Below are 55,274 nucleotides of genomic sequence, written 5' to 3'. Positions count from 1 at the left end.
CAGCGGCGCTCGGCGATGATCGCGACCGGCCCGCCGCCGTCGGGGCCCTGATGCTCGGCGCCGCCCGAGACGAACAGGTCGGTGAAGCCGAACAGCCCGGCCAGCGCGCCGCCGACGAAGGCGCGGGCGTGGCGGGTCGAAGAGACGTCGCTGTCGTCGAGCATGGTATGCCGCTGGCCGCGCAGCCGGCCGCTCTGCGCCGCCTCCGCCTTGGCGAGCACCGCGGCGATGCGGCTGCGATCGGCGGCCGGCACCTGGCCCGGCACGTTCAGGCCGAGTCGGGCGAGCGCCTGCCGCGCCGGCTCGATGTCGATGGCATCGCCCATGACCGCATGATCGATCGCCAGCGGCCCGCTCCACTTGGCCGACATGCCGGCGACCATGATCTCGTGGTCGAGCAGCTCGACGCCGCCCGATGTCGCCGCGCGCTCGCTGTAGCGCGAGACATCCGTGCAGATCGTCGCATCGGACAGATCGGCAGCGGCGAGCTCGCCGAGTGCGACCGCGACACCGAGCGCCGAGGCGCCGCGCGAAAAGCCCATCGACTTCAGCGTATCGCGCACGGCGGTGCGCTTCCCCAGCGCCTCGACCGCCTCGATCCGCTCCATCGTCAGCAGCGGGCATTTCACCTGCACGTAATGGACGTCGGCGGGATCGCTGATGCCGGCGTCAGCCATCGCCGCGCGCACGCCGGCCGCCACGAGCTCGACCTGCGGCATGCGGCCGAGATGCTCGCCCGCCAGCGCCGCCGTGCGCGCGCGCCCGAGCGCCAGCGATGCCGGGAAAGCGCGCGGCGCCACGGCGTCGCCGCCGTCGCGTGCCTCGAACACGATCATGTGCGGCGACAGCGCGCCCTCGGTGCCGCCGGACATCACCATCGCGATCTGCCGCACGGCGTCGGCCGCGAGATATCGGCCGAGCAGCGCCTCCAGCGAGCGCACGGCAAAGGCGCGGGTGAAATCGTTGACGCAGCCATTGCCCTCGGTCTTGCCGAGAATGGCGACGATGCCGGCGGGATCGATGGCGCCTTGCGCGATCCTGGCCTCGAGCGCGCCGACATCGTCGGGGCTGCGCATCGGCAGGCGGTGAACGTGAGCGCGGCGCAGCGTGGTCGGCATGTCGAGAACTCCTGTCGGCGTCCGGCGACACTAGGCAATCACGAAGCCGCGCGCGACGGTGTTCCGGGATGGTCCGCGTGCTATCCTCCGCAATCCCATCTCGACGACCGGTGATCCATGCCTCTCTGGACCTGCTTTCAATGCGGCGCGCAGTTTCCCGATACGGCAGCGCCGCCCGGCCATTGCGTCGTCTGCGAGGACGAGCGGCAATACGTGAACTGGAAGGGACAGAGCTTCCTCAGCCGCGACGACCTTGCTGGCCGGCATCAGGTCATCTGGCGCGAGGATGACGGCCTGACCGGCCTCGCTTTGGATCCCAGCTTTGCGATCGGCCAGCGCGCGCTGCTCGTTCCCGAGCCGGACGGCTGCGTGATGTGGGACTGCATTCCCTTGGCGACGGAGGCAGCCATTGCCCGCGTCCGCTCATTGGGCGGCCTGAAGGCCATCGCGGTGTCGCATCCGCACTACTATGGCGCGGTCGCCGATTGGAGCGAGGCATTCGGCAACGCGCCGGTCTATCTCCATGGCGACGACCGCGCCTTCGTCACCCGGCCGCATCCGGCCATCGTGCTATGGACGGGCGATCGCCTCGCCATCTCGGATGACGTCGTGCTGCTGCGGACCGGCGGGCATTTCGCCGGCGCCACCATCCTGCATTGGCGCAAAGGTGCCGGTGGCAAGGGCGCGCTGTTGACCGGTGACATCGCGATGGTGGCGATGGATCGCCGCCACGTCAGCTTCATGTACTCCTATCCGAACTACATCCCGCTCGGCGCCGCCGCCGTGCGCCGCATCGCCGATGCGGTCGCGCCGCTCGCCTTCGACCGCATCTACGGCGCGTGGTGGCAGAAGAACATCGGCGACGATGCAAAGGCGGCGTTCGATCGCTCGGTGCGGCGTTATCTCCAGGCGATCGCCTGAGCCGCTGGTTCCACGAACCCCCGTAAAGTAACGGGGCATTAGGCACAACCATAAGGTTGTATTTGAGCGTCTTGCAGTCTTTGGTCGGATGGTATCGAAGTATCCCGGGCGGAGTGGGGTACCTCAATGCGTTCGCAATCGTGCTCGTCGGTGACCGGCGCCATCGCGCCGGCCGGCCTCATCCTGCATTCAGATACTCTCCCGGGCCTGCACGATCCGGCGTTCGCGTCCACCGCCAGCCACATGCAGCGGCTCTGGGCCGTGCTGGCGCTCGTGCTCGCCATCGTGCTCGCGCTGCCGTTCCTGCTGGTCGATGTGCCGCCGGTGCTCGACTATCCGAACCACCTCGCGCGCCTGTTCGTGCTGGCGCATCCCGACGATCCCGTGCTGTCGCAGATGTACGCGCCGAACTGGCGCGTCCTGCCCAATCTCGGCATGGATGTGATCGGCGTGGCGCTGCTGCGCTTCACCGACGTTCATGTCGGCGGCCGCATCCTGCTCGCGCTCAGCCTGTTCGCGCCGCTCTTTGGCGTGATCGCCTATCACCGCGCGGTGTTCGGCCGCTTGTCGTTGTGGCCGCTGGCGGCCGGCATCATCGCCTATGACGGCGTCTTCCTGCTCGGCTTCATGAATTTCCAGCTCTCGCTTGGTCTCGCGCTCGGCGGCGCCGCCGGCTGGGTGGCGCTGCGCCGTCGCGGCTGGCTGCCCGCGATCGCGTGGGGAGCCATCGCCGCGGCGGCCGCCTTCCTCTGCCACATCTTCGGCCTGCTGTTCTTCGCGGTCCTGATCGGCGCTGGAGAGGCCGATCGGCTGTGGCGGCTGCGCCGGTCGCCCGGCCTTGCACGGGAGCTGGTGGTCGTCGCCTGCGCGCTCGGCATCACGCTCAGCCCGGCCGTGCTGCTCTACGGGCTCTGTCCGCTGGGTGAGGGCGGGCTGCAACTCGGCGCCTGGATCGGACCGCCGAAGCTGTGGCGCATCATGACGCCGTTCCTGACCACCAGCGCCGAGCTGACGGTCATCACGACCGTCGCGGTGCTGTCGGTGTTGATCCTCGTCCGGCGCCAGATCGTCGTCGCGCCGGGCATTCCGCTGGCGCTGGCGGCGCTGTTCGTCGCCTTCGTCGCGGCGCCATGGAGCGCGCTGGGCGGAACGTTCATCGATATGCGCTTTGCCGCGATGTGCGGCCTGCTGCTGTTCGCCGGCCTGCAGCCGGTCGTGTCCGGCAGGAAGGCGGCGCTCGTCGGCATCGTCCTCGCGGGCCTGACGCTGATTCGGACCGCGGACATCGCATCGGCATGGATCGATCACAGGGTCGACCTCGCCGAACTGCGCGCGGCGATCGCGCATGTGCAGCCCGGCGCGCGCGTCATCGCCGCGCATGGCCATGAGCAGCCCGTCTCCAGCCGGCGCGAGCGGATCCTGCCCGGATTCCGCTATGTCGATTCCCATATGGCGGCGCTGCTCGTGATCGAGCGACGGGCGTTCTGGCCGCTGATGTTCGCCCATCCGAGCCAGCAGCCCGTGGCAGTCCGTCCCTCCTTCGCTCGCCTTGCGCAGCCGCTGGCCGAGCCCGCCGCGTGGCGCTGGCTGCAGCCGGACACGCCGTCCGCCGATGTGCTGCCGCTCGCGCGCTATCTGGCCGGCTGGCGGTCGCACTTCGATGCCGTTCTGCTGCTCGACCCGCCGCTCCCTGAGCAGCCGGTCGCCGGCCTCACGCCGCTCTATCTCGGCAGCTACATCCAACTGTTCCGCGTCGGACAGGGCGGCACCGGCACCACGGCGGTGCAGAAGCCTGAGCCTGCTCCGCGGACGGCCTCACCGTCCTGAGGCCGGAGAGCGCCGGCTGGGCGCTGACCAAGCTGGCCTCCGGCATCCTCGTCTTCAAATGGGGCTTTGCCGCCGTGCAGGGGCCGATGCAGGAAGCGGCCGGCGAGGCCGCGCGCGCCGTCGCCGGCCAGCTCGATCCGGCGAGGCTGCAGCCCAACTTCGGCACCGGGTAGGGCGCGATCCGGGTCATGCTGGGAGTTGCCACCGTAACGTCATCCTCGGCGTCTGGCGGCCGCGGTTCACGAACCTGCCGGATTGAACCAGGCATTCGTCGGACTGCGCTTCCCGAGCCTCCGCCTACTGCGCCGGCCCCGCCGTGCGCTCCTCTCCCCTCTCCGCAAGGGGGAGGGGAGCGCACCCACCCCTGCTCGAGGGGGCGCTTGCGGATTTCACGAAATTTCTCTTGCTATTTTTCCGAAACAATGCTTATCTCCTCCCATCCCACCTTGTGCAGAGGGACGTACGCGTCGTCACGAACGTGGAGGTGGGGTGCGATGGACGTGACGGCTGTGCCAGACGAGCGCAGTCCGGCGCGGACGGCGAAGTCGTGTGGTCCTGGCCTCTCGACGCTGAGGTCAAGTCCGCAAGCGTTGCTTGACGGCACGCGCGGGCGATGGGGGCAAGAAAGCCGATCCCCAGGGAGAGCACGAAGGACACCGTTAAAACCGATCGCGCGGGGGAGGCCGGTTGTCAGGCCCGACCTGTGGTAACTGCCGCCTGCTTTTCTTGTTGCAGGCGGGCCATGGGCCGCGGTCAGCACCCGGCCTTCCCCGCGCCCTCTCATTTTCAGAGGGACGACTGCCGTATCACTCGGGTCCGACGGGCCGCGGGAACGCGACGACGCATGTCGATGATATCCGCAGCAAGACCTCACTCCCGCAACGCATCGCGTTCGATGAGCCGAGCATTTCGATTGGCCATGGGCGACGCCAGCGCCGCGGCGCCGACATCGTCCATGTCGAAGTCAATGTCGAAGCCTTCAGAGCTGCGTCGCCCGCAGCTCGATCGTGAGCGGCACGGTCGTGCGCCTGGCAGCCGGATCGGCCGGCATCTGCAGCACGCGGGCGCGCTGGCCGGCGGCGAGGTCGGTGACCTTGACGATTCGGCCATTGGAGAATTCGAGCGCATCGTGATGTTCGGTCGGCTTGTTGGTGTCGACCTGGCGGAAGCGGGCGAGATGGGCGCCGACCTTGCGGCGGAAGAAGAAGCCCTTGATGCGGACATCGTCTTCGAAGGCGAGCTCCGTGCCCGGCCGCAGGCAGACGGCGGTCAACGGGTCGTCCTTGGTGCAGAAGCCGCGGGTCTCCGTGCCGGGAAATCGACAGGAGACCAGCACGTCGGCAGTTTTGGCATCGCGGGAAGCAACAGTATGGAGGCTGTAGTCACACATGGGGAGCTCCTGAAGGCCGCCAGCACTGAGGCCGCAACGGCGTAGCAGGAGAGTTGTTCCATGTTGTTGCAGCCCCTCTGTTCGAGAACTCCCGCCGCAGGACCGGCCGGCGGCGGGAACTCGCGATCAGGTGAGATGCGCAGCTTCTTCGGCCTCGTCCTCGGCGGCGCCCCAATGCGAGGCGTCCTTGATGGTCGGATCGATGAGCTCGCCGCGCAGCAGCGCCAGCGGCGACTTCCAATACAGCGCGATGTTGTGGAACGGGTCGGTCAACACCTTGAAGGCCCAGATCAGGCCCGTCGAGACATCCTGCATTGCAAACAGCTGGATGACGCGAAACAGACCGCCGCCGATGCCGACCGCGAGCCAGAGCAGGCCGACGTGGCGGACGAAGTCCATCCGGCTGGCCGGCTCGGCGAACAGGCCGAACAGCGTCGGAAACGCGAACAGCGCCACCGGCACCAGACCCCACACCGTCAGCAGCACGATCTTGCGGGTCTGATTGTAGCCGACCTTGACCGCCTCCTTGTAGTCGTTGCTGACGCCGTTGACGTGGTCATAGCCGTTCGGTTCGAAGAAGAAGTGCCCGGTCTGCCGCGTCAGCATCGCGAGCCAGCCGACCAGGCCGGCCATCGCCGGATCCTTGAACAGCAGCGCATAGCACACGAGGAAGATCACGGCGCTGATCAGGTGCAGCGTCTGATTGATCCGGCTCTGATGATAGTAGCGATAGTCGTCGAAGCGCTGCGTCTGCAGCGTCTTGTAGTAGCGCGACATGCGAATCCCCGTGCCGTTGTGGAACGAGGCGAAGACGTAGAGGCCTTCAGTGAAGGTGGCGTGACATTATGATGTTGTCACAATGAAACCGACCGGGAGCGGATCGGGAGCCGCAATGTGCGCAAGCGAGCGGACTCTGCGCCGGCGCACGACTCGCCGGCTGCTCTCTCTGTCTGCCGCAGAATGCGGAGAAACGGCTTTGATCCGGATCAAAGCCGGCTGCCGATGTGACGTGTTGCGGCCTGCATCAGCCGGCGGGCGACCTTGCCAGCCGGATCGCCTCGCTCAGGATCGCGCGGTCACCGATATGGTTGGCGAGCAGCAGCACCAGCCTAGCGTTCATGCGCAGCGCCTCGTCCTCGCTGAGGTCGCGCTGGCCGCCGATCAGCTCGGCATAGAAGTCGTCGGGATCGCTGATGTTCGGGGTGAGGGTCAGGCTCATGCCGCAAGCTCCTGCTGGACCGCGCCGCGCCTGCCGCAGGCGCGCCGGACCGCGTCCGTGATCGCGTTCTCGTCAAACTGCGGCCAGCGGGCGGTGACATATTGATCGGGACGGAACAGATAGGTCGTGCCGGGCGAGGCACCGTATCGTGCCGCGAGCAGGCCCTTGGCATCAGCGATGTCGCGGCCGACGACGATCACCCGCGCCGTGATGCCGTCGATGCTGAGCTGCTCGGCCGTGACGGCGTTGTCGAAGGTGACCACCGTGAAGCCGGAGCCGAGGCAGTTCAGCAACCAGCCGGGCTGTCCCGCGATCGTCACCGGCGCATCGGCGGCATTGGTGCCAGGCGTCATCGTCCCGGGGACGCTCCCGCCGTCAGGCGTGTTCAGCAACGACGCGACATAGGGCGTCGGCGTCGACAGCCGGCCGCTGTTGACCAGCGGCCGCGCAAAGCTGTGATTCTGTGCGAGGTCGAGCACGGCGTCGCGATAAAGGCGGCTGGCTTGCGTCTTCGGCGTGATGAAGTCGGTCGCCCGTGTCGAGTTCAGGATATTGTCGTCGGCGGCAAAGGCGCGCTCCTCGTGATAGCTGTCGATCAGGCTCTCCGGCGCCTCGCCGCGCAGCACCAGCGCCAGCTTCCAGGCGAGGTTGTCGATGTCCTGCACGCCGGTGTTGGCGCCGCGGGCGCCGAACGGCGACACCTGGTGCGCCGCATCGCCCGCGAAGAGGACGCGGCCGTGACGGAAATTGTCGATCCGGCGGCAGGCGAACTGATAGATCGACACCCATTCCAGCTCGAATTCGGTGGTCTCGCCGAGCATCGCCCGGATGCGTGGGATCACGCGCTCGGGCTTTTTCTCTTCGTCCGGATTGGCGTCCCAGCCGAGCTGGAAGTCGATGCGCCAGATGTTGTCGGACTGGCGATGCAGCAGCACCGACTGCCCCGGATGGAACGGCGGATCGAACCAGAACCAGCGCTCGGTCGGATACTCCGCCTTCATCCTGACATCGGCGATCAAAAAGCGGTCCTGGAAGAACTGGCCCTTGAACTCAGCGCCGACCATGCGCCGCGTATCGGAATTGGCGCCGTCGCAGGCGATCACCCATTGCGCCTCCATGGTGAAGATGCCGTCCGGCGTCTCCACCGCGAGATCAGCGCAGTCGTCGGTCTGCTTCAGGCTGACCAGCCGATGCTTCCAGCGCAGGTCGATCAGCGGCGTCCTGTTGCAGGCATCGACCAGAATCTCCTCGAGATAGTATTGTTGCAGGTTGATCATTGCCGGCCAGCGATGGTCGGGCTCGGGCAGCAAATCGAATTGATAAGAGAGCTGGTCGCGGAAGAAAACCTTGCCGATGTTCCAACTGACGCCCTTCTCGACCATCGGCGCGGCGCAACCGAGCCGATCCCAGATCTCGAGCGGGCGTTTAGCGTAGCACACGGCGCGGGAGCCGATGCTGACGGTATCGTTGTCATCGAGCACGACGACGGGCTGGCCGCGGGCGGCGAGATCGAGCGCCGCCGTCAGGCCGATCGGCCCGGCGCCGATCACGACGATCGGATGGCGGCGGGTCTCGCCGCTGCGCTGCTCCGCCGAGCAGACATAGGGAAATCGCGGATAGACATAGTTGCTCATGGCTGCCTCGCCTGGCGCGTTGCGGTCGGGACTGTCGGGACGAGCAATCGCTCAGTCGCTGCCTGCGAATTCCTTCTCGTGCATCCAGGCGGTGTGCCGCGGCGGCTTCTTGGTGGTCGCCCATTCGTCCACCATGGCGTGGGCGACCGACTTCATCCGCGCGATCTGGTCGGGCGTCGCGGTCCAGGCCGCGATCTCCAGCCGGTGGCCGCTCGGATCATGGAAATAGATCGACTTGAAGATGGTGTGGTCAGTGATCCCGACGACGTCGAGGCCGGCGGTCTCCGCGCGCGCCTTCGCTTCCTCGAGCTCCGCCATGTCCTTGACCTGGAAGGCGATGTGCTGGGTCCATTCCGGGGTGTTGGGATCGCGCCCCATCGGCGGCGAGTTCGGCAGCTCGAAGAAGGCGAGGATGTTGCCGTTCCCGGCATCGAGGAAGATGTGCATGTACGGATCTGGCGCCTTGGTCGAGGGCACCTTGTCCTCGGCGATGGCGCCGAGCAGGTCCATGTTGAGGACCTTCTTGTAGAACTCGACCGTGGCCTTGGCGTCGACGCAGCGATAGGCGACGTGATGGATCTTCTCGATCTGCATGATTGTCCTCCCATGATCGTTGTTGGCAAGATGGTAACGGATGATACGATCTGGTCGCTTTGATCCAGATCAACCCGATTGGGATCGGATTGAGGTCGCCAGGGGCGAGCGCCTGGAACGGATGAGGGCAGAGGACGCGATGACGAAGCTGGCCAGCGAGATGCGGGACCGGAGGGACGGCGAGGGGACCACCGAGCGCGAGCTCAGACTGCAGCGCTATTTTCCCTATCGGCTGGCCCGCCTCGCCGAGCAGGTGTCGCTGGCGGTGGCGGAGGTCTATGCCGACCGGTTCGCGCTGTCGCGCCAGGAATGGCGGATCCTGGCGGCGCTCGGCGAGCAGCCGCGGTTGCCGACCAAGGAGATCGGCCGGCTGACGACGCTCGACAAGATGAACGTCAGCCGCGCCATGCAGAGCCTGGAGGCACGCGGCATCGTCAGCCGCAGCCGCGATCCCGCGGATGGACGGGAGCGGATCGTAGCGCTGACGGCCGCCGGCAGGGCGCTGTACCGCAGAATCGTGCCCCATGCGCTGGCGCGCGAGGCCGATCTGCTGAGCGTGCTTTCGGCCGCCGAGATCGCGACCCTCGACACGGTCATCGACAAGCTGCTCGCGGCCGCCGAACGATCGCTCGATGATCCCCCCGGCCGAAAGGCTTGATCGGTGCCGCCGCCGCGCTATATCGACGGTCTCTCTCCACCCTTGATAGCATGGGCCAACGCACGACGATGACCGACACCGCGACCGTTAGCCATTCCTTCCAGGCCGAAGTCTCCGAGCTGCTCCATCTGATGGTGCATTCGGTCTATTCCGAGACCGACATTTTCCTGCGCGAGCTGATTTCGAACGCCTCCGACGCCTGTGACAAGCTGCGTTACGAGGCGATCGCCAGGCCCGACCTGATCGGCGAGGGCGAGCCGCCGCAGATCCGCATCATTCCGAACAAGGCGGCGGATACGCTGACCATCGCCGACAGCGGCATCGGCATGGAGCGCCAGGAACTGATCGACCATCTCGGCACCATCGCCCGCTCCGGCACCAAGGCGTTCGTGCAGAAGCTGGCCGAGGCCAAGGACGGCACCGGCCTGATCGGCCAGTTCGGCGTCGGCTTCTACTCGGCCTTCATGGTCGCCGACCGCATCGTCGTCATCAGCCGGCGCGCCGGCGAGAATGACGTCTGGACCTGGACCTCCTCCGGCGGCGCCGGCTTCGAGGTCGCACCCGCGTCCGAGGAGGATGCCAAGCGGGTGGCGCGCGGCACGGAGATCGTGCTGCATCTGAAGGACGACGCCAAGAAATATCTCGAAGCTTTCGAGATCGAGCGCATCGTCACCGCCTATTCCGACAACATCCAGTTCCCGATCATGCTGGTGGCGGAGGAGGGCGAGCCGCGCCAGATCAACTCCGCCAGCGCCCTATGGCAGCGCTCGAAGTCCGAGCTGACGTCCGAGGATTACAGCAAGGCCTACAAGTCGATTGCGCACGCGTTCGACGAGCCGGCAATGACGCTGCACTACCGCGCCGAGGGCCGCTATTCCTATGCGGTGCTGCTGTTCGCGCCGTCGACCAAGCCGTTCGACCTGTTCGAGCCGGCGCGCAAGGGCAAGGTCAAGCTCTATGTCCGCCGCGTCTTCATCACCGATGACGCCGACCTGATGCCGGCCTATCTGCGCTTCATCCGCGGCGTGATCGACAGCGAGGACCTGCCGCTCAATTTGTCGCGCGAGATGCTGCAGAACAATCCGCAACTGGCGCAGATCCGAAAAGCCGTGACGACGCGGGTGATCAGCGAATTGGAGCAGCTCGCCGACAAGGACGCCGAGAACTTCGACAAGGTCTGGGATTCGTTCGGCGCCGTCATCAAGGAAGGCCTGTACGAGGATTTCGAGCGCCGCGACAAGCTGCTGGCCCTGGCGCGCTTCACCACGACATCAGGCGAGAAGCGCTCGCTGAAGCAGTATGTCGAGGGGCTCAAGGAGAATCAGACCGAGATCTATTTCCTGGTCGGTGACAGCATCGAGCGGCTGAAGTCCAATCCGCGGCTCGAGGCCGCCAAGGCGCGCGGCGTCGAGGTGCTGCTGCTCACCGATCCGGTCGATGCGTTCTGGACCTCGGCACGGCTGGAGTTCGACGGCAAGCCGCTGAAGTCGCTGAGCCAGGGCGACATCAACTTCGATCCGATCCCGGTGACCGAGCCGAAGCCCGAGGACGAGGCACAGCCGGCCGCCGACGAGGCCAACACGATCGCGCTGATCAAGGCAAGCCTCGGCGACCACGTCACCGACGTGAAGGTCTCGACCCGGCTCACCACCAGCGCCTCGTGTCTGGTCGCGGGCAGCCATGGTCCCGATCGCGAGCTGGAGCGCATCCTGTCGCAGCAGGCGCGCGGCGCGCGCACCAAGCCGATCCTCGAGATCAATCTGCGCCATCCGCTGGTCGTGGCGGTCGCGAAGGCCGCCGCCGACAAGGCCAAGGTCGACGACCTGTCGTTCCTCCTGCTCGAGCAGGCGCAGATTCTCGACGGCGAACTGCCGGAGGATCCGGCCGCGTTCGCGGCCCGTCTCAACCGGCTGGTGCTGCAGGGCGTGGCCGGGGCTTGAGGCAGGCGGGTTGCGGGCGCGGAGGTCAGTTCTTCGCGCTCACCTGCGGGACCAGCTTGCGCCAGTGCATGATCTCGGCGCGGTAGGTCGCGGCATAGACGCCGACGTCGCCGGTGAGCGGCGTGGCGCCGACCTCCGCGAACTGCCTGCTGATGTCGGGATCGGCCAGCGCGGCGTTGATCTCGCGGTTGAGCAGCTCAACGATGGCTTCCGGCGTGCCGTGCGGCACTGCGACGCCATAGAAGCCGGAGGTTTCGAACGCCGGCAGCACGTCGGCGACCGGCGGCAGATCGGGGAAGGCGGCGGCGCGCTCGCGGGTCGAGACGGCCAGCGCCCGGACCTTGCCGCTGCGCAACAGGTCGACGGCAGAAGCGGCGTTGTCGAACATCGCGTGGATGTGGCCGGAGGCGAGGTCGGTCAGGGCCGGCCCCGAGCCACGATAGTGCACGGTGGACCAGGTGATGCCGCCGAGGGTCCGGAACAGCTCGGCCGACAGCAGTTGCACGGTGCCGGGGCCGGCGGAGCCGACGCTGAGCGTGCCCGGGTTGGCCTTGGCATAGGCCAGGAATTCGGGCAGCGTCTTGACCGGCAGCTGCTGGCTGACCAACAGCAGCAGCGGCATGCGCGCCATGCCGGCGACCGGCGTGAGACCTCCGTCGGCGCTCGGCGAGCCGTCGATCGAGGCCGTGATGACGTTGGCGGTCGAGGTCGCAAGGATCGTGTAACCGTCCGGCGGGGCGCTCGCGACGTTCTTGGTGGCGGTCGCGCCGCCCGCACCCGGCCGGTGATCGAGCACGAAGGGCTGGCCCAGTCGGCGGGTCAGCCGGTCGCAGATCAAGAGCGACAGCCGGCCGGTGGCCCCACCCGGAGCAAACGGAATGACCCAGGTGACAGGCTGAGCCGGATAGGGCGCATCAACTCCGGCGAACGCCGTGGTCGAAGTCATGGCCGCAACGCTGCTCCAGCCGGCGCAGCGCAGCAATGCGCGTCGTGTCATCGTGTCCTTGGGCATGCCTGCCTTCGCGTTGGCATGTTCTGGGAGCGGTACGCTAACCGGCATTTCCGAGAACTTCGTAAAGGATCGCATTCGCATCAACAGCGACGCACTCTCGGCCGGTTAACCCTCCCGGTTAACGGCTGGTCAGGCCACCCGGCCTATAAGCACGCCGAATTGGGGTGAGGGCGTTCATGAACTCCGGGCAGTCGGATCGATCTGTGGAACTCAGCACGTCCCCTCGAAGGCCGTCGGCGGCAAAGATCTGGCTGAAGGCGATCGAGCTGACCTCGCGCATCGAGGCAGAGCCGGCGCGGCTGTTCGCCGACGTGGTGGACGACTGGGCTGCGAAGCAGCCCGAACGGCCGGCGCTGGTCTCCGATCGCGAGACGCTGAGCTATTCCGCCCTGTCTGCGCGCATCAACCGATACGCCCGCTGGGCGCTGGCCAACGGCATCGGGCCTGGCCACACGGTCGCTTTGATGATGCCGAGCCGACCCGACTACCTGGCCGCCTGGTTTGGGATCAGCCGCGTCGGCGGCGTGGTTGCGCTCATCAACACCAATCTGATCGGACCGTCGCTCGCGCATTGCATCAATGTGGCTCGGCCAGTCCATGTGATCGTCTCCAAGGACTTCCACGAAGCCTATACGGAGGTTGCGCCGGTGATCGCGGGCGGGCCGCGTGTCTGGGTTGCCGATGGCGGCGATCTCGACGTCGCGGTCGCCGCGATGGATACGCACGCGCTCGACGCAACTGAGCGCCGCGCCGTGACGATCAACGACCGCGCGCTGCTGATCTACACCTCCGGCACGACGGGCCTGCCCAAGGCCGCCAGCATCAGCCATCGCCGCATCATGAACTGGGGCGGCTGGTTTGCCGGCCTCACCGGTGCAGGTCCCGACGATCGCCTCTATGACTGTCTGCCTGTCTATCATTCCGTCGGCGGCATCGTCGCGCCCTGCAGCATGCTGCGCGCCGGCGGTGCGGCGGTGCTCGCCGAGAAATTCTCGGCGAGCAATTTTTGGCGCGACATCGTTCGTCACGATTGCACGCTGGTGCAATATATCGGCGAGCTCTGCCGCTACCTGCTGGCCGCCGCGCCATCCGATTTCGACAGCGCCCATCGGCTGCGGCTCGCCTGCGGCAACGGAATGCGCGGTGACGTCTGGGAGGCGTTCCAGGCGCGCTTCGTCATTCCCCAGGTGCTGGAATTCTATGCCGCGACCGAAGGCAACTTCTCACTCTACAATGTCGAGGGCAGGGTGGGATCGATCGGGCGCGTGCCGTCGCTGCTCGCGCATCGCTTTCCCGCCGAAATCATCAAGCTGGACGCTGACCAGCGCGCACCCTTGCGCGGACCCGACGGGCGGTGCCTGGTCTGCACGCGCGGCGAGATCGGCGAGGCCATTGGCCGCATCGGTACGGCGGACCAGGGAGGCGGCCGCTTCGAGGGCTATACCGACACGGGCGAGACGGAGAAGAAGATCCTGCGCGACGTCTTCGCCAAGGGCGATGCCTGGTTCCGCACCGGCGACCTGATGCGCCAGGATGACCAAGGCTTCTTCTATTTCGTCGATCGCGTCGGCGACACCTTCCGCTGGAAGGGCGAGAACGTTGCGACCAGCGAGGTGAACGAGGCGATCCTGCAATGTCCCGGCGTGTTGGAAGCATCGACCTATGGGGTCGTCGTGCCGGGCAGCGATGGACGCGCCGGCATGGCGGCGCTCGTCGTCGGCGAGAGCTTCGATCTCGATCGCCTCTCCGTAGAACTTGCCTGCCGGTTGCCGCCCTATGCGCGGCCAGTGGCGCTCCGCATCACGTCGTCGCTGCAGTCGACCGAAACATTCAAGCAGAAGAAGCAGGAGCTGATGCGCGACGGCTTCGATCCGTCGATCGTGCACGAGCCGCTCTACGTGCGGGACGCCGGGACGGGTGCCTATTGCCCGCTCGATCGGGCTCTCCATGCGCGGATCCTCGCCGGCGAGGTTCGTTTGTAGATGATTTTAATCATAGGCCATGATGGGTATTTACCAACGGTCCCGAAAGATGGCTGGGAAGTCCGGCTTCCTTCACCTTCTCGTCCTATGGTCGGTTTCATCGTTTGAACAGTGAGCGGATTGGCCCATGTCGGTACGGTTAAGAATCATTGCAGCGATCAAGCAGATTGCGGACGAGCAGAAGGTCAAGCTGCCGCCGCTGACCGACGAGCTGACGTTGCACGAGACCGGCTTCGACTCGCTCGCTTTTGCCATCCTGGTCGCCCGTCTCGAGGACGATCTCGGCGTCGATCCATTCACACTGTCCGAGGACGTGACGTTCCCCAACACGATAGGCGACTTCATCGGGGCCTATGAGAATGTCCCCGCGTGAGATCTTCGCTCTTCGCGACCATCTCGGGACCGCGCTGACCGAGCGGACGATCTCCGATCCGCGTCACGTCCTATCGCTCGCCGAGCTCTCGCGTGGAAGCTGCCTCGGCGGCCGCACCAAAGAGCTCAACGGACGTTCGGTGCTGCTGGCGACCTCCGGCCAGTTGCTCGCCGGCCTCGCGCTGATCGAGATCGACGGCGTCGCGCTGCGCCTGCTGTTGTGTCCGCCGGATCTCAAGGGCGAGCATCTCGCCAGCATCGTCGCCGATGCGGACATCGACGTCATCGTGACCGATGAGGTCCAGCGTTTCGACGCCTGCGGCGTGGATCTCGTGATCGAGGTTGCCCTGCCGCAACCTTCTGTCGAGGTGGTGCAGACGGTGCGCGCCACCGAATGGCTGATGCTGACATCAGGCACATCGGGCGTGCCGAAGATTGTCGGGCATACGCTCGAGGGCCTGTGCGGCGCGATCATCGGCGACCGTCCGGGTCCTGGCGAAGCGATGCCGGTGTGGGCGACCTTCTACGACATTCGCCGCTATGGCGGCCTGCAGATCTTCCTGCGTGCCATCGTCGGCGGCGGCTCGATGGTGCTGTCGGATCCGGGCGAGGGGCTCACGGACCACATCGCGCGTCTCAACGCGCGCGGCGTCACTCACATGTCCGGAACGCCGTCGCATTGGCGCAAGCTGCTGATGAGTGGGTCAGTGGAAGGCTTTGCGCCGCGCTATGTGCGTCTCTCCGGCGAGATCGCCGACCAGGCCGTGCTCGACGGATTGAAGCAGGCATTTCCCGACGCTTCGATCGGTCATGCCTACGCCTCGACGGAGGCCGGCGTCGGCTTCGCGGTCAATGATGGGCTGGAGGGTTTTCCTGCGACGCTGCTCGGCGAGGGCCGCGGTGCCGTCGACATGAAGGTCGTCGACGGCTCGCTGCGCATCCGCTCCAGGCGCGCGGCGCACGCCTATGTCGGACGCGCTGCGGCTGCCCTGACCGATACGGACGGCTATGTCGACACCGGCGACATGGTCGAGCTGCGCGGCGATCGCTACTACTTCGTCGGGCGCCGCAACGGCATCATCAATGTCGGCGGGCTCAAGGTCCATCCCGAAGAGATCGAAGCCGTGATCAATGGCCATCCCGAGGTGCGGATGTCGCGCGTCAAGTCGCGACGCAGCCCGATCACCGGCGGCATCGTCGTGGCCGAGGTCGTGCTGACGGCGGATGCCGATCCGGCGCGGAGTGAGACGGTTCGCAACGAGATCCTCGCCGCGTGTCGCGCGCGTCTCGCGGCTCACAAGGTGCCGGCGATGATCCGCGTCGTGCCAGCGCTCGACGTCACACCGGCCGGCAAGCTGGCGCGCGCCGATGCATAATGTTCTCGTCACCGGCGGCAGCCGTGGCATCGGGCTCGCCATCGCGCGCAGGCTCGCGGGAGCGGGCTATGACGTCATCGCGGTGGCCCGCCGGGAGAGCGACGAACTGCGCGCCGCGATGGCCGAGTTCAGCGCCAGCAGCGCTGGCATTCATTTCCGCGCCTGCGACCTCAGCGTCGTTGACGAGCTTCCGGCCTTCGTGAAGTCGGTGCGCGACGAGTTCGGTCCGCTCTATGGTCTCGTCAACAATGCCGGTCTCGGTACCGAAGGCCTGCTTGCGACCATGCACAATTCGGAGATCGAGGCGCTGGTGCGGCTCAACGTGCTGGCGCCGATGATCCTGACGAAATACGTCGTTCGCCACATGATGGCCGCGGGCGAGGGGCGGGTGATCAACATCTCCTCGATCATCGCCTCTACCGGCTACAATGGCCTGTCCGTCTACGGCGCGACCAAGGCGGCCGCCAACGGCTTCACGCGCTCGCTGGCGCGCGAGGTCGGCAAGGTCGGCATCACCGTGAACGCGATCGCGCCGGGCTTCATCGCCACCGAGCTGACGCAGAGCATGGACGAGGAGCAACAGCGGCGCATCGCCGGCCGGAGCGCGTTGCGGCGGCTGCCGGAAACCGATGACGTGGCCGCGATGGTTGAATTCCTGCTCGGCGACGGCGGGCGCAATGTCACCGGCACCGTGCTGACGGTCGACGCAGGCAATACCGCCTGAGGCCATTTGCGGCGATCGGTCGCTCTTGCCGTTGATTTCGCTCAAGCGTCCGACGGGCGGCAGCAGCGATAGTGCCGGCGCAATCCGGAACCGGTATCCATGTTCGAGCGCATTCTGCGGTGGAGCCTCGTCGCAATCGCAATCGCGGGCCTCGCCGCGGGCGGGCTCGCGCATGTGGTCGGTCGCCCCGATCTTGCCGGGATCGCGTTCACGGCCTCGACCGTTCCTGTTATCCTCGGGCTGATCGTCTCGATCGTCCGCGATTTCCTGGCCGGCCGCATCGGCGTCGACGCGATTGCGCTGGTGTCGATGAGCGCGGCGATCATCCTCGGCGAGCCGCTGGCCGGCGCTGTCGTGGCGCTGATGTATGCTGGCGGCAACGTGCTGGAAGACATTGCCGTCGCCCGCGCTGAGCACGATCTGCGCGCGCTGGTCGATCGCGCGCCGCGCGAGGCGCATCGCCGCCGTGGCGACGACATCGACAACGTTCCGATCGCCAGCGTCGCGGTCGGTGATCGCCTGATGGTCCGCGCCGGCGAAATCATCCCGGTCGATGGCATGGTCGAAGCGACGATCGCCGTCGTCGACGAGTCGGCGCTCACGGGTGAGCCGATCCCGGTGACGAAGACGCGCGGGATGGCGATCCTTTCGGGATCGGTGAACGCCGGCGACACGTTCGAAATGGTGGTCACGGCCACCGCGGGCGAAAGCACCTATGCCGGCATCGTCAAGCTGGTGACGACGGCCCAGACCGCGAAGGCGCCGTTCGTGCGGCTTGCCGACCGCTATGCCCTGATCTTTCTGCCCGTCAGCCTCGCCATTGCGGCGGCCGCCTGGTTCGCCTCGGGCGATCTCATCCGGAGCCTCGCGGTGCTGGTCGCCGCGACGCCCTGCCCGTTGATCCTCGCCGCACCCGTGGCCTTCATCGCGGGGGTCGCGCAGGCCGCGCGCAGCGGCATCCTGGTCAAGGGCGGCGGCAAGCTGGAGGCGCTCGCGCGTGCCCATACCGTGCTGTTCGACAAGACGGGCACGCTGACCGTCGGCGGCGCGCGGCTGCTCTCGGTCGACGCGGCACCGGGCGAGGACGCCGATGCGGTGCTGCTGCTCTGCGCATCGCTCGAGCAGGCCTCGCACCACGTGGTGGCGCACGCGATCGTTCAGGCCGGCCAGGCCCGCGGGCTGAAGCTGAAGGTGCCCGAACAGGTCAGGGAGACCATGGGCTCAGGCCTCGAAGGGCTGATCGATGGCCGCCCTGTGATGGCCGGCTCGCGCGACCTCGTGCTCGGCAGCCGCACGCCGCCGGCTTGGGCGGCGCGCGCGATCCGCCGGGCGTCGTGGCGTTCGGCCCTGATCGTCTTCGTCGCCGTCGAGGGGCGCCCGATCGGGGCGCTGCTGCTGGCCGACGAGCTGCGTGCGGATACGCCGCGGGCGATCCGCTGGCTGCGCGAGGCCGGCATCGTGCGCATGGTCATGGTGACCGGGGACCGCGCCGCGGCCGCGCAGGCGATCGGCGCGGCGCTCGACCTCGACGCCGTGCTGGCGGACCGTGTCCCCTCCGACAAGGTGGAGGCGGTCAAGACCGAGCAACGGCTGCATCCCACGATCATGGTCGGCGACGGCATCAACGATGCCCCTGCGCTGGCCTCCGCCGATGTCGGCATCGCGCTCGGCGCCCGCGGCGCCAGCGCCTCGTCGGAAGCCGCCGACGTGGTCATTCTCGCCGATCGGCTCGATCGGGTGGGCGAGGCGATCGTGATCGCGCAGCGCGCCCGGCGCATCGCCCTGGAGAGCATCTTCGTCGGCATGGGCCTGTCGTTTGTCGCGATGGGGGCCGCCGCCTTCGGCCTGCTGCAGCCGGTGCCTGCCGCCCTGGCCCAGGAGGCCATCGACGTCGCCGTCATCCTGAACGCGCTCCGCGCTTTGTTCCCGGCTGGCCGGAGCAAGGCCGGCCGGATCACGGCCGAAGACGGCCGCGGGCTCAGGCATGATCACCAGGCGCTGCTGCGCGGCCTCGACCGCCTGCGCTCGATCGTCGATGCGCTCGACGAGGCTTCGCCCGACGGCGCCGTCGCGCTGATCATGGAGGCGAACGGCCTGGTGCAGGACAAGGTCGTGGCGCATGAGCGCGACGACGAAGGCTCGGTCTATCCGAAGCTCGCGCGGCTCCTGCAGGAGAGCCATGGCCTGTCGGCGATGAGCCGGGCGCATCGCGAGATCCTGCATCTGGCGCGGCTGCTCGGCCGGCTGGTCGAGGATCTGCCGTCCGAGCATGTGGACCGCTATCTGATCCGCGATGCGCAACGGGTGATCGAGGCGATCGAGACGCTGGTGCGCATGCACACGGCGCAGGAGGACGACATCTACGAGGCCGTGGTGGCGCGCTCGGCCGCCTGAGCCGTTCGCGTCAGCCCGGATGCCGCGGCAGGTCGATCCGCTCGTTGGCAAATTCCGCAGGACCTTCGATCAGGCGGCGAATCCGCCGCTGGCGCTCGTCGGCCGCCAGGTTCGGGTCGAGCATCCGATCGATCAGCCGGATCGCATTCTGCTCGATGGCGAGGGGATCCCGCGACGTGAGCTGCCCTGTTGCTGCCGGCCGCGATGCATGCAGGCCGATCGTGAGCAATTGGCCGATGGCGTCGGAGCGTGTCATCTGGTGGGCCTCCGCCCAGGCGTCGATCTCGGCGGTGAGCTCCTGGGACAGCTTCACCGCACTCACCGCATCATGCCCCAGCCGGACGGCCGGGCTGTGATCCCTGCGGACGTCGGAGAATGGCGTCATGTGTTTGCCGGACGTCATCTGCCTGTTGATCATATTAGCCTAAAATATGCGGGAGGGACTGGGATTTGATTTCGATCAAGGACGTCCTAAGAAAGCGGCTTCTCGCGGCGGTTCCGCCGCCGGATGCCACGCGTGTCGCTGCCGCCAGGCGGGCCACGGAGCACAATACCGCAGACAGTCGGCAAGCCCATGCGATTCCTCCACACCTTCCAGGTCTATGATTTCCTCGACACGCTCGTCAGCCTGTTCACGGCTTTCGTGCTGGGGACGCTGATCGGCGCCGAGCGGCAATACCGGCAGCGCAGCGCCGGCCTGCGCACCAACGTGCTGGTGGCCGTCGGCGCGGCCGCCTTCGTCGACCTCGGCAACCGCCTCACCGGCGCCGACGGCGCGGTGCGGATCATCGCCTATGTGGTGTCGGGGATCGGCTTCCTCGGCGCCGGCACGATCATGAAGGAGGGCATGAACGTCCGCGGGCTCAACACCGCCGCGACGCTGTGGGCGTCCGCCGCGGTCGGCGCCTGCGCAGGCGCCGACCTGATCGCGCAATCGGTGGCGCTGACCGTGTTCGTGCTGGCCGGCAACACGCTGCTGCGGCCGCTGGTCAACGCGATCGATCGCATCCCGCTCAATGCGCAGACGTCGGAGGCGCACTACGAGATCGTCCTGACCACCGACGGGCTGCGCGCCGCCGAGCTGCGCGAGGCGCTCGACGAGCGGCTGGAGGCGGCCAAATACCCGGTGCGGGAGACCGAGGTCGTCTATCGGTCGGAGGACATCGTCGAGATCGTCGCGACGCTGGTGCCGCTCGCGGTCGATACGGTCGATCTCGACCGCGTCGTGTCCGAGCTGGCGAAGCTCGCCGGGGTCCGTCATGCGACCTGGAACGTCAGAGCGCTGGTGTGACGGCATTGGCCGACTAGCATCGCCGCACCGGCGGCGGGGCGCTCGCCACACCTCGTGGCTGCCGGCCGCCGGCGGTCGTCGCAAGCTCCCCACCCACGTCATGGTTCGACATCCCCCGCATCGCTCATCGCGCCCATGCGAAAGTTCCATGCCGCGCCTGAACCATCGCTGAATGCAGCGCCGTCAGTCGTCGGGCGTGCGGCAGCTCCATCGTCAGTGCCCGCCGCGGGCGAAGATCTCGTAGAAGCCGAGCACGATCTCGCAGGCGATCAGGATGACGACGATGACCTCGAGCCGCAGCGAGCGCTTGGTGTCGATGATGTCGGCGAGCGTGGTCGCCGTCTCGGCGATCACCGCGAGCTTGCGGTTGAGGGTTTCCTCCCGCTCCTTCAGCTCATACTCGTCCTCGAGCCGCGCATAGAGCCGCTCCAGATCGGGCCGGTCCCACAATACGTCCGGCTTCTCACCGACCGCCACGCGGCCGGAGACCCGGTGCTGCACCAGCAGCGCCTCGCCGAGCAGCTTGAGCATCGCCACCCGGCTCTTCGAGGTTCGCCCCAGCATCGCCAGCTCGCGCGCGAACGGCTCGATGGTGTCGAACACGTTGGCGATCTCGCGCTCGCTGCGGCCGAGCACGACGCTTTTCGCCAGCGCATCGGCGACGATGAGCAGTCGCTCCAGCGACAATTCCTTGACCAGGACCGGGCCGCCGACCGGGATCGGCTCGTCGGATTCGCGCGCGACCTGGACCTTCGCCGTCTCTTCCTCGTGCGGCGCGATCGGGCCGAACAGCCGCGCGCTCAGCCGGTCGAGGAAGTTGATCTCCTCGGCCACCGACAGGCCGATGAAGACGACGACGCCGTAGCGGAAGACCACGGCGACTCCCGTCTCGCCGATGCGGACCGCCAGCGGCGTCGCCGACAGCACCTGGCCTTCGAAGCCGGCGGTATTGATGCGGTCCGCGATCTGGAGCGCGCGGGCGGCGAGTTGTGGAACGGGTGAGGTGTCGGCCATGATGGCGAAAGGCTAGCACGTCATTGCCGATGGAACGATAACGCGGCGCAATCCGTCTGGCGACACGTCCGCTGCCGAATATCGTTGCGTGAACCCGCTTGACAGGAATGAACGTAGCTCCTCATTGGACGCGCACCCCGGACGGATGCCTCTCGATGTCGAAGACCAGCACTGCGGACTACTATGCCTCGATTCCGGTGTTTCGCGGCTTTGCGCGCCTGATGGAGCCGCAGCTCTACCAGCCGGTGCCGGATGATTGGCTGATCGGCACGGCCGACATCGTCGAGTCGACCAAGGCGATCGCCGACAAGCGCTACAAGGCGGTCAACATGGCCGGGGCGGCGGTCATCGCCGCAGTCACCAATGCCTTGGAGGGGCGCGAATTCCCGTTCGTGTTCGGCGGTGACGGCGCCAGCTTCGCCGTCAGCCCGGATGACGAAGCGGCCGCGCGCGAGGCCCTTGCCGCCACCGCGACCTGGGTCAGGGAGGATCTCGCTCTCGCGATGCGCGTCGCGCTGGTGCCGGTGAGCGCCATCCGCGCGCAGGGGCTCGACGTCCGCGTGGCGCGCTACGGTCCATCGGCCAATCTGTCCTACGCGATGTTCGCAGGCGGCGGATTGGGCTGGGCCGAAGCTGCGATGAAGCGGGGCGAGTTCGCGATTCCCCCGGCGCCGTCCGGTGCGCAGCCCGATCTGTCCGGACTCTCGTGCCGCTTCGAGGAGATTCCGGCGGCGCGTGGGGTCATTCTGTCGGTGCTGGTGCTGCCGGCCCCGGGCGCGGATGCGCAGGCCTATCGCAAGGTGATCGAGGAGATCATCACGCTCACCGAGCGCAGCCCCGATGCCGGGCGGCCGGTGCCAGCCGGCGCGCCGGCGTTGCGATGGCCGCCGCAGGGATTTGGCTACGAGGTCCGCGCCGCGCGCGGACCGCTGTTTTCGCGCTGGGCCCGCGTGCTCGGACGTACGTTGTTCGTCTATGCCGTGATGCGGTTCAACATCAGCATTGGCGGCTTCGTGCCGGATCTCTACAAGCAGCAGGTGGTCGAGAATTCCGACTTCCGCAAATATGACGATGCGCTGCGCATGATCCTCGACTGCACCGACGAGCTCGCGCAGGAGCTGGAGCGCCGGCTCGGCGCGGCGGCCTCGCGCGGCATCGTCCGCTACGGGCTGCATCGGCAGGATGCCGCGATGATGACCTGCTTCACGCCGTCCGCGATCCGGCCCGATCACGTCCACTTCATCGACGGCGCACGAGGCGGCTACGCGTCGGCTGCGACCGCGTTGAAGGCCGCGGTCGCCTGAGCGCGGATCAGCGTGAGCGGGTCCAAGTCTCGCCGCCGCACAGCGATCCGACGCAGCCTTCCACCTTCAGCGTATCCGGGCCGGAAACGGAGATGTGGCTGGTGTAGCTCTGGCCGTCATCGGCGTTGTAGATCTTGCCGGACCATTTGTTCGGCCCCTCCGGGTGAACGCCTTCGAACAGTTGCAGCCCGATGATCGGGCGGTTGGCCAGCGAGCGATTCGGATTCTTGTTGTCGACGGCCGGCTTGCCGGTGTCGGTGTCCATCGGCTCCTTCAGCCACACGACGGTGCCGCAGAGATTGGCGCCGCATTTGGCGACCTTGATCCTGGCGTCGCCCGCCTGGGTCAGCCAGGTGCCGGTCGGATCATCGGCGGCCAAAGCGGGCTGCGCCATCACGACGGTCGCCAGCGCAAGACCAGCCAAACGCAATTTCCAAATCATCTTACCCCCCGTTGAAGCCGCGTTTCCATAACAGCAAACGGCGCAGTTGCAATCGTCGAGGTGCGGTTGTCCAAGGCATGATCATCACGATCAGGTGCATTGCCGACGGGCCGTCTCAATCCGTTGTTCGATTGTCTCATGGCATGTGCCGGGAAATGGTTTTGACTGCCGCAACAAACTCCGCTGTCGTCCCGGCCCTTGAGCCGGGACCCATACCCCCAGGGAGCGGTTTGAGGCACGCCGGCCATTGGCTTTTCGCATCTCACGTCCGCCGCGGCGTATGGGTCCCGGATCGGCGCCATGCTGCGCTGGCGCGCGTCACGGCTTGTCCGGGACGACGACGGCGGGTGAGGCGGTTTCACGGTTCAAACAGCGATGGACATAGCTTTGCAGTCTCGCGGCCCTTCACGCCCGAGGTCTGCGATCATCGTGGCCCTTGCAAAAATGCAGAGGGCGCAGGGAATGCCGGGTGAAGGCCTCACCCATGGCCCGCCTGCGAAAAAAATGCAGGCGGCAGGTACCACAGGCAAAGCCGATTCAACCGGCATTCCCTGCGCGACGGTCTTCACGCTTATACGCAGTCTCCCTGGTGCGCCGGGCTTGTTGGCCACCATCCCTAGCGCCATGCGCTCGCATTGCGCCAGGTTGATACCAGCATCGGGGTATCAGGACGCTGCGACTTCACGTCCGCAAGCTGCCGTTCGTCCGCACGCCGATAAGCATGCTGCGGCAGCAACGCGGCCATCGCATCCCCACCTCGCGTGTCGTGACGATCGCGCGCAACGCCCCTCTGCGGTGAGGCGGGATGCCGGGATACAATCATGATTTCTTAAAAAACGCAAGATGATTATTTTTTTCGGAAGACTGCCATGTGCTCCCGCTGTCGTCCCGGCCTTGAGCCGGGACCCATACTCCGCAGCGGACATCATGGGCAAAGCGCCAATGACCAGCGTGCCTCAAATATCTCCCTGCGGGTATGGTCCCGGATCTGCGCGCGCGTGCCGCGCGCTTGTCCGGGACGACAGGGGAGAGCGGCCTCACCACGGCAGACCGCAGAGGTCGATGGTGCCGCGCGTCGGCGCGGTGCGCTTGACGTCGTGGACGAGCGCAGACAGCGTGTCGAAGCGGATGCGGCCCTGCTCGGGCTGCTCGGCGTAGACGTCGCCGTCGAACGGAATGAAGCCGCGTGCCGTATAGAAGGGGATGCGATCCGCCGCGCAGAACAGGACGGCGTAGTTGATCGAGTCCTCGTGCCGCAGGGTCTGGATCGCCGCGTTCAGTCCCACCGTGGCGAGACCGCGGTTGCGCATGTCGGCGCGCGTCAAAACGCCGCCGATGCCGCCGACATTGACGTTCTGACCGTTCCATTTCACGAGTCGGCGATAGATGCCGACATGGCTGAGCACCTCGCCGCTCTCGTCCTGCACCAGCACCCGCAGGTCGGCATGCGCAAATGTGATACCTGCCCACGGTAATCCGGCGACCACCTCCGGCGGCCAAACCGCGTCGTAAAGCGGCTTGACCTGCGGCCAGGCGGCGTCACCATTCAATACGTCGATCTCGATGCTCATCAAAGCGGCTCGCTTTTTCCAAATTCACGGTGTTTTACGGTGTCGGAACCTTCTATAAGAAGGTCCCGTTAAATCCCGTCTTCCACAAGTTGCGGAACCGCCCCCATGACCTTTACGCTTCCCCCCCTGCCTTACGCCTATGAAGCCCTCGGACCCTACATGTCCAAGGAGACGCTCGAGTACCATCACGACAAGCATCATCAGGCCTATGTGACCAACGGCAACAATGCGATCAAGGGGACCGAATTCGAAGGCAAGTCCCTCGAGGAGATCGTCAAGGGCTCGTTCGGCAAGAACCCCGCGGTGTTCAACAATGCCGGCCAGCACTTCAACCACATCCATTTCTGGTCGTGGATGAAGCCGAACGGCGGCGGCTCCAAGCTGCCTGGCCGGCTCGAGAAGAAGATCGACGAGGATCTCGGCGGCTTCGAGAAATTCAAGGCCGACTTCGCGGCCGCCGGCGTCGGCCAGTTCGGCTCGGGCTGGTGCTGGCTCTCGGTCAAGAACGGCAAGCTCGAAATCTCCAAGACGCCGAACGGCGAGAACCCGCTGGTGCACGGCGCGACCCCGATCCTCGGCTGCGACGTCTGGGAACACTCCTACTACATCGACTATCGCAACCGTCGTCCCGACTATCTGAAGGCGTTCGTCGACAGCCTGATCAACTGGGATTACGTCGACGAACTCTACGGCAAGGCGATCTGATTCCTGGCATGCGAGGTGCGGGCGGCGGCTTCGGCTCGCCGCCCTTTTTCATGGCAAGGGCTTTTGACGAGGGCTCTCCTTGCAAGAGTGGCGCCCTTGCGGCAAAAGTTTTGCTCCATTCGCGACGAGGGCAGGGCATCCCTTCTCTCGATGCGGTCTGCAGGTAAGGTCCCGTGAATCAGCTGGTCGGATTTTTTCTCGTCTTCTTCGGCGGCGGCTGCGGCGCCTCGCTACGGCACGCGATCAACATGGCCAGCGCCAGGGCATTCGGGACGGACTTCCCGTACGGCACCTTCATCATCAATATTACTGGCTCCACCGTGATGGGCCTGATCGCCGGCTACCTCGCCTTCAAGGGCGAAGCGACCCAGCATTGGCGGCTGTTCCTGATGACCGGCATCCTCGGCGGCTACACCACGTTCTCGGCGTTCTCGCTCGACACCGCGCTGCTCTATGAGCGCGGCGCGCTTGGGCTGGCCGCACTGTATGTGCTCGGCTCGGTCGGCATCTCCATCGCCGGCCTGTTCGGCGGCCTCGCTCTGATGCGGTATCTGAGCTGACGGATCGGCGGACAGGGCGAGGCACGATCTCTCATCCGTCATTGCGAGCGCAGCGCGCTGCGCTCGCAATGACGGATGAGGCGATGACCTTCGGCCTCAGAAACACCGCCCAGCCGGCCGGTGGACAGGGGTGATGTTATAATGTAACATCATGACGAAATGACGCAGCCTGCCCTCCATAGCCACGGCCATTCCCATGCCCACGGGCATGGCCACAGCCATGCCCACAGCCACGGTCCCGCGGCGCCGCATCCGGCGCAGCCGGCGCCGTGGTCGATCCTGCGCATGCCGGTGACCACCCGGCTCGGCGCGGCGCTGGCGGCGAGCGCGGTGCTCTGGCTGATCGTCTGGCTGGCGATGCGGTGATGACGGCCATGGTCCAGCTGCAATTCCGCGACGTGACTCTGGGCTACGACCGCCACCCCGCCGTGCATCACCTCACCGGTGAGGTCGCGACGGGCGCGCTGCTCGCCGTGGTCGGCCCCAACGGCGCCGGCAAGTCGACCCTGTTCCGCGGCATCGTCGGCCTGTTGAAGCCGCTCGCCGGCACCATCGCCGCGGCCGGCCTGAAGCCGCGCGAAATCGCTTATCTGCCGCAGATCGCCGATATCGACCGCTCCTTCCCGATCTCGGTGTTCGATTTCGTCAGCACCGGACTGTGGCGCAGCACCGGCATGTTCGGCGGCATCGGCGCGGCCGCGCGCGAGAAGATCGCGCAGGCGATCGCGGCCGTCGGCCTCACCGGATTCGAGGGCCGCGGAATCGGCACGTTGTCGGGCGGCCAGATGCAGCGCATGCTGTTCGCGCGCGTGCTGCTGCAGGATGCCCGCGTGATCGTGCTCGACGAGCCGTTCAATGCGATGGACACGAAGACCTCGGCCGACCTGTTGCAACTGATCGAGCACTGGCATGGCGAGCGGCGCACCGTGCTGGCGGCGCTGCACGACATGGAGATGGTGCGCGCGCATTTCCCGCAGACCCTGCTGCTGGCGCGCGAGGCCGTGGCCTGGGGACCGACGGCGGAGGTGCTGACCGCCGATAACCTGTCACAGGCGCGTCGGATGTGCGAGGCGTTCGACGATGCCGCCGCGCCCTGCGTGCCCGCGCAAGCCTCCAAGGCGGCATGATGCTGCGCGAGGTGCTGTTCGCTCCGTTCTCGGATTTCGAGTTCATGCGCCGCGCGCTCGCCGCGGTCATCGCGCTGTCGCTCGGCTCCGGGCCGATCGGCGTCTTCCTGATGCTCAGGCGCATGAGCCTGGTCGGCGACGCCATGGCACATGCGATTCTTCCCGGCGCGGCGATCGGTTTCCTGCTATCGGGGCTCAATTTGTTCGCGATGACGACCGGCGGCCTGATCGCCGGCTTCGCCGTGGCGCTGCTATCGGGCCTCGTGTCGCGCTCGACCGGGCTGAAGGAGGACGCGTCGCTCGCGACCTTCTATCTGGCGTCACTCGCGATCGGCGTCACCATCGTCTCGGTCAAGGGCACCAACGTCGATCTCTTGCACGTGCTGTTCGGCAACATCCTAGCGATGGACGACCCGACTTTGCTGATGGTCGCGACCAACGCCACCATCACGCTCGTCGTGCTCGCCGTGATCTACCGCCCGCTGGTGGTGGAGAGCGTCGATCCCTTGTTCCTGCGCACCGTGAGCCGCGCCGGTGCGCCGGCGCATCTGATCTTCCTCGGCCTGATCGTGGTCAATCTGGTCAATGGATTCCAGGCGCTGGGCACCTTGCTCGCGGTCGGCCTGATGATCCTGCCGGCGGGGATCGCCCGGTTCTGGTCGCGCGACGTCACGCCGATGATCTGCATCGCGGTCGCCTCTGCGATCGTCTCCGGCTATGTCGGTCTGGTGCTGTCGTTCCAGACCCGCATTCCCTCAGGGCCTGCGATCATCCTGGTCGCGTCCTTGCTCTATCTCGGCTCGGTACTGTTCGGACGCGTCGGCGGCGTGCTTCCGCAACTGTTTCCGGGGCGCCATCTCGAAGCTTGAAGTCGATGCCCATGAAACGCCTGCTGTCCGCGCTGAGCCTGCTCTTCGGCCTTGTTCTGATCGTCCCCGCATCGGCCGAGACCCGGCTGAACGTCGTCACCAGCTTCTCGATCCTCGCCGATTTCGTCCGCCAGGTCGGCGGTGACAAGGTCAATGTCGCCTCGCTGGTCGGGCCGGACAGCGACGTGCACGTCTACACGCCGACGCCGCATGATGCGAAGGATGTCGGCGCCGCGCAGCTCCTGATCGTCAACGGCCTCGGGCTGGAGGGCTGGCTGCCGCGGCTGCAGCAGGCCTCCGGCAGCAAGGCGCCGATCGTCGTCGCCACCCGGGGCATCACCCCGCGCAAGCGCGGCTCGGATGCTGATCCGCACGCCTGGCAGTCGGTCGGCAACGCCAAGGCCTATGTGAAGAACATCCGCGATGCGCTGGTCGCGGCCGACCCCGCAGACGCGGAAGTCTTCAAGGCCAATGCGGAGCGCTATCTCGGCGAGCTCGATGCACTCGACCGCGAGGTCCGCGCCGAGATCGACAAGATCCCGGCCGAGCGGCGCAAGGTGATCTCGACCCATGACGCCTTCGGTTATTTCGCCGATGCCTATGGCGTCGCCTTCATCGCCCCGCTCGGCGTCTCCACCGAGACCGAGCCGTCGGCCCGCGACGTCGCCGAGATCATCCGCCAAGTGAAAAAAGCGGGGATTCCGGCCGTCTTCCTGGAGAATTTCAACGACGACCGGCTGGTCGGCCGGATCGCCGCCGAGACCGGCGCGAAGATTGGCGGGACGCTGTATTCCGACGCCCTGAGCGATGAAAAGGGCCCCGTTCCCACTTACATTGCCATGGTCAGGCACAATATAAGGGCCCTGACGAGCGCGCTGGTCCGTTAGGGTTTTCGAGCCCTCGCGGCGGTGCGCTTTTGAGCCATTTTCGACGCGATCTGAGGTTTTCGGAGTGAGCATGTCCGACGCGAGCAAGACACCAGTGACGGTCCTGACCGGCTATCTCGGGGCCGGCAAGACCACGCTTCTGAACCGCATCCTCTCGGAAGACCACGGCAAGAAATACGCCGTCATCGTCAACGAATTCGGCGAGATCGGCATCGACAACGACCTCATCGTCGGCGCCGATGAGGAAGTGTTCGAGATGAACAACGGCTGCATCTGCTGCACCGTGCGCGGCGATCTCGTGCGCATCATCTCCGGCCTGATGCGGCGCAAGGGCAAGTTCGACGCCATCATCGTCGAGACCACCGGGCTGGCCGATCCGGCGCCGGTGGCGCAGACCTTCTTCGTCGACGAGGACGTGCAGAAGAACGCGCGGCTCGACGCGGTCGTGACGGTGGCCGACGCGAAGTGGCTGTCGGACCGGCTCAAGGATGCGCCGGAGGCGAAGAACCAGATCGCGTTTGCCGACGTGATCGTGCTCAACAAGACCGATCTCGTCACCAAGCCGGAGCTCGCCGAGGTCGAGGCGCGCATCCGCGCCATCAACCCCTACGCAAAGCTGCATCGCACCGAGCGCTGCCAGATCGCGATCTCGGACGTGCTGGAGCGCGGCGCGTTCGATCTCGACCGCATTCTGGAGATCGAGCCGCAATTCCTCGAAGCGGGCGACGATCACGATCATCACCACCATGATCACGACCACGGCCATGATCACCATCATCATCACGATCACGGCCTGAAGCACTATCACGACGAGGAGATGCAGTCGCTGTCGCTGCGGTCCGACAAGCCGCTCGATCCGTCGAAGTTCATGCCGTGGCTGCAGAACCTGGTGCAGACCGAGGGCGGCAAGATCCTGCGCTCCAAGGGCATCCTGTCGTTTCAGGACGATGACGACCGCTACGTCTTCCAGGGCGTGCACATGATGCTCGAAGGCGATCACCAGCGGAAGTGGAAGCCCGACGAGGCGCGCCAGAGCCGCGTCGTCTTCATCGGCCGCGAGCTGCCGGAAGACGCTATCCGCGAAGGTTTCGAACGCTGCATCGTGACCTGATGACGTCGTTCGACCAGAGCGGCGAGGCCGCATCGATCGTGTCCGTCACCGACAAGGTGAAGCCGGTCTCGCTCGGCATGGCCGTCACGGCCGTGCACTATCTCGGCGATCGTGCCGCCTTCGTCGGCACCGAGGAGAGCGTCGCTGTCGTCGACGGCGACGGCGAGATCAGCAAGGTGGATGTCACCGGCGGCGGCATCCTGTCGGCGGTGTCGGACGGATCGCGGATCGTGATCGGCGGCGATGACGGCAAGGTTTCCTCGCTCGACAAGGCGGGCAGCGTCAGTGTGCTCGTGACCGATCCGAAGCGGCGCTGGATCGACAACGTCGCGCTTCATCCGGACGGTGCGATCGCCTGGTCGGTCGGCAAGACCGCGTTCGTGCGTCAGCCCAAGGGCGAGGAGAAGTCGCTCGAGGTGCCGTCGACCGCGGGCGGACTTGCGTTTGCGCCGAAGGGCCTCCGGCTCGCGATCGCGCATTACAACGGCGCGACCTTGTGGTTTCCCAACATGGCGGGCGAGCCGGAATTCCTCGGCTGGGCCGGCTCGCATCACGCCGTCACTTTCAGCCCGGACAACAAGTTCCTGGTCACCGCGATGCACGAGCCGGCGCTGCACGGCTGGCGCCTAGCTGACTCCAGGCACATGCGGATGACCGGCTACCCCTCGCGGGTGAAGTCGATGTCCTGGGGCAGCGGCGGCCGTTTCCTGGCGACCTCGGGTGCCGACATGGTCATCCTCTGGCCGTTCGTCGGCAAGGACGGCCCGATGGGCAAGGAGCCGGCGATGCTGGCGCCGATGAAGGCCAAGGTCACCGCTGTCGCTTGCCATCCCAGGCAGGACATCCTGGCCTGCGGCTACGAGGACGGCACCGTGCTGATGGTGCGGATGCAGGACGGCGCCGAGATCTTGGTGCGGCGGAATGAGACGCCGCCGATCGTGGCGCTGGGCTGGAATGCTGCGGGAACGTGGCTCGCGTTCTCAGACGAGAGCGGCGAGGCGGGACTGCTGCGGCTCTGATGGGCCACTGGGGCGCAGGCCCCATCGGGAACCTCGCGGCCTTCGGATTGTTGTTCCGCACATCACAGGATGCGGATGACAAGCCATGGCCTCGATCAATAGCAAACAGACGTTGCGCCGGGACATGCTGCTGGCAGCGGGCCTGTTCGTCCTGGGTGTGCTCGTGGCCGTCGTCTCGCTGACCGAGATCAAGGCCAATCATCTCGACCAGATCGCGCAGGCTGTGCCCTCAGCCTCGCCTGAGCCGTCCGCGACACCGGCCGAGTCCAAGCCCGGCGGCACCCGCCCGACCACGCCGGCGCCAGAGCCCGCGCGGCCCGATGTCGAAGCTCAGAAGGAAGGCGCCAAGCCAGCGCTGCCGCCAGCCCCGGCCGAGAAGATCGCGCCGACCATGGAGCGGAAGTAGCTGGAGAGGCCCAAACGCGGCCACAAATTCCGCTGTCGTCCCGGCGAACGCCGGGACCCATAACCCCAGGACGTCGTTCGAGGCAGGCTGTTAGCTCCATCTCCCGTCTCATACCCGCCGGGGAGTATGGGTCCCGGGTCGGCGCCACGACGGCGTTGCCGTCGTGGCTTGCCCGGGACGACAGTGGAGGTTTACCGCACCAGGATGTTGCGGAACTGCCAGGGATCCGACGTGTCGATATCCTCGGGGAACAGGCCCGGGCGATCGTTCAGCGGCGTCCAGTCGGTGTAGTAGCCCTTGACCGGGCCGAGATAGGGCGACTGGATCTCCAGGCAGCGGCGGAAGTCCATCTCGTCGGCTTCGACGATGCCGGCGGTCGGGTTTTCCAGCGCCCACACCATGCCGGCGAGCACCGCTGACGACACCTGCATGCCGGTCGCGTTCTGGTACGGCGCGATGCGGCGGGTCTCCTCGATCGAGAGCTGCGAACCGTACCAATAGGCGTTCTTGCCGTGGCCGTAGAGCAGCACGCCGAGCTCGTCGATGCCGTCGACGATCTCGTTCTCGTCGAGGATGTGCCACTTCCCCTGCATCTTGCCGGTGGCGCCGAAGATCTCGTGCAGCGACAGCACGGCGTCATTGGCCGGGTGATAGGCGTAGTGGCAGGTCGGGCGATAGACGACCTTGTCGCCGTCGCGCACGGTGTAGTAGTCGGCGATCGAGATCGATTCGTTGTGGGTCACCAGGAAGCCGTATTGCGCGCCCGGCGTCGGACACCACGAGCGCACGCGGGTGTTGGCGCCCGGCTGCAGCAGATAGATCGCGGCGCCGCAGCCCTCGGTGTGGCGGCGGCCGTTCTCCGGCATCCATGTCTCGTGCGTGCCCCAGCCGAGCTCGGCCGGCTGCATGCCCTCCGAGACGAAGCCCTCGACCGACCAGGTGTTGACGAACACGTCCATCGGCTTCGGATTCCTGGAGCGCTGGGTGTCACGCTCGGCGATGTGGACGCCCTTGACGCCGAGTTTCTGCATCAGCTGCGCCCAGCCCTCGCGGCTCTTCGGCTCGACGATCTCGGTCTTGGTGTCCTTGGCGATGTCGAGCAGCGCCTGCTTGACGAACCAGGAGACCATGCCGGGATTGGCGCCGCAGGTGGAGACGGCGGTGGTGCCGCCCGGGTTCTTGCGCCGGGCGGCGAGCAGCGTCTCGCGCAGCGCGTAGTTGGAGCGCTGCTCGACTCCCATCTGCTTGTCGAAATAGAAGCCGGCCCACGGCTCGACGACGGTGTCGATGTAGAGCGCACCGATCTCCCGGCACATCGTCATGAGGTCGACCGAGGAGGTGTCGACCGACAGGTTGACGCAGAAGCCCTGGCCGCCGCCTTCGGTGAGCAGCGGCACCAGCAGATCGCGGTAGTTGTCGCGGGTCACGCCCTGCTGGATGAAGCGGACGCCATGCTTCTTCGCCAGCGCGCCGTCGTCATGCGGATCGATGATGACGAAGCGGCTCTTGTCGTAGTCGAAATGGCGTTCGATCAGGGGCAGGGTGCCCTTGCCGATCGAGCCGAAGCCAATCATCACGATGGGGCCGGTGATCTTCGCGTGGATCTGCGAGCTCATGAATGGTTCTCCGCGAAAGGTGCGTGGGATGGATGGATTCAGGCGGCGCGCCGCCTTCAGACGCTGCGCCGCTTTTAGGTGCTGCGCCGCTTGGCCGTGACCTCGATCTCGACCTTCATCTCGGGCTTGAGCAGGCCTGCGACGACCACCATCGTGGCTGCCGGACGGATGTCGCCGAGCACGTCGCCGCAGACCGCGAAATGGGCATCCGCGTCGTTGACGTCGGTGAGGTAGTAGGTCGCGCGGACGATATCGGCCATCTCGAAGCCGCCCTCCTGCAGGGCGGCGGCGATGGTCTTGAAGCAGTTGCGTGACTGGCTCGTGACATCGGCCGGCATCGTCATGGTGGTGTAGTCGTAGCCGGTGGTGCCGGCGACGAAGGCGAAGTCGCCATCGACGACGGCGCGGCTGTAGCCGAAGCTCTTCTCGAACGGTGATCCGGTAGAGATCAGACGGCGGGACATGGCGGACCTCGTGGTGGGATTTTCGGGGGTTAAAGAGCTTTTGCTGCACCTGCGCAACCCCTGAGGGGCTGCTGCGGCGTCCGTTGCCGAAATGCCTAACGCAGGCGGGTGACGTCAGGTCCGGCGGGCGGCGTGCTGCTCCAGCGCCGCGCCACGATGTCGCGGACGATCATGATCCCGAGCAGGATCAGCAGGAGCGTCGGCAGCAATGTCCGCCGCCGCGGTGCGTGCCCGTCGCGGGCGGTTACGCCGCGCATGATACCAGCCGCTCCTTGCGGCTGCGGCGGGCCTTCCGCTCCCGGGCGCCAGTTGCGAGGATCGGGCCTGCGGCGCCATCGAGCGCGCCGTCGACCAGCTCGAGGCCGAGCAGGCGCGCGCGTTCGAACGCGCCGGGCAGCTCCAGCTCGGCCGTCTTCTCAACCGAGAAGCCGAAGCGGGCGTAGTAGGGCGCATCGCCGAGCAGGATCACCGCGCCATGGCCGCGCGACGCCGCGATCATCAGCGCGGCATTCATCAGCGCAGCGCCGACGCCGAGGCTGCGCGCCTCCGCCGCGACCGCCAGCGGCCCGAGCATCAGGGCGTCGCGTCCGCCGGCGCTGACGTGCCACAACCGCAGCGTTCCCACCAGCGCGCCGCCGCGCACCGCCGACAAAGCGAGGCCCGCGGCGGGCGCGCGTCCGTCGCGCAGGCGCTGGCAGGTGCGCTCATGGCGGTTGTCGCCAAAGCAGGCATCGAGCAGCGTCTCGCGCGCCGCGACGTCGGAGGCTCGTTCGCTGCGGATCGCGAACGAAGCGGCAGTCCGATGGGGCGCAGTGGTAACGGAGCGAAAAGCGGTCATGGCACGTCAGTCCCCGGCCTGCGCCGCGAGCCACCGCCCGCGCGCAAACACGTGATGTCAGGTTGAAGGTGACGGTCTATCGCTCCCTCCCCCGCTTGCGGGGGAGGGTCGGGGTGGGGGCAGCCCCACCCGAAGCTTCGCGTCGTCTCACCCGCAAGCGGGTGGCGAAGCAAGCCGGATCAGATGTGATAGGTCTTCAGCGGGGGGATGCCGTTGAAGGCCACCGACGCGTAGGTCGACGTATAGGCCCCGGTCCCCTCGATCAGCACCTTGTCGCCGATCGAGAGCGTCACCGGCAGCGGATACGGCAGCTTCTCGTACATCACGTCGGCCGAATCGCAGGTCGGGCCGGCGAGCACGCACGGGGTCATCTCCGCGCCCTCATGCGGGGTGCGGATGGCGTAGCGGATCGACTCGTCCATCGTCTCGGCGAGACCGCCGAACTTGCCGATGTCGAGATAGACCCAGCGCAGCTCGTCCTCGTCGCTCTTCTTCGAGATCAGCACCACTTCCGACTCGATGATCCCGGCATTGCCGACCATGCCGCGGCCCGGCTCGATGATCGTCTCCGGGATCTGGTTGCCGAAATGCTTGCGCAGCGCACGGAAGATCGAGCGGCCGTACTGCACGACCGGCGGCACGTCCTTCAGGTACTTGGTCGGGAAGCCCCCGCCCATGTTCACCATGGTCAGGTTGATGCCGCGCTCGGCGCAGTCGCGGAACACCGTCGAGGCCATCGCCAGCGCGCGGTCCCACGCCTTCACCTTGCGCTGCTGCGAGCCGACATGGAACGAGATGCCGCACGGCTCCAGGCCGAGCCGCTTGGCCAGGTCCAGCACGTCGACCGCCATCTCCGGATCACAGCCGAACTTGCGCGACAGCGGCCACTCGGCGCCGGCGCAATCGTACAGGATGCGGCAGAACACCTTGGCGCCGGGCGCTGCGCGCGCGATCTTCTCGACCTCGGCGGCGCAGTCGACCGCGAACAGGCGGATGCCGAGCGCATAGGCGCGCGCGATGTCCCGCTCCTTCTTGATCGTGTTGCCATAGGAGATGCGGTCCGGCGTCGCACCGGCGGCCAGCGCCATCTCGATCTCGGCGACGGTCGCCGTGTCGAACGACGAGCCCAGCGAGGCGAGCAGCGACAGCACTTCCGGCGCCGGGTTGGCCTTGACCGCATAGAACACGCGGCTGTCCGGCAGCGCCTTGGCGAAGCTCATGTAGTTGTCGCGCACGATCTCGAGGTCGACGACGAGGCAGGGCTCGTGGTCCAGACCTTCCTCGCGGCGGTTGCGCAGGAATTCCCGGATACGTTCGGTCATAGCACCCTCCAAACGGTCCCAGCGACGAGACCCGTTCAAAATGATCCCGACACGGGTGCCTTGGCGTTGCCGCCCGATGGAAAGGCGACAAAACCTCGAACCCGTAGCCGAATTGTGCTGCCGTGGATTGGTTGGGAATTTCCCGCCCGCACACCTGGCAATGAAGGACAAGCCTTTTCAGTAGCCCGCGCCGGCTTTGGACTGCCGGTAGAGACCAAAAAAGCCCGATCCGTCGTTGCTTTAAGTCGCGTCCCCCGTTGAGAGCGGGGTGCGCCGGTTCGCCTCCGGCTGCCAGTCACGGTTGCAAAAGATGGGGTGACCTTCAGCGGCATCTCTTGAGAGAGATGCTGGGCTCTGGAGCATGGCGATCTCGATCATGGTGATCTTGATCGCAACGATCCGAGGGCCCCTCGGTTCCTCATCCCTTGGCGGCTGTCCGGCCTCTTGTCCGGATACCTACCGACTGACACACGACCACAGGCACGTGCGAAATTGGGCAGAAGCGGAAATAAGCGTTTTGAATTTCGTTCGCAAGGAATTTTTGGGCGCCGGGAAAGATTTCCCTAATCTGTGCTTACGCGACACACATGCTGCGCAGATGTCTGAACGAACGTTAAGCGAGCTTAAAGTTTCGTAACGCGTTCACCCTTGCAGGACAGTGTTTTCGCGTGACTCACGCGCGCTTGGTGAACGGCTCGATGCGCTGCGCGCCACGGATGAAGCCGATCATCACGAACACGCCGATCGCGAACAGCACGGCCTGAACGATGTGCGCGCCGCCATCGCCGAGCCCGAACAGAATCGCGAGCGCCCAGCCGCCGGCGAAGGCCGCACCGAACACTTCGGCACCGATCAGGATCGCCGCCGAGATGACGGTGATCACGGTCGGCCAGGCGATCTGGCGGCCGGCTTTGGAGGTGGTCTCTGCGTTCATGGTCCAGGGTCCTGTTGCGGGCCGCAATCTCTCCGAAAAGGCCCGGCCCTTCAAGGGGAAATGACCCAAAAAGAGCCGGCTCCGTGGTATGAGGGGCGCATCGAACTTCCGGGAGAGGACGGACCCCAGCCGATGTCAGACACCACCGCTGTGATCGACGCCCAGACCAATCCGCTGCTCGTGGCCTGGGAGACCCCGCACCAGACACCGCCCTTCGACGCGATCAAACCCGAGCACTTCCTGCCGGCCTTCGAGCGCGCCTTCGCCGACCACGCCGCCGAAATCACCGCGATTACCCATGATCCGGCCGAGCCGGACTTCGCCAACACCATCACGGCGCTGGAGCGGTCGGGCAAGCTGCTGTCGAAGGTCGCGGCGGTGTTCTACGATCTGGTGTCGGCGCATTCCAACCCGGCGATTCTGGAGATCGACAAGGACGTGTCGCTGCGGATGGCGCGGCACTGGAACCCGATCATGATGAATGCCGTGCTGTTTGGCCGCATCGCGCTGCTCTACGACAACCGCAAGGACCTCAAGCTCACCGGTGAGGAGCAGCGGCTCCTGGAGCGCACCTACACCCGCTTCCGCCGTGCCGGCGCCGGCCTCTCGGACGATGACAAGGTGCGGATGGCCGAGATCAACGAGAAGCTCGCCCAGCTCGGCACCACCTTCAGCCACCATGTGCTCGGCGACGAGCAGGACTGGTACCTCGAGCTCGGCGAGGACGACCGTGCCGGCCTGTCCGAGAGCTTCGTGGCTGCCGCCAAGGCAGCGGCGGACGAGCGCGGCATGCCCGGAAAGGCGATCGTGAACCTGTCACGCTCCTCGGTCGAGCCGTTCCTGCAGAGCTCTGCCCGCCGCGACCTGCGCGAGAAGGTGTTCAAGGCCTTCACCGCGCGCGGCGACAATGGCAACGTCAACGACAACAACGCCGTCATCGGCGAGATCCTGTCCTTGCGCGAGCAGGCCGCCAAGATCATGGGCTTTCCGAACTTCGCCGCCTATCGCCTCGAGGATTCCATGGCGAAGACGCCGGAGGCCGTGCGCGGGCTGCTGGAGCGCGTCTGGAAGCCGGCGCGCGCCAAGGCGCTGGCCGACCGCGATCAGCTGCAGGAGATGATCACGGCGGAGGGCGGCAACTTCAAGCTCGCGGCTTGGGACTGGCGCTATTACGCCGAGAAGCTGCGCCAGGCGAAGGCCAACTTCGACGACGCGGCGATCAAGCCGTATCTTTCGCTCGACAACATGATCGCAGCCGCCTTCGACTGCGCCACGCGGCTGTTCGGCATCACCTTCGCCGAGCGCAAGGACATCCCAGTCTGGCATCCGGACGTCCGGGTCTGGGAGATCAAGGACGCGCAAGGCCGCCACAAGGCGCTGTTCTATGGCGACTACTTTGCCCGCTCGTCGAAGCGCTCCGGCGCCTGGATGACCTCGCTGCGCGACCAGCAGAAGCTCGATGGCGACACCGCGCCCTTGATCATCAACGTCTGCAACTTCGCCAAGGGGGCCGACGGCCAGCCGTCGCTGCTGTCGCCGGACGATGCCCGCACCTTGTTCCACGAGTTCGGCCACGGCCTGCACGGCATCCTGTCCAACGTGACCTATCCCTCGCTATCGGGCACTGCGGTTTTCACCGATTTCGTCGAGCTGCCGTCGCAGCTCTACGAGCACTGGCAGGAGCGTCCCGAGGTGCTGCAGACCTTCGCGCGCCACTACCAGACGGGCGAGCCGCTGCCGCAGGACCTGCTCGAGCGCTTCCTGGCCGCGCGCCGCTTCAACCAGGGCTTTGCCACCGTCGAGTTCGTGTCCTCGGCGCTGATCGATCTCGAATTCCACACCCAGCCGGCGGCGGCGTCGAAGGACGTGCGTGCGTTCGAGCGGGCGGAGATGGAGAAGATCGGCATGCCGCCCGAAATCGCGCTGCGCCACAGGCCGACTCAATTCGGCCATATCTTCTCGGGAGACCATTATGCGGCGGGCTATTACAGCTACATGTGGTCGGAGGTGATGGATGCGGATGCCTTCGGCGCCTTCGAGGAAGCCGGCAACATCTTCGATCCGACGGTCGCCAAGCGGCTCCACGACAATGTCTACGCCTCGGGCGGCTCGCTCGATCCGGAAGCGGCCTACATCGCCTTCCGCGGCCGCGAGCCCGAGCCCGACGCGCTGCTGCGCCGGCGCGGTCTGCTCGACGTTGCCAAGGCGGCTTGAGGTGAAGAGGATGGCACTGGTCCGGTTCGTCCTCGCTGCGCTGACGCTCGTATTCGGCGCGAGCGCGGCGAACGCCCACCCGCATGTCTGGGTCACCGCGACCAGCGAGCTGCTCTATGCGGCCGATGGCTCGGTGACCGGCGTGCGCCACGCCTGGACCTTCGACGACATGTTCGCGACCTACGCGCTGCAGGGCCTCGAGACCAAGCAGAAGGGCGTCTACACCCGCGAGGAGCTGGCGCCGCTGGCGCAGACCAACGCCGAGTCGCTGAAGGAATATGCCTACTTCACCTTCCTCAAGGCCGACGGGCGCAAGCAGAAGCTCGAGGACCCCGTCGACTATTACCTCGAATACAAGGACACCAAGCTGACCCTGCACTTCACCCTGCCGCTGAAGGCGCCGGTGAAGACGAAGCAGCTCCAGGTCGAGGTCTACGATCCCAGCTATTTCATCGATTTCCAGATGGCGGAGAAGGATCCCGTCACGCTGGTCAGCGCTCCCTCGGGCTGCAAGTTCGGCCTGGTGAGACCGAGCGACGGCGGATCCGTCGCGCAGACCATGAACGAACAGACATTCCTGAGCGGCGGGGCGAACGCCAATTTCGGAATGAACTTCGCCAACAAGATCTCAGTGGAATGTCCATGACGCCTCGCCCCAGCTCCGCTCGACCGCTCCTGACCTGCGTCGCGATCCTCGTTGCGCTCATTTCCGCGCTCTTGGCCGCCGACGCCGCCTCGCATGCGCTGCTCGCCAAGCCGCCGTTCGGCGCACCGGCCGAGCCACAGGTCGGCGGCATCGTCGGCTGGCTGCTCGCCAAGCAGTCGGAGTTCTACCGCCAGATGTCGGGGGCGATCCGCTCGGCCAAGCAAGATGGCTCGGCGGTGTGGTGGCTGCTCGCGATCTCGTTTGCCTACGGCATCTTTCATGCTGCGGGCCCCGGCCACGGCAAGGCGGTGATCGCGTCCTATCTCGTCGCCAACCAGGAAACGGCGAAGCGCGGCATCGTGCTGTCGTTCGCCTCGGGCCTGATGCAGGCGCTGGTCGCGGTCGTCATCGTCGGCATCGGTGCGGTGGTGCTCAATGCCACCGCGGCCACGATGTGCAGCGCCGAAAAGGTGGTGGAGATCGCGAGCTACGGCCTGATCGCGCTGCTCGGCGCGCGCCTGGTCTGGGTCAAGGGCGCGGCGTTCCTGCGCACCTGGCAGCCGGCGGCGCCGGCTCTGGCGCTGGCCGGTGCGCCCGCGGCTGCCGTGGCGCCGTCAGCCCATGATCATGGCCACGCGCATGATCACCAGCATCGTGAGCATCACGGTCACGGTCACGATCACCATCATGACCACGACCACCACGGCCACGATCATCATCACCACGATCATGCGCATGCGGCGGCTCATGCCCACCACGATCACGTCCATGGCGATGATTGCGGTTGCGGCCATTCCCACGGGCCCGCGCCGAGCGAGCTCGCCGGTCCCGGCGGCTGGCAGCGCGGCTTTCAGGCGATCTTCGCCGCCGGCATCCGCCCGTGCTCGGGCGCGATCCTTGTTCTGGTGTTCGCCCTGGCCCAGGGCATGTTCTGGGCCGGCGTCGCCGCGACCTTCGTGATGGGCATGGGCACGGCGGTGACCGTCGCGACCATCGCTGTGCTCGCCGTCGCCGCCAAGGACGTCGCCCGCCGGCTCAGCGCCGGCCGCGAGGGCGGCGGCGCCCTGATCATGCGCGGCCTGGAATTCGGCGCCGCCGGTCTGGTACTGCTGTTCGGCGCGGGCTTGTTGCTGGGCTACATCGCGGCGGAACGCACGACCTGCTTCTGATCGGCGCGGGCTCCGCTCCTGGCCACGCCTTGGTCACTGCGTGCTGGATGCCCCGCATGCGCGAGGCATGACAGCGATGACGGTTGGCCGCGATCGCGCAGCAACAATTGTGTCGTCCCGGGCGAGCCACGAGCGCGCGATAGCGCGGTCGTGGCGCCGACTCGGGACCCATACCTTCCGCCGCGAGTTTTGATAGGCGATTGGAGGTAGTCCCCAGGGCAGAAGCCCACCTCGGCATTGTCAAAGGCCATAGAAGCCAGCGCCTGTTCGACACACGCCCCACGCGAGGGTCTGCTTTAAGTCAATTCGGCTCCGGCGCGGAAGCCGGCGCAAAGCGTGCGCACGACGTTGCGGGCCATTTTTTCGCTCGGCAGATTGGCCGCGACGGCGGCTGCCACATGAGCGGGGTGGACAAACACGGTGACTGCGTCGCGCACAACGCCCGCGGCAGCCTCGATATCATCAACTCGAATCTCGCGGCGCTTCTTTGCATCAGCCAGAATGCGGGCGATAAGAGCAGTCATTGCTCGTGAGTAAGCGGCGATGATGTCCGGCCGCTCGTCCACAATTCGGCGGTATAGGCCGTAAACCTCGGCATCCGCAGTGAACCGCTCCCGCTTGCGGGCATGCAGCGCGAGCACCATGCCCTCCAGACGCTCCGCGAAAGGTCCTTCCGCCTCGACGAAGCGGCTTGCCATCTCCTCCTCATCACGCATCGCCTCGACGACCAGGGCATCGAAAATGTCCGCCTTGGAGCGGAAGTGGCGATAGATCGTCGTGTGCGAAGTGCCGAGAGCGCGGGCGATGTCGACCACGTTGGTCTTGGCCTCACCATGGCGGCGCACTTGGGCGCGCGCGGTGTCGAGGATCTGCGCCCGAAACGAAGTTTCCTCGGTAGGAGAAGGGGTTGCGGGCATGGATGTCTTCGATTCCATCGTTCAGAAAGGATACTAGAACTCTCCGGTTCATGCAAACGAACATAATATGAAATATGTTCGTTGACTTTTGAACGGGGCGGCCACAAGGTTGGGTCATCCAGCTCAAGGAGGTTCGCCATGACTGCTCCCGCCACGCCATCCGACCAGCGCCGCGTCGCTCTCGTGACTGGTGGCTCCGGCTTTGTTGGCGGCCGCCTGATTACGCATCTCCTCGTGGGGGGATGGCAGGTGCGGGCGCTGGCCCGAAGCGCGGAGAGCGAGGCGCAAGTCAAGACACTCGGAGCAACGCCCGTACGCGGCGAACTCAACGACGAACAAGCGTTGCGAAAGGCGATGACAGGATGCGAGGTCGTGTTTCATGTCGCCGCGCACTTCAAGCTTTGGGGCAACCAGGAGATTTTCGACCGGATCAACGTCGAGGGCACGCGCGCCGTCGTGAACGCGGCCGCAGCGACGGCGAGCGTGCGCCGCCTGGTTGCGGTGAGCGCTGCGGCCGTGGTCATGGGCGATCCCGAACCGATGTTGAATGTCGACGAGAGCCTGCCGCTGCAGGTCCGTGCCTTCTCGCCCTACGGATCTTCGAAGGCCGAAGGCGAGCGCGTGTTGCTGGCAGCTAATGGCATGCGTCCCGGCCTGGAGACCATCGCGCTGCGGCCGCCATTTATCTGGGGAGGCAAAATGCCAACTCTCGATCACATGGTAGAGACCGTGAACGCAGGCCGGTGGCGGTGGGTCGCTGGAGGCACGCAGGCCATGTCGAGCTGCCATGTCGATAATTTGTGCGACGCGCTGATTCTCGCCGCAGATCGAGGCCGGGGGGGCGAAGCGTATTTCATCGCCGATGCCGAGCAGAGCACCTTGAAAAGCTTCATCTCGTCTCTGCTTGCCACTCGTGGGATAACTGCTGCGGACAAGTCCGTTCGTTTCGGAATAGCCTGGACCATGGCCGGCCTCATGGGGGCAGCGTGGCGTGCAATGCGCCTCAAGGGCGAGCCGCCGATCACGCGCCAGATGCTGCGCCTTATCGGCAAGCCGTTCACTATCAGCACCCGCAAGGCTCAGACCGAGCTGGGCTATGCGCCCCGGATCACCATGGACGAAGGGTTGGCCGCGATGCGGCAGCCTGAGTCCAAGCTCGCCAGTTCGTCCGCCCATCGGGGCGAACGTCGCGCGAGCGTCGTCTCTGTATGATTGAGGCGCCGGGTGGGGGTATCTACTTCGTAGGCGACACGGGCTTCGGTGACGGAAGCACCTTCAGAGAGGTGGCCCGGGCGCATCCGCAGTTGCGGTTGGCATTGCTGCCCGTGGGCGCCTACGCGCCGCGCTGGTTCATGAAAGACCAACACATGAACCCGGCCGAGGCGGTCGAAGCGTTCCGGCTGTGCGGCGCGCGGCAAGCGGTTGGTCATCACTGGGGTACGTTCGTCTGACCGACGAAGGTTACGATGAATCTCCCAGAGAATTGGCTTCAGCGCTTCGACGCGCCGGGCTGGCACGATCGTTCGTAACGCTCATGCCAGGCTCCATCGTCAACGAGGCCGGGACGGCGGCGAAGGCGTAGCTGCAGTGTTGCCATGCCCCTGCGGCCGCAGCGCGCGGCCCAAGGCCATCAGTGGGAAGTAGTGACGGTACATGCCGTAGCGGAGCATGAAGGCGCGGGACAGCTCCGGGCCCTGCATCAGCCGCTCCTGCAAAGAGGGATCGGTCAGCTTAATGGTCTGGCCGACGCCATAGCCGGGGAAGCCGGTGCCGGTGAATTCCGGCTCGTCCCAGGTGCCGGCCGACTGGCGCTCGACCAGCCACATGCAGCCGCGCTCGATCGCCTCCTTGTCCTCAGGGCGGTTGACGGCGAGCAGCGCCATCAGCGCCCAGGCGGTCTGCGACGCCGTGGTGGTGCCGCGGCCGACCGCGCTGACATCCATGTAGGAGGCGCAGCTTTCGCCCCAGCCGCCGTCCGGCTGCTGATGCGCGACGAGCCAGTCGCAAGCGCGGCCGATATAGGGTTGCGTCATGTCCTCGCCGATCGCGGCCAGCGCCGGCAGCACCGCGCCGGTGCCGTAGACGTAGTTGACGCCCCAGCGGCCGAACCACGGGCCGCTCGGCTCCTGCTCCCGTCGGATGTAGTCGAGCGCGCGCACCATGGCCGGATGATTGCGCGAGATGCCGAGCTTGCCGAAAGCCTCGACGATGTGGGCGGTGACGTCGACCGACTGGGGATCGAGCGCCTCGCCGTAGTCGCAGAACGGAATCTTGGTCAGGATCTGCTGGTTGTTGTCCTTGTCGAAGGCGCCCCAGCCGCCGCCCTGGCTCTGCATGCCGATCAGCCAGTCGACGCCGAGCTGGATGGACTCGTCGATGCCCTTGGCCTGCCATTTGGGATTATGGCGCAGCGGCGCCAGCGCGATCAGCGCCACGGCGGTGTCGTCCGTGTCGGGATAGTAGTTGTTGGCGTATTCGAACGCCCAGCCGCCGGGCTTGACGTGCGGCAGCTTCATCGACCAGTCGCCGGGCACGCGGACCTGGCGGTCGAGCACCCAATTGACCGCCTTGTCGACGGCTTCGGGGTAGTCGCCGAGCACGCCGGCATCGTCGAAGGCGAGCAGGGTCAGGATCGTGTCCCACACCGGGCTGTTGGTGGCCTGGATGTAGGTGGCGTCGCCGACATCGACCCGCCAGCCGGGATCGTTCAGGGCATCGAGGCCCTTGGCGAGAACGGGGTGATTGAGCGGATAGCCCTCGGCGTAGAGCGCCATCAGGCCGTAGATCCAGGGCGGCTGGATGCCGCCCCAGGCGCCGTCGAAATCCTGGTGGCGGATCATCCATTCCAGCACGCGGCTGGTGGCCGCGGGCCGGAACAGGCCGAGATTGAGCTTGTTGCCGAGGTTCTGCAGGGCATGCAGCACCTTGTCGGCGCCGCGGAAGAACTTGTCCCAGCCGCCGGCATTGGCCTTCACCGGCAGCTCGTAGTCGAACGCGTTGCGCCCATGCGGAAACAGCGCGTCCAGCCGGTTCTCGGGCGGCAGCGGCCGGCTCGGCCGCCGCGCCGACAGCACCGCGATCGGCATCAGGGTGGCGCGCGCCCATTGCGCGAAGTTGTAGATCGAGAACGGAAACCAGAGCGGAAACCAGATCACCTCGGGCGGGATGTTGGGGGTCTTCTCCCACGGCCATTCGCCGATCAGCGCCAGCCAATAGCGCGTGAAGACGCGAATGTTGCGCAAGCCCCCCTTGGCCTCGATCCATTCGCGGGCGCGGCGCACCGGCGGCTCGTCGTCGCGGAAGCCGAGCGAGCGCAGCGCGGCATAGGCCTCGACGGTCGCGTTGATGTCACCATTGGGGGCGCCGAAATAGACCTGCCAGGCGCCGTCCGGGCGCTGGCTGTCGAGCAGCGACTGGCCCAGGCGCTTGCGCAGCGGATGCTCCTCGAGCCCCATGAACCACAGCGCCAGGCACCATTGCGCCTCCATGCAGGCGTTGGATTCGGCGCGGCCGACCCAATGACCGTCGGGCTTCTGGTTGGCGATCAGCCAGTCCGCTGCCGCCCGCACCGTCGATTGCAGGGCGGTCTGGTAATTTCCCGGGTCGCGCGGCGCGCGCGCGGGGGCCGAGCTGGTCAAAGTCATCACGATCCCTCTGGCGGCCTCACAGTGCCGCTGCGGCAGTCGAATTCACTCCGCCCTATAGGGAATTTCGCCGTCAAATCCAATCAACTGGCCGCAGCGGACCGGATCAAAGGAGAAACGAAAGGCGTACAGACGGAGCCCCCATGGCCGTTGTGGTTAGCATCCCGGCGGACACGGCGATGTGACGCGTCTCACGTCCGGAAACCGGCCCACTCAAACCGGCAGGTATTGGCGCAGCAGGGGCAGGAAGAAGATCGCGACGGTGATCAGAAACCCGATCGCCCACAGGATCGAGCGCAGCGACGGCCGGTTGCCGACGTAAGTCAGCACATAGGCGGTGCGCACGATCACGAACAGCACCGACAGCTCGTTGATCAAGTTCTGCGGCGCGCCGCGGAACTCGGCCAGCAGCACCGCCGCGGCAAAGAACGGGAACGCCTCGATGCCGTTCTGATGGGCGCCCAGCGCCCGCTCGCGGATGCCGCCGGCATAGAAGGCGGGATCTCGTGGCCGGGCGTTGTCATAGCGCCCGGCACCGTCGACGCTGATCCATTTCGCCGGCAGGATCGTTAAGAGGTAGAGCATCACGCTGGCGAAAATGCACAATTCGGCAATCGTCATGGCTCCTCCAGTCCGATGACATCGGTGAAATGGCCCTTATCTTGACAACGTCGAAACAAGCCGCCAAGCCACGCCCTTCAGCAGTCACGGGCATCATGACCGCCGCCATCTCTCTGGACAATGCCAGGCCTGTCGACGTCAGGCCGTTGCCGGCCGCGAGCACGTCACGTGTCGGCGTGCTGCTGGTCAATCTCGGGACGCCGGATACGGCGGACGCCGCCGGCGTGCGGGTGTATCTGAAGGAGTTCCTGTCCGACCGCCGCGTCATCGAGGACCAGGGCCTGTTGTGGAAGATCATCCTCAACGGGATCATCCTCAATGTCCGGCCGCGCAAGAAGGCGAAAGACTACCAGTCGATCTGGAACACCGAGAAGAACGAATCGCCGCTGAAGACGATCACGCGCGCGCAGAGCGAGAAGCTCGCCGCCAGCATCGCCGATCGCAGCCACGTCATCGTCGACTGGGCAATGCGCTACGGCAATCCGTCGATCAAGGCCGGCGTCGATGGTCTCATGGCCAAGGGCTGCGACCGCATCCTGGTGGTGCCGCTCTATCCGCAATATTCAGCCGCGACCTCGGCGACCGTGTGCGACGAGGCGTTCCGCGTGCTGACCGAGCTGCGCGCGCAGCCGACGCTGCGGGTGACGCCGCCTTACTACAACGACGACTTCTACATCGAGGCGCTGGCGGTCTCGATCGAGGATCATCTGAAGACGCTGGCGTACAAGCCCGAGCTGATCGTGGCCTCGTTCCACGGCATGCCGAAGGAATATGTCGACAAGGGCGATCCCTATCGCGAGCAGTGCGTCGCGACCACCGAGCTGCTGCGCAGGCGGCTCGGCATGGACGACACCAAGCTGCTGCTGACCTTCCAGTCGCGCTTCGGCTTCTCGGAGTGGCTGCAACCTTATACCGACAAGACCATCGAGAAGCTCGCCAAGGACGGCGTCAAGCGCATCGCCGTGGTGATGCCGGGCTTCTCCGCCGACTGCCTGGAGACGCTGGAGGAGATCTCCGGCGAGAATTGCGAGATCTTCAAGCACAATGGCGGCGAGGAATTCTCCGCCGTGCCGTGCCTGAACGACAGCGCGCCCGGCATGGAGGTGCTGCGGCAGCTGGTGCTGCGCGAGCTGCAGGGCTGGTTGTAAAGGGCTGGCTCTGAGCCGTCGGTGGTATTGCCGGCCCGCTAGGTGAGCCGCCCGCCGGCGCAAGTCGGACGACCGTCCGCGCCTCGAAAATACTTTCCTGAACCGCCCCTAGCGGATCCCCGACAAAATCATGCAGTAATCCCTAGATTGTGATGGCTGCAGAGGCTGGTGAGGGGACGATCGTCTCCTCCCTTGGAGGATCCATGAGCGGTTTCGACATTTTCGCCATAGCGCTGGTGCTGCTGGTCATCTTCACGTTGTATTCCGGCGTGAAGACCGTGCCACAGGGGTTCGACTGGACCGTCGAGCGGTTCGGCAAATACACCCGCACCTTGTCGCCGGGCCTCAACATCATCGTGCCCTTCTTCGATCGCATCGGGCGCAAGATCAACATGATGGAGCAGGTGATCGACATCCCCGAGCAGGAGGTCATCACCAAGGACAACGCCACCGTGACGGTCGACGGCGTCGCCTTCTACCAGGTGTTCGACGCCGCCAAGGCGAGCTACGAGGTGTCGAACCTCAACCAGGCGATCGTCACGCTGACCATGACCAACATCCGCTCGGTGATGGGCGCGATGGATCTCGACCAGGTGCTGTCGCATCGCGACGAGATCAACGAGCGGCTGCTGCGCGTCGTCGACGCCGCGGTGTCGCCGTGGGGCCTCAAGGTCAACCGCATCGAGATCAAGGACATCGTGCCGCCGGCCGACCTGGTCGAGGCGATGGGCCGGCAGATGAAGGCCGAGCGCGTCAAGCGCGCCGACATCCTGCAGGCCGAGGGCCAGCGGCAGTCGGAGATCCTGCGCGCGGAGGGCGCCAAGCAGAGCCAGATCCTGCAGGCCGAGGGCCGCCGCGAGTCGGCCTTCCTCGATGCCCAGGCGCGCGAGCGCGCCGCGGAGGCCGAGGCCAAGGCGACGCAGATGGTGTCGGACGCGATCTCCAAGGGCGACGTCGCCGCGCTCAACTACTTCATCGCCGACAAATACATCAAGGCGTTCGGCCAGCTCGCCGACTCGCCGAACCAGAAGGTGATCATGCTGCCGCTGGAGGCAACGGGCATGCTGGCCTCGCTCGCCGGCATCGGTGAGATCGCCAAGGCGACGTTCGGCGAGAGCGCGGCTTCGGCCGTGGCAGCCGCGCGCCGCGGCGGCTCGGTGCCGTCAGCGGGGACGGCGCCGAAACCGCCGACGCCGCCGCAGGCTTGACGCAGGGGAGGACACTGATGAGCGACATGTTCGTGACGCTCGGCACCTGGAACTGGCTGATCTTCGGCATCATCCTGATGGCGCTGGAGCTGCTCGCGCCGGGCATCTTCCTGTTCTGGCTCGGCCTCGCGGCGCTGCTGGTCGGGCTGCTGTCGTTTGCGTTTGCGCCGGGATGGCAACTGCAGATCCTGCTGTTCGGGCTGTTTTCGATCGCCGCCGTGCCGCTGTGGCGGCGCCTCGCGCGGGCCAGCGCGGAGCCGGCCGGCGACAATCCCTTCCTCAACCGCCGCTCGGCGGCCCTGGTCGGCCGCGAGTTCACCTTGGAGAAGCCGATCGTCGGCGGCAATGGCACCGTCCGCATCGACGACACGGTGTGGCGCGTCGCCGGCCCGGATACGCCGGCCGGCAGCCGCGTCCGCATCGTGCAGGCCGACGGCGCCCAGCTCACGGTGGCCGCGGCGTAGTCCTGCGGGCAACGAGCGAAGCAATCCGGAGTCGTTTCCAAAGCCCTGGATTGCTTCGTCGCTTCGCTCCTCGCAATGACGCCGGTGAGAGCAGGGCTCAGTTCTGCAACCGCACGCCCAGCATCACGACCGTGCCGGAAGAACCGGCGCCGGTGATGTTCGAATCCAGCTTGTCGTAGCGCAGCGTGCCCTTGACCCAGACGTTCCGCGACATCTTGTAGACGAGGTTGCCTTCGGCCGAATAGGTGCGGTCGCTGCGGCCGTAGCCCTGATAGTCGAGCGTGCCGAGGCTGAACTTGCCGATGCCGGTCAGCCAGCGCCGGAAGTCGTGGTCGACCTGCACCGTGTAGGTGCGCACCAGCACGCCGGAGGCGCCGGCCACCGTGGTCTCTGCGAGCTGCGTGTCGGAGAGAAAGCGCGCGGTGGTCAGCGGCGTCGCCGACCACACCAGCGAGGCCGTGGTGAGGAAGCCCTGCAGCCGGTTCAGCCGCGGGTCGACATAGCTGCGCGTGGCATAGCCGAGCGAAACCTCGCCGGTCACAAGCCGGGTGAACTCGAACGAGGTGCCGGCCTTGGCGTAGCCGCCCGAGGAGTCGCGCTGATAGCCGGAACGGTCGACCCGCTGGTCGTGCACGCGGCTGTCGCCCTGCACCTCCGCGAACGGCTTCAGGCCGGGCATGACCTCGTAGGACACCCGGCCGATGCCGCCGAACTGGTTGTAGTTGCGGTCGTCGTTCGACGTCATCGTGCCGTCGGTCAGCTTGCTCTGCTGATAGCTGGTGCGGTCGGCGGTGGCGCCCGCCGAAATCTGCAGTCGGTTGAAGCGCTGGTCGATGCCGACGGTGGTGCCGAGCGTGGTGTAGACCGGATAGCGCGCCAATCCGGCCTGCACGCTGGGACTGCCGGGATTGTCGGTCGCGGCACGCAGCCGCAGCTGGGCGCCGACCGAGGTGTCGCGGCTGACGTCGAGGCGGCCGTCGACATGGCCGGTGAAGTCGGGGCGGTCGAGCGTGGTCGGCGCCGAATTGATGCCGCCATCCATGATAGCCGGCAGGGTGCTGCCATAGCCGGTGAAGGAGCCCCGCAGGTCGGCGACGAGGGCGTGACGCTCCCAGTTCGACACCGCCAAAAATTCCGGCGCGATCATCCAAGCCGGCATGCCGCGCGGCCTGGCGAGGCGGGCCGGGTTGCTGTCATACCCGGCCGAGAGCTCCACCGCGCCCTTGATCAGGAACGGGCCGGCGTAATCGCCGACTGCGCCGAACGGGTCGTCGTCGATCTTGAGACGCTTGCGCGGCGGCTGGCCGGGCACGGTGCCCGCCATGGCGGCCGGGACCGGCTGCCTGTTGGCTGTGGCCGACGGCGGCAAAGTCGGACGCAACTGCCCGGTCAGCTCGCCGGAAGGTCGCGTGCCGGGGCCCGGCGGTGGCTTGGGCCGCGCCTGGGCGGGATAGTATTTCGGCTTCTTCCGATTGCGGTTCAGCGAATCATAGCCGAATTCGGCAGCGCCGCTCGCCGCGGGCACACCGGGCAGGGGAACCAGATTTCGTCGTGCGGCCGAGTTGGTCGGCGCAGGCGTCGCGGGCAGCCCTGGCGTCGGTACGGCATCGGTCAGGCCGCTGACCACGGTCCGCCGCAGCGGGGAGTCCTGCGGGGCGAGGAAGCCGTCGCGCACCGGCCGGAACGCGTCGATGGTCTGGGAATGGGCCGCATCGGGGCCGAGCGCGCGGAGCAGCAGGCATGCGGCGGAGGCGCCGCGCCACATCGCGCGCCTTATCGCGCGTCCTGCGCGGCCGCTGTCAGGCCTCCATCCCACGATGAAAAATACTCCAACAAAATCAATTGCGTCGTCGGGACACCCGCGCCGCCGGCAAACCGCCTCGTTAAGGGAGTAAAAACAAATATGGTTAATGGGCTGTTGATGGCGCCTTGCTGCCTTACCCATGCTAAAGAGCGGCGCCTGACTGTTCAGCCTTGGAAGTCCGTATGCCGAGATCGAAGCCGTTGCCCGAAGCCGCTCCCGCAAACGCAGATATCCAGTCGGCGCTGCGCACGCTCGACGCCGGCAGCAATGGCATTGCCGCGATCTCCGCTGCACTGCGCGGTCCTCTGGGGCCGGCCTTCGCCGCCGCCGTCGAGCTGATCCGCCAGGCCAAGGGCCGAGCGATCCTCACCGGTCTCGGCAAGTCCGGCCACGTCGCCCGCAAGATGGCCGCGACCCTCGCCTCGACCGGAACGCCCGCCTTCTTCGTCCATTCCGCCGAGGCCGGCCATGGCGATCTCGGCATGATCACCTCCGACGACGTCGTCATCGCGCTGTCGTGGTCCGGCGAGCAGCCGGAGATGAAGACGCTGGTGAACTACACCAAGCGCTTCGCGATCCCGCTGATCGCGATCACCTCCAACGCGCAATCGTCGCTGGGGCAGGCGGCGCGCATCGTGCTGGAGCTGCCGAAGGCGCGCGAGGCCTGTCCGCACAATCTGGCGCCGACCACCTCGACGCTGATGCAGGCGGCGATCGGCGATGCGCTCGCGATCGCGCTGTTGGAAGGCCGCGGCTTCACCGCGCTCGAATTCGCCAATTTCCATCCGGGCGGCAAGCTCGGCGCCATGCTCAAGCACATCTCGGACCTGATGCGCTCGGGCGACGCGGTGCCGCTGAAGCCGCTGGGCACGGGCATGCCGGATGCGCTGGCCGAGATGTCGGCCAAGGGACTCGGCTGCGTCGTCATCGTCGATGCTCGCGGCCACGTCGCCGGCATCATCACCGACGGCGACCTCCGGCGGAAGATGCGTGCCGATCTGTTGTCCGCATCGGTCGACGAGATCATGACCGCGAACCCGCGCACCGTGCGCCGCGAGGCGCTGGCCTCCGAGGCGCTGGAGATCCTGAACTCCGCCAAGATCACCACGCTGATCGTCACCGACGGCGCCAAGCCGGTCGGCATCCTGCACATGCACGATCTGCTGCGGGCAGGGGTGGCCTAGCTCGAAGCGTCGTTTGCGGGCGCCCGGCTCCGGCGCGCTTGGGAAGACCGGTCAGCCTGCGTTGAATCGTGCCGCATCGGCCTCCAGCGGCAGCTGCAGTGCGTTCGCGACATACGACACGGTGCGATAGAAGCCGCACAGCAGGATGATTTCCAGCACCTGATCCTCATCGTGATGCAGGCGGAGGCGGGTGAATTCGTCCTCGCTCAAGGTCGACCGCTGGTGCAAGGCATCGACCGCAGCGATCAGGGCCTGTTCGGGGGGCGACCAGCACGCCGCGTCGGCCGGCGCATTCACGGTGGCGTCGATCTGTTGCGCCGTCAGGCCGGCGTCTGTGCCGAAGATGCGGACGTGCACGCCCCATTCGTACTCGCACGCATTCAGCGCGCAGGTCCGATCGATGACGATTTCGCGCTGACGCAGGGACAGCGGGCCGCGGTCGAGCAGGCTGCCGCCGCGAAATTTGGTCCAGGCGCGCGCATGGCCGGCCATCACCCGGAACAGCATCAAGGGCGGCGCCCCGCGCATGATCTGGTCGAATTGCGCCTGGATGTCGGCCGGGTAGGGCGGCTGCAGCGGGGCGATCCGGGGCATGGCGGTTCCTCCTGTGAGGCGCTACATTTACTGTAGCAGTATGCTACGCTTTCCGTAGCGCTTGGCAAGCTGTTGGAGAGTTTTCGTGCCGAAAGACGTTCAACCGCGCCGGGTGCGCGGCTCGCGCTCGGGCCGGCCGGTCATGGCGCTGCTCGATCTGTTGGGCCGGCGCTGGTGCCTGCGCATCGTCTGGGAGCTGCGCGACGACGCCCTGACCTCCCGGGCGCTGCGCGCGGCCTGCGACGAGGCCTCGCCGACCGTGTTGCAGGCGCGGCTGGACGAGCTGCGCGAGGCGGGCTTCATCGTGCTTGGCGACAGCGGCTACGAGCTGACGCCATTGGGGCGCGAGCTGTTGGAGACCTTCCTGCCGCTGCATCGTTTTGCCGAGCGCTGGAGCCGGCAGACGGGATGAGCCGAGCTTGGGCACGTGCGCGGTCCCGGTCTGGCCGGGCACGGCGGCGTCGTGCTATGGGCTCGCCCGAGACAGGGAGCAGAGCCGATGCCGGGCGCATTCGATCTGGATAAATATCTCGTGCGCATCGGCTATCGCGGGCCGCTGGCGCCGACGCTCGAAACGCTTGCCGGATTGCAGGCGGCGCACGTCGATGCGATCGCGTTCGAGGGCCTGGATCCGCTGCTCGGCCGTCCCGTGAACATCGATCTCGCCTCGGTCCAGGCCAAGATCGTCGACGGCCGTCGCGGCGGCTATTGTTTCGAGCAGAATGCGCTGCTGAAGGCGGCGCTGGAGGCGATCGGCTTTGCGGTGACGCCGCTCTCGGCGCGGGTGCGCTGGCGGCTCGATGCCGACGCGCCGCTGACGCCGCGCACGCACATGATGCTGAAGGTGGACCTGCCGGAGGGGCCTCATCTCGCCGATGTCGGTTTCGGCTCCTGCCTGCTCGATACGCCGTTGCAGATGGTTGCCGACATCGAGCAGCCGACTGCCATGGGCACGTTTCGCCTGACGCTCTCCGATGGGCTCTATTGGCTCGCGGCGAAGCAGCCCGCCGGCTGGCGCACGATGTACGTCTTCGACCTCGCGCCGCAGATCCACGCCGACTACGTGCTCGGCAACTGGTTCACCTCGACCAGCCCGTTGACGCCGTTCACCTCGATGCTGATCCTGGAGCGGTTGACGCGTGAGGCGCGCTACAAGCTGGTCAATCGCCGCCTGGTCATCGAGGCGCGTGATGGCGTGGTGCGGAGCGAACGGATCATCGAAACGCCCGATGCGCTGCGCAGCGTCATCGAGGAGGTGTTCGGCGTCACGCTTCCGGTGCCCGTCGAGGTGATCTGGAAGCGCATCGAGAGCTGACGGAAGGCATGACGATGGCCGGTGAGCTTCAACTGGATTCCTATCTCGCCCGCATCGACCATCGCGAGCCGCTCGCGCCCGACCTGTCGACGCTCGCAGCGCTGCAGGCCGCGCATGTCGACGCGCTGCCGTTCGAGGCGCTCGATCCGCTGATGGGCCGTCCCGTCCATGTCGACCTGCCGTCGGTGCAACAGAAGCTCGTGCTCAGCCGCCGCGGCGGCTACTGCTTCGAGCAGAACGTGCTGTTCCAGGCGGTGCTGGAAGCGGTCGGCTTTGAGGTCAGCGGCCTGACGGGGCGCGTGCGCTGGCGCTCGGCGCCGACCGATTCGCTCGGGCCGCGCCAGCACATGATGCTGATGGTCAAGGTCGACGGCTATCCGCATCTCGTCGATGTCGGCTTCGGCATCTGCATGATGGATGCGCCCATTCGTCTCGAAGTTGGCTCCGAGCAGCAGACGCCGATGGGAACGTTTCGCATCGGCACGTGGGACGGGCTCTATACGGTCAGCGCGAAGCAGCCGACGGGCTGGCGCATGATGTATGCGTTCGACCTCGTGCCGCAGATCCATGCCGATTATGTGCTCGGCAGCTGGTATACGTCGACCAGCCCGAACGTGCCGGCCACGCATACGCTGATGATGGAGCGTGTCGAGCCCGGCGTGCGTCACAAGCTGGTCAGCCGCCGCTATCAGCGGCAGGCGCGCGACGGAGACGTGATCGAGGAGCGGATCATCGAGAGCGCCGACGAGCTCGGCCGGCTCATCGACGACATCTTCCGTGTGACGCCTCCCGTGCCAATCGAAGACATCTGGGCGCGGACGTCGAGCTGAGCTCCGGACGACCGTGTCGTGGATGATGTTCGATTCTCGAACGTGCTTCGCAATCGATCGAGCTGGCAACAGTCGATACGAAGCTTTTTCGCGTGTTGCGCGGCATTTGAAGGGAATGCCGGCGTCCGCATTGGGCTTATCTTAAGAGTCGCACCCTTAGGTTGCGGGAACCCAAGGGGGCTCGCGGCGTCCGGCCGTCGAACAAGGGGGATCGCCCAGCATGACTGACATCGTGATGCACGCGACGCGATTAATCCTGCCGCGGACGTCGGAGCAGGACTGTCACCGCCGCACACGGCCTCACCCTTCCTGACATCAGAGCCGCGCGACGCGGCTCATCCGAGCTGGCCTGACGGCCAGGACGGGTGGGGGCTTCACGGTTGAAACGTCGACCCTGACGCTTCGACGCTCATCCGATCGATCATGCGGCCACGGCCTGACCTGCCACTTCAGGCCGAGCGGCGACTCATGTCGACGAAGCCCCCACCCCTTTTTCTGTTAGCGAGTTGGAGTCTGCTACTCACACCGAAGGCGGTGAACTCCCCTCCCCCTTGCGGGGAGGGGGTGGGGGTCCGCGAGTCGCGCTCTATATGAAAGCTGAGCGATAGGTCCGCGGGCGGGTGCCACCGCGTTATTGCGAGCCAAGAAATCCAGAGTCATTTCCTAGGTCCTGGATTGCTGCGTCGCTTCGCTCCTCGCAATGACGGGAGGGGGGGTGGACGAAGAGCGTCCGGCGAGAGCTGCAACCGCATCAAGCGCATTTGACGCGCTGGCGAACGCAACGAAATTCAGCGTCTGTGACCGACCGGGTTGATCCCTGACATTTTGGACCGGGCTGATCCCTGACACTATTCGATCACTGCTGTGTTGTCTCC

Annotated in this window: 54 protein-coding genes (1 of these 54 running past the window's edge); 32 read left to right on the top strand and 22 right to left on the bottom strand. The window is 66.4% G+C overall.

The features are described from left to right. Nucleotides 1–1,118 carry the 5' portion of a ring-opening amidohydrolase gene (locus QX051_RS22880; RefSeq protein ID WP_315777686.1) on the bottom strand. Its footprint begins 1 nt before the window's first position, so 1,118 of the gene's 1,119 nt are visible here — the first part of the coding sequence; its start codon is at nucleotides 1,116–1,118; its stop codon straddles the left edge of the window (only 2 of its three bases are visible, at nucleotides 1–2). 117 nt (nucleotides 1,119–1,235) lie between these two features. Between QX051_RS22880 and QX051_RS22875 the strand changes: the two genes are divergently transcribed. Continuing rightward, entirely contained in the window at nucleotides 1,236–2,039 is an 804-nt protein-coding gene (locus QX051_RS22875; RefSeq protein ID WP_315777685.1) for an MBL fold metallo-hydrolase, read from the top strand. 126 nt (nucleotides 2,040–2,165) lie between these two features. Beyond that, complete coding sequence (locus QX051_RS22870; RefSeq protein WP_315777684.1) at nucleotides 2,166–3,866, top strand: hypothetical protein; 1,701 nt, start codon at nucleotides 2,166–2,168, stop codon at nucleotides 3,864–3,866. Between the two features lie 979 nt (nucleotides 3,867–4,845). On the opposite strand, the gene QX051_RS22865 is transcribed toward QX051_RS22870, so the two are convergent. The 5 genes from QX051_RS22865 to QX051_RS22845 form a co-directional block, all read right to left on the bottom strand. Beyond that, complete coding sequence (locus tag QX051_RS22865) at nucleotides 4,846–5,256, bottom strand: hypothetical protein (RefSeq protein WP_315777683.1); 411 nt, start codon at nucleotides 5,254–5,256, stop codon at nucleotides 4,846–4,848. A 126-nt stretch (nucleotides 5,257–5,382) separates the two neighbouring features. After that, nucleotides 5,383–6,033: an Mpo1-like protein gene (locus QX051_RS22860; RefSeq protein WP_315777682.1), complete on the bottom strand. Its 651-nt coding sequence runs from the start codon at nucleotides 6,031–6,033 to the stop codon at nucleotides 5,383–5,385. A gap of 247 nt (nucleotides 6,034–6,280) precedes the next feature. Beyond that, nucleotides 6,281–6,475 (bottom strand): DUF2783 domain-containing protein, encoded by a 195-nt coding sequence (locus tag QX051_RS22855; protein WP_315736424.1) that lies wholly within the window; start codon nucleotides 6,473–6,475, stop codon nucleotides 6,281–6,283. Next, complete coding sequence (locus tag QX051_RS22850; protein WP_315777681.1) at nucleotides 6,472–8,109, bottom strand: FAD-dependent oxidoreductase; 1,638 nt, start codon at nucleotides 8,107–8,109, stop codon at nucleotides 6,472–6,474. Before QX051_RS22850 ends, QX051_RS22855 begins: the two co-directional genes overlap by 4 nt. Before the next feature lie 51 nt (nucleotides 8,110–8,160). Next, nucleotides 8,161–8,703, bottom strand: coding sequence for a VOC family protein (locus QX051_RS22845; RefSeq protein WP_315777680.1), 543 nt, complete (start codon nucleotides 8,701–8,703; stop codon nucleotides 8,161–8,163). 139 nt (nucleotides 8,704–8,842) lie between these two features. Here QX051_RS22845 and QX051_RS22840 point away from each other — a divergent pair, with 139 nt between their 5' ends. Together QX051_RS22840 and htpG are read left to right on the top strand one after the other, a co-directional pair. Further along, a complete protein-coding gene (locus QX051_RS22840; protein ID WP_315777679.1) occupies nucleotides 8,843–9,361 on the top strand; it encodes a MarR family winged helix-turn-helix transcriptional regulator in 519 nt (172 codons plus the stop codon). Between the two features lie 68 nt (nucleotides 9,362–9,429). Then, on the top strand, nucleotides 9,430–11,301 hold the full coding sequence (htpG, locus tag QX051_RS22835) for a molecular chaperone HtpG (protein WP_315777783.1): 1,872 nt from the start codon (nucleotides 9,430–9,432) through the stop codon (nucleotides 11,299–11,301). Between the two features lie 25 nt (nucleotides 11,302–11,326). On the opposite strand, the gene QX051_RS22830 is transcribed toward htpG, so the two are convergent. Next, complete coding sequence (locus tag QX051_RS22830; RefSeq protein WP_315777678.1) at nucleotides 11,327–12,313, bottom strand: tripartite tricarboxylate transporter substrate binding protein; 987 nt, start codon at nucleotides 12,311–12,313, stop codon at nucleotides 11,327–11,329. A 176-nt stretch (nucleotides 12,314–12,489) separates the two neighbouring features. Between QX051_RS22830 and QX051_RS22825 the strand changes: the two genes are divergently transcribed. From QX051_RS22825 to QX051_RS22805, 5 genes are all read left to right on the top strand, one after another. Then, entirely contained in the window at nucleotides 12,490–14,295 is a 1,806-nt protein-coding gene (locus QX051_RS22825) for a long-chain-acyl-CoA synthetase (RefSeq protein ID WP_315777677.1), read from the top strand. Nucleotides 14,296–14,422: 127 nt separating this feature from the next. Beyond that, nucleotides 14,423–14,668 carry an acyl carrier protein gene (locus tag QX051_RS22820; RefSeq protein ID WP_315716519.1) on the top strand — a complete coding sequence of 82 codons (246 nt, stop codon included), beginning with the start codon at nucleotides 14,423–14,425 and terminating at the stop codon, nucleotides 14,666–14,668. Further along, a complete protein-coding gene (locus tag QX051_RS22815) occupies nucleotides 14,655–16,043 on the top strand; it encodes an AMP-binding protein (protein ID WP_315777676.1) in 1,389 nt (462 codons plus the stop codon). Before QX051_RS22820 ends, QX051_RS22815 begins: the two co-directional genes overlap by 14 nt. Then, complete coding sequence (locus QX051_RS22810; RefSeq protein WP_315777675.1) at nucleotides 16,036–16,767, top strand: SDR family NAD(P)-dependent oxidoreductase; 732 nt, start codon at nucleotides 16,036–16,038, stop codon at nucleotides 16,765–16,767. The genes QX051_RS22815 and QX051_RS22810 overlap by 8 nt, the downstream gene beginning before the upstream one ends. Before the next feature lie 99 nt (nucleotides 16,768–16,866). Continuing rightward, entirely contained in the window at nucleotides 16,867–19,161 is a 2,295-nt protein-coding gene (locus QX051_RS22805; protein WP_315777674.1) for a heavy metal translocating P-type ATPase, read from the top strand. 10 nt (nucleotides 19,162–19,171) lie between these two features. Here the strand turns inward: QX051_RS22805 and QX051_RS22800 are convergent, their stop codons facing one another. Next, nucleotides 19,172–19,579 carry a hypothetical protein gene (locus QX051_RS22800; RefSeq protein ID WP_315777673.1) on the bottom strand — a complete coding sequence of 136 codons (408 nt, stop codon included), beginning with the start codon at nucleotides 19,577–19,579 and terminating at the stop codon, nucleotides 19,172–19,174. Between the two features lie 156 nt (nucleotides 19,580–19,735). Here QX051_RS22800 and QX051_RS22795 point away from each other — a divergent pair, with 156 nt between their 5' ends. Continuing rightward, complete coding sequence (locus tag QX051_RS22795) at nucleotides 19,736–20,452, top strand: MgtC/SapB family protein (protein ID WP_315736435.1); 717 nt, start codon at nucleotides 19,736–19,738, stop codon at nucleotides 20,450–20,452. Nucleotides 20,453–20,665: 213 nt separating this feature from the next. Here the strand turns inward: QX051_RS22795 and QX051_RS22790 are convergent, their stop codons facing one another. Continuing rightward, nucleotides 20,666–21,466: an RMD1 family protein gene (locus tag QX051_RS22790; RefSeq protein ID WP_315777672.1), complete on the bottom strand. Its 801-nt coding sequence runs from the start codon at nucleotides 21,464–21,466 to the stop codon at nucleotides 20,666–20,668. A 155-nt stretch (nucleotides 21,467–21,621) separates the two neighbouring features. Here QX051_RS22790 and QX051_RS22785 point away from each other — a divergent pair, with 155 nt between their 5' ends. Beyond that, a complete protein-coding gene (locus QX051_RS22785; protein ID WP_315777671.1) occupies nucleotides 21,622–22,770 on the top strand; it encodes a DUF3095 domain-containing protein in 1,149 nt (382 codons plus the stop codon). A 7-nt stretch (nucleotides 22,771–22,777) separates the two neighbouring features. Here QX051_RS22785 and QX051_RS22780 read toward each other — a convergent pair whose 3' ends face one another. Together QX051_RS22780 and QX051_RS22775 are read right to left on the bottom strand one after the other, a co-directional pair. After that, nucleotides 22,778–23,212, bottom strand: a complete 435-nt coding sequence (locus QX051_RS22780) for a DUF2147 domain-containing protein (RefSeq protein WP_315736438.1) — start codon at nucleotides 23,210–23,212, stop codon at nucleotides 22,778–22,780. Between the two features lie 1,037 nt (nucleotides 23,213–24,249). Then, nucleotides 24,250–24,783, bottom strand: coding sequence for a GNAT family N-acetyltransferase (locus tag QX051_RS22775; RefSeq protein WP_315777670.1), 534 nt, complete (start codon nucleotides 24,781–24,783; stop codon nucleotides 24,250–24,252). A gap of 105 nt (nucleotides 24,784–24,888) precedes the next feature. Here QX051_RS22775 and QX051_RS22770 point away from each other — a divergent pair, with 105 nt between their 5' ends. From QX051_RS22770 to QX051_RS22730, 9 genes are all read left to right on the top strand, one after another. Beyond that, entirely contained in the window at nucleotides 24,889–25,488 is a 600-nt protein-coding gene (locus QX051_RS22770) for a superoxide dismutase (RefSeq protein ID WP_015669496.1), read from the top strand. A 173-nt stretch (nucleotides 25,489–25,661) separates the two neighbouring features. Beyond that, entirely contained in the window at nucleotides 25,662–26,048 is a 387-nt protein-coding gene (crcB, locus tag QX051_RS22765) for a fluoride efflux transporter CrcB (protein ID WP_315777669.1), read from the top strand. Between the two features lie 159 nt (nucleotides 26,049–26,207). After that, nucleotides 26,208–26,414 carry a hypothetical protein gene (locus QX051_RS22760; protein WP_315759471.1) on the top strand — a complete coding sequence of 69 codons (207 nt, stop codon included), beginning with the start codon at nucleotides 26,208–26,210 and terminating at the stop codon, nucleotides 26,412–26,414. Continuing rightward, nucleotides 26,414–27,175 carry an ABC transporter ATP-binding protein gene (locus QX051_RS22755; RefSeq protein ID WP_315777668.1) on the top strand — a complete coding sequence of 254 codons (762 nt, stop codon included), beginning with the start codon at nucleotides 26,414–26,416 and terminating at the stop codon, nucleotides 27,173–27,175. Before QX051_RS22760 ends, QX051_RS22755 begins: the two co-directional genes overlap by 1 nt. Further along, on the top strand, nucleotides 27,172–28,044 hold the full coding sequence (locus QX051_RS22750) for a metal ABC transporter permease (protein ID WP_409998128.1): 873 nt from the start codon (nucleotides 27,172–27,174) through the stop codon (nucleotides 28,042–28,044). The genes QX051_RS22755 and QX051_RS22750 overlap by 4 nt, the downstream gene beginning before the upstream one ends. An 11-nt stretch (nucleotides 28,045–28,055) precedes the next feature. Further along, nucleotides 28,056–28,931: a metal ABC transporter substrate-binding protein gene (locus QX051_RS22745; protein WP_315777667.1), complete on the top strand. Its 876-nt coding sequence runs from the start codon at nucleotides 28,056–28,058 to the stop codon at nucleotides 28,929–28,931. A 70-nt stretch (nucleotides 28,932–29,001) separates the two neighbouring features. Further along, entirely contained in the window at nucleotides 29,002–30,042 is a 1,041-nt protein-coding gene (locus tag QX051_RS22740; RefSeq protein ID WP_409997649.1) for a CobW family GTP-binding protein, read from the top strand. Continuing rightward, entirely contained in the window at nucleotides 30,042–31,061 is a 1,020-nt protein-coding gene (locus tag QX051_RS22735) for a WD40 repeat domain-containing protein (protein WP_315777666.1), read from the top strand. The genes QX051_RS22740 and QX051_RS22735 overlap by 1 nt, the downstream gene beginning before the upstream one ends. Nucleotides 31,062–31,146: 85 nt before the next feature. Then, complete coding sequence (locus QX051_RS22730; RefSeq protein ID WP_315777665.1) at nucleotides 31,147–31,467, top strand: hypothetical protein; 321 nt, start codon at nucleotides 31,147–31,149, stop codon at nucleotides 31,465–31,467. A gap of 191 nt (nucleotides 31,468–31,658) precedes the next feature. Here the strand turns inward: QX051_RS22730 and QX051_RS22725 are convergent, their stop codons facing one another. The 6 genes from QX051_RS22725 to QX051_RS22700 form a co-directional block, all read right to left on the bottom strand. Further along, nucleotides 31,659–33,083 carry a homospermidine synthase gene (locus QX051_RS22725; protein ID WP_315736447.1) on the bottom strand — a complete coding sequence of 475 codons (1,425 nt, stop codon included), beginning with the start codon at nucleotides 33,081–33,083 and terminating at the stop codon, nucleotides 31,659–31,661. Between the two features lie 74 nt (nucleotides 33,084–33,157). Continuing rightward, complete coding sequence (locus QX051_RS22720) at nucleotides 33,158–33,547, bottom strand: RidA family protein (RefSeq protein WP_315772379.1); 390 nt, start codon at nucleotides 33,545–33,547, stop codon at nucleotides 33,158–33,160. A gap of 95 nt (nucleotides 33,548–33,642) precedes the next feature. Then, on the bottom strand, nucleotides 33,643–33,804 hold the full coding sequence (locus QX051_RS22715) for a hypothetical protein (protein WP_315736449.1): 162 nt from the start codon (nucleotides 33,802–33,804) through the stop codon (nucleotides 33,643–33,645). After that, complete coding sequence (locus QX051_RS22710) at nucleotides 33,792–34,385, bottom strand: N-acetyltransferase (protein WP_315777664.1); 594 nt, start codon at nucleotides 34,383–34,385, stop codon at nucleotides 33,792–33,794. Before QX051_RS22710 ends, QX051_RS22715 begins: the two co-directional genes overlap by 13 nt. A gap of 179 nt (nucleotides 34,386–34,564) precedes the next feature. Further along, a complete protein-coding gene (locus QX051_RS22705; RefSeq protein ID WP_315777663.1) occupies nucleotides 34,565–35,707 on the bottom strand; it encodes a type III PLP-dependent enzyme in 1,143 nt (380 codons plus the stop codon). A 673-nt stretch (nucleotides 35,708–36,380) separates the two neighbouring features. After that, entirely contained in the window at nucleotides 36,381–36,641 is a 261-nt protein-coding gene (locus QX051_RS22700; protein WP_315777662.1) for a hypothetical protein, read from the bottom strand. Nucleotides 36,642–36,773: 132 nt separating this feature from the next. On the opposite strand from QX051_RS22700, the gene QX051_RS22695 reads away from it, so the two are divergent. Genes QX051_RS22695 through QX051_RS22685 form a run of 3 tightly spaced genes read left to right on the top strand, consistent with a single transcriptional unit; the run spans nucleotide 36,774 to nucleotide 40,670 of the window. After that, nucleotides 36,774–38,855, top strand: a complete 2,082-nt coding sequence (locus tag QX051_RS22695) for a M3 family metallopeptidase (RefSeq protein WP_315777661.1) — start codon at nucleotides 36,774–36,776, stop codon at nucleotides 38,853–38,855. 10 nt (nucleotides 38,856–38,865) lie between these two features. After that, nucleotides 38,866–39,501, top strand: a complete 636-nt coding sequence (locus QX051_RS22690; RefSeq protein WP_315759461.1) for a DUF1007 family protein — start codon at nucleotides 38,866–38,868, stop codon at nucleotides 39,499–39,501. Continuing rightward, nucleotides 39,498–40,670, top strand: coding sequence for a nickel/cobalt transporter (locus QX051_RS22685; protein ID WP_315777660.1), 1,173 nt, complete (start codon nucleotides 39,498–39,500; stop codon nucleotides 40,668–40,670). The genes QX051_RS22690 and QX051_RS22685 overlap by 4 nt, the downstream gene beginning before the upstream one ends. Before the next feature lie 296 nt (nucleotides 40,671–40,966). Here QX051_RS22685 and QX051_RS22680 read toward each other — a convergent pair whose 3' ends face one another. Further along, the gene (locus tag QX051_RS22680) at nucleotides 40,967–41,587 is read right to left on the bottom strand and encodes a TetR/AcrR family transcriptional regulator (RefSeq protein ID WP_315777659.1); all 621 of its coding nucleotides are present in this window, start codon (nucleotides 41,585–41,587) and stop codon (nucleotides 40,967–40,969) included. Nucleotides 41,588–41,725: 138 nt separating this feature from the next. Between QX051_RS22680 and QX051_RS22675 the strand changes: the two genes are divergently transcribed. Further along, the gene (locus QX051_RS22675; protein ID WP_315777658.1) at nucleotides 41,726–42,799 is read left to right on the top strand and encodes an NAD-dependent epimerase/dehydratase family protein; all 1,074 of its coding nucleotides are present in this window, start codon (nucleotides 41,726–41,728) and stop codon (nucleotides 42,797–42,799) included. Further along, a complete protein-coding gene (locus QX051_RS29505) occupies nucleotides 42,796–43,038 on the top strand; it encodes an MBL fold metallo-hydrolase (RefSeq protein ID WP_409998127.1) in 243 nt (80 codons plus the stop codon). Before QX051_RS22675 ends, QX051_RS29505 begins: the two co-directional genes overlap by 4 nt. A 99-nt stretch (nucleotides 43,039–43,137) precedes the next feature. Here QX051_RS29505 and shc read toward each other — a convergent pair whose 3' ends face one another. After that, nucleotides 43,138–45,231 (bottom strand): squalene--hopene cyclase, encoded by a 2,094-nt coding sequence (shc, locus tag QX051_RS22665; protein WP_315777657.1) that lies wholly within the window; start codon nucleotides 45,229–45,231, stop codon nucleotides 43,138–43,140. A 213-nt stretch (nucleotides 45,232–45,444) separates the two neighbouring features. Further along, entirely contained in the window at nucleotides 45,445–45,852 is a 408-nt protein-coding gene (locus QX051_RS22660) for an MAPEG family protein (protein WP_315736460.1), read from the bottom strand. 95 nt (nucleotides 45,853–45,947) lie between these two features. Between QX051_RS22660 and hemH the strand changes: the two genes are divergently transcribed. From hemH to QX051_RS22645, 3 genes are all read left to right on the top strand, one after another. Continuing rightward, nucleotides 45,948–47,000, top strand: a complete 1,053-nt coding sequence (hemH, locus tag QX051_RS22655; protein ID WP_315777656.1) for a ferrochelatase — start codon at nucleotides 45,948–45,950, stop codon at nucleotides 46,998–47,000. A gap of 203 nt (nucleotides 47,001–47,203) precedes the next feature. Further along, nucleotides 47,204–48,208, top strand: a complete 1,005-nt coding sequence (locus QX051_RS22650; protein ID WP_315716547.1) for an SPFH domain-containing protein — start codon at nucleotides 47,204–47,206, stop codon at nucleotides 48,206–48,208. 17 nt (nucleotides 48,209–48,225) lie between these two features. Beyond that, nucleotides 48,226–48,672 carry an NfeD family protein gene (locus QX051_RS22645; RefSeq protein WP_315777655.1) on the top strand — a complete coding sequence of 149 codons (447 nt, stop codon included), beginning with the start codon at nucleotides 48,226–48,228 and terminating at the stop codon, nucleotides 48,670–48,672. Between the two features lie 97 nt (nucleotides 48,673–48,769). Here QX051_RS22645 and QX051_RS22640 read toward each other — a convergent pair whose 3' ends face one another. Further along, nucleotides 48,770–50,488: an outer membrane beta-barrel protein gene (locus tag QX051_RS22640; RefSeq protein WP_409998126.1), complete on the bottom strand. Its 1,719-nt coding sequence runs from the start codon at nucleotides 50,486–50,488 to the stop codon at nucleotides 48,770–48,772. A 170-nt stretch (nucleotides 50,489–50,658) separates the two neighbouring features. Here QX051_RS22640 and QX051_RS22635 point away from each other — a divergent pair, with 170 nt between their 5' ends. After that, nucleotides 50,659–51,660, top strand: coding sequence for a KpsF/GutQ family sugar-phosphate isomerase (locus tag QX051_RS22635; protein WP_315777653.1), 1,002 nt, complete (start codon nucleotides 50,659–50,661; stop codon nucleotides 51,658–51,660). Between the two features lie 51 nt (nucleotides 51,661–51,711). Here QX051_RS22635 and QX051_RS22630 read toward each other — a convergent pair whose 3' ends face one another. Further along, nucleotides 51,712–52,254 carry a carboxymuconolactone decarboxylase family protein gene (locus QX051_RS22630; protein ID WP_315777652.1) on the bottom strand — a complete coding sequence of 181 codons (543 nt, stop codon included), beginning with the start codon at nucleotides 52,252–52,254 and terminating at the stop codon, nucleotides 51,712–51,714. A gap of 142 nt (nucleotides 52,255–52,396) precedes the next feature. Between QX051_RS22630 and QX051_RS22625 the strand changes: the two genes are divergently transcribed. The 3 genes from QX051_RS22625 to QX051_RS22615 all read left to right on the top strand — a co-directional run bounded on the left by QX051_RS22625 (nucleotide 52,397) and on the right by QX051_RS22615 (nucleotide 54,399). Then, nucleotides 52,397–52,666, top strand: coding sequence for a winged helix-turn-helix transcriptional regulator (locus QX051_RS22625; protein ID WP_315716709.1), 270 nt, complete (start codon nucleotides 52,397–52,399; stop codon nucleotides 52,664–52,666). 87 nt (nucleotides 52,667–52,753) lie between these two features. Further along, entirely contained in the window at nucleotides 52,754–53,569 is an 816-nt protein-coding gene (locus QX051_RS22620; RefSeq protein ID WP_315777651.1) for an arylamine N-acetyltransferase, read from the top strand. A 14-nt stretch (nucleotides 53,570–53,583) separates the two neighbouring features. Beyond that, nucleotides 53,584–54,399 (top strand): arylamine N-acetyltransferase family protein, encoded by an 816-nt coding sequence (locus tag QX051_RS22615; protein WP_315777650.1) that lies wholly within the window; start codon nucleotides 53,584–53,586, stop codon nucleotides 54,397–54,399. The last annotated feature ends 875 nt before the right edge of the window (nucleotides 54,400–55,274 follow it).

This window comes from Bradyrhizobium sp. SZCCHNR1053 (assembly GCF_032381235.1).
GTDB lineage: Bacteria > Pseudomonadota > Alphaproteobacteria > Rhizobiales > Xanthobacteraceae > Bradyrhizobium.
Note: the sequence above shows the minus strand (reverse complement) of the source record. Positions and strands in the feature narration are given on the sequence as shown.

Bases quoted from the DNA above. Each gene is read 5' to 3' on its own strand.
- QX051_RS22875 (WP_315777685.1), top strand. From the start codon at position 1,236: ATGCCTCTCTGGACCTGCTTTCAATGCGGCGCGCAGTTTCCCGATACG.
- QX051_RS22870 (WP_315777684.1), top strand. From the start codon at position 2,166: ATGCGTTCGCAATCGTGCTCGTCGGTGACCGGCGCCATCGCGCCGGCC.
- QX051_RS22865 (WP_315777683.1), bottom strand. From the start codon at position 5,256: ATGTGTGACTACAGCCTCCATACTGTTGCTTCCCGCGATGCCAAAACT.
- QX051_RS22860 (WP_315777682.1), bottom strand. From the start codon at position 6,033: ATGTCGCGCTACTACAAGACGCTGCAGACGCAGCGCTTCGACGACTAT.
- QX051_RS22855 (WP_315736424.1), bottom strand. From the start codon at position 6,475: ATGAGCCTGACCCTCACCCCGAACATCAGCGATCCCGACGACTTCTAT.
- QX051_RS22850 (WP_315777681.1), bottom strand. From the start codon at position 8,109: ATGAGCAACTATGTCTATCCGCGATTTCCCTATGTCTGCTCGGCGGAG.
- QX051_RS22845 (WP_315777680.1), bottom strand. From the start codon at position 8,703: ATGCAGATCGAGAAGATCCATCACGTCGCCTATCGCTGCGTCGACGCC.
- QX051_RS22840 (WP_315777679.1), top strand. From the start codon at position 8,843: ATGACGAAGCTGGCCAGCGAGATGCGGGACCGGAGGGACGGCGAGGGG.
- htpG (WP_315777783.1), top strand. From the start codon at position 9,430: ATGACCGACACCGCGACCGTTAGCCATTCCTTCCAGGCCGAAGTCTCC.
- QX051_RS22830 (WP_315777678.1), bottom strand. From the start codon at position 12,313: ATGCCCAAGGACACGATGACACGACGCGCATTGCTGCGCTGCGCCGGC.
- QX051_RS22825 (WP_315777677.1), top strand. From the start codon at position 12,490: ATGAACTCCGGGCAGTCGGATCGATCTGTGGAACTCAGCACGTCCCCT.
- QX051_RS22820 (WP_315716519.1), top strand. From the start codon at position 14,423: ATGTCGGTACGGTTAAGAATCATTGCAGCGATCAAGCAGATTGCGGAC.
- QX051_RS22815 (WP_315777676.1), top strand. From the start codon at position 14,655: ATGTCCCCGCGTGAGATCTTCGCTCTTCGCGACCATCTCGGGACCGCG.
- QX051_RS22810 (WP_315777675.1), top strand. From the start codon at position 16,036: ATGCATAATGTTCTCGTCACCGGCGGCAGCCGTGGCATCGGGCTCGCC.
- QX051_RS22805 (WP_315777674.1), top strand. From the start codon at position 16,867: ATGTTCGAGCGCATTCTGCGGTGGAGCCTCGTCGCAATCGCAATCGCG.
- QX051_RS22800 (WP_315777673.1), bottom strand. From the start codon at position 19,579: ATGATCAACAGGCAGATGACGTCCGGCAAACACATGACGCCATTCTCC.
- QX051_RS22795 (WP_315736435.1), top strand. From the start codon at position 19,736: ATGCGATTCCTCCACACCTTCCAGGTCTATGATTTCCTCGACACGCTC.
- QX051_RS22790 (WP_315777672.1), bottom strand. From the start codon at position 21,466: ATGGCCGACACCTCACCCGTTCCACAACTCGCCGCCCGCGCGCTCCAG.
- QX051_RS22785 (WP_315777671.1), top strand. From the start codon at position 21,622: ATGTCGAAGACCAGCACTGCGGACTACTATGCCTCGATTCCGGTGTTT.
- QX051_RS22780 (WP_315736438.1), bottom strand. From the start codon at position 23,212: ATGATTTGGAAATTGCGTTTGGCTGGTCTTGCGCTGGCGACCGTCGTG.
- QX051_RS22775 (WP_315777670.1), bottom strand. From the start codon at position 24,783: ATGAGCATCGAGATCGACGTATTGAATGGTGACGCCGCCTGGCCGCAG.
- QX051_RS22770 (WP_015669496.1), top strand. From the start codon at position 24,889: ATGACCTTTACGCTTCCCCCCCTGCCTTACGCCTATGAAGCCCTCGGA.
- QX051_RS22760 (WP_315759471.1), top strand. From the start codon at position 26,208: ATGACGCAGCCTGCCCTCCATAGCCACGGCCATTCCCATGCCCACGGG.
- QX051_RS22755 (WP_315777668.1), top strand. From the start codon at position 26,414: ATGACGGCCATGGTCCAGCTGCAATTCCGCGACGTGACTCTGGGCTAC.
- QX051_RS22750 (WP_409998128.1), top strand. From the start codon at position 27,172: ATGATGCTGCGCGAGGTGCTGTTCGCTCCGTTCTCGGATTTCGAGTTC.
- QX051_RS22745 (WP_315777667.1), top strand. From the start codon at position 28,056: ATGAAACGCCTGCTGTCCGCGCTGAGCCTGCTCTTCGGCCTTGTTCTG.
- QX051_RS22740 (WP_409997649.1), top strand. From the start codon at position 29,002: ATGTCCGACGCGAGCAAGACACCAGTGACGGTCCTGACCGGCTATCTC.
- QX051_RS22735 (WP_315777666.1), top strand. From the start codon at position 30,042: ATGACGTCGTTCGACCAGAGCGGCGAGGCCGCATCGATCGTGTCCGTC.
- QX051_RS22730 (WP_315777665.1), top strand. From the start codon at position 31,147: ATGGCCTCGATCAATAGCAAACAGACGTTGCGCCGGGACATGCTGCTG.
- QX051_RS22725 (WP_315736447.1), bottom strand. From the start codon at position 33,083: ATGAGCTCGCAGATCCACGCGAAGATCACCGGCCCCATCGTGATGATT.
- QX051_RS22720 (WP_315772379.1), bottom strand. From the start codon at position 33,547: ATGTCCCGCCGTCTGATCTCTACCGGATCACCGTTCGAGAAGAGCTTC.
- QX051_RS22715 (WP_315736449.1), bottom strand. From the start codon at position 33,804: ATGCGCGGCGTAACCGCCCGCGACGGGCACGCACCGCGGCGGCGGACA.
- QX051_RS22710 (WP_315777664.1), bottom strand. From the start codon at position 34,385: ATGACCGCTTTTCGCTCCGTTACCACTGCGCCCCATCGGACTGCCGCT.
- QX051_RS22705 (WP_315777663.1), bottom strand. From the start codon at position 35,707: ATGACCGAACGTATCCGGGAATTCCTGCGCAACCGCCGCGAGGAAGGT.
- QX051_RS22700 (WP_315777662.1), bottom strand. From the start codon at position 36,641: ATGAACGCAGAGACCACCTCCAAAGCCGGCCGCCAGATCGCCTGGCCG.
- QX051_RS22695 (WP_315777661.1), top strand. From the start codon at position 36,774: ATGTCAGACACCACCGCTGTGATCGACGCCCAGACCAATCCGCTGCTC.
- QX051_RS22690 (WP_315759461.1), top strand. From the start codon at position 38,866: ATGGCACTGGTCCGGTTCGTCCTCGCTGCGCTGACGCTCGTATTCGGC.
- QX051_RS22685 (WP_315777660.1), top strand. From the start codon at position 39,498: ATGACGCCTCGCCCCAGCTCCGCTCGACCGCTCCTGACCTGCGTCGCG.
- QX051_RS22680 (WP_315777659.1), bottom strand. From the start codon at position 41,587: ATGCCCGCAACCCCTTCTCCTACCGAGGAAACTTCGTTTCGGGCGCAG.
- QX051_RS22675 (WP_315777658.1), top strand. From the start codon at position 41,726: ATGACTGCTCCCGCCACGCCATCCGACCAGCGCCGCGTCGCTCTCGTG.
- QX051_RS29505 (WP_409998127.1), top strand. From the start codon at position 42,796: ATGATTGAGGCGCCGGGTGGGGGTATCTACTTCGTAGGCGACACGGGC.
- shc (WP_315777657.1), bottom strand. From the start codon at position 45,231: ATGACTTTGACCAGCTCGGCCCCCGCGCGCGCGCCGCGCGACCCGGGA.
- QX051_RS22660 (WP_315736460.1), bottom strand. From the start codon at position 45,852: ATGACGATTGCCGAATTGTGCATTTTCGCCAGCGTGATGCTCTACCTC.
- hemH (WP_315777656.1), top strand. From the start codon at position 45,948: ATGACCGCCGCCATCTCTCTGGACAATGCCAGGCCTGTCGACGTCAGG.
- QX051_RS22650 (WP_315716547.1), top strand. From the start codon at position 47,204: ATGAGCGGTTTCGACATTTTCGCCATAGCGCTGGTGCTGCTGGTCATC.
- QX051_RS22645 (WP_315777655.1), top strand. From the start codon at position 48,226: ATGAGCGACATGTTCGTGACGCTCGGCACCTGGAACTGGCTGATCTTC.
- QX051_RS22635 (WP_315777653.1), top strand. From the start codon at position 50,659: ATGCCGAGATCGAAGCCGTTGCCCGAAGCCGCTCCCGCAAACGCAGAT.
- QX051_RS22630 (WP_315777652.1), bottom strand. From the start codon at position 52,254: ATGCCCCGGATCGCCCCGCTGCAGCCGCCCTACCCGGCCGACATCCAG.
- QX051_RS22625 (WP_315716709.1), top strand. From the start codon at position 52,397: ATGGCGCTGCTCGATCTGTTGGGCCGGCGCTGGTGCCTGCGCATCGTC.
- QX051_RS22620 (WP_315777651.1), top strand. From the start codon at position 52,754: ATGCCGGGCGCATTCGATCTGGATAAATATCTCGTGCGCATCGGCTAT.
- QX051_RS22615 (WP_315777650.1), top strand. From the start codon at position 53,584: ATGGCCGGTGAGCTTCAACTGGATTCCTATCTCGCCCGCATCGACCAT.